Consider the following 57,671-nt stretch of genomic DNA (forward strand, 5'->3'; position numbering starts at 1 on the left):
TAAAATAATAAAATAATAAAATAATAAAATAATAAAATAATAAAATAATAAAATAATAATATAATAATCTAATCTATAACCAATGAATTTTAAAAAAACACTTTTGGTGCTGATGACCGCTATAGCAGTTGTTAGTTGTAAAAGTACCGCAGTAAAACAAGGAGTAACTATAAAGCAATCTAAAAAAGAAGTAATTGCTATTATTGATAAAGTAAACAGTCATTGGCAGGATTCCCACCCGGAATTAGGTAACGCTTTCTGGAATGTTGCTGCTTATCATACCGGAAATATGGAAGCTTATAAAGTAACTAAAAACAAAAAATACCTGGATTATTCTATGGCTTGGGCTGAGAAAAACCAATGGATGGGAGCTAAATCTACAAATAAATCCGAATGGAAATACAATTATGGTGAAACCGATAAGCATGTTTTGTTTGGCGATTGGCAAATTTGTTTTCAAACTTATATTGATTTGTATAATTATACAGGAAAAAAAGATTCAAATAAAATTGCCCGAGCCCGTGAGGTGATGGAATATCAAATGAGTACCGCAGCTAATGATTACTGGTGGTGGGTTGATGGATTGTATATGGTAATGCCGGTTATGACCAAGTTGTATAAGTTAACGGGGAATGAATTGTATCTTGAAAAGTTGCATGAGTATTTAACTTATGCTAATAGTATTATGTATGACGATGAGGCAAAATTATATTTCCGCGATGCAAAATATGTTTACCCAAAACATAAAAGTGCCAATGGAAAGAAAGACTTTTGGGCCAGAGGAGACGGATGGATTTTTGCAGGCTACGCCAAAATTATTCAGGATTTACCAAAGAATGCCAAACACAGACAAGAATACATCAATCGCTTTAAAGATATGGCTAAGTCATTGGCAGCAGCCCAACAAAAAGAAGGCTATTGGACCAGAAGTATCTTAGATACAGAACATGCACCGGGACCGGAAACTAGCGGAACGGCATTTTTTACTTACGGCTATTTATGGGGAATTAATAACGGAATTTTAGATAAAGCAACCTATTTGCCTGTAGTGGAGAAATCATGGAATTATTTAACTCATTTTGCTCTTCAAGCAGACGGTACAGTTGGCTATGTTCAGCCGATAGGCGAAAAAGCCATCCCGGGTCAAGTTGTCGATAAAAACTCCACTGCTGATTTTGGTGTAGGTGCTTTTTTATTAGCAGCTTCAGAGATGTTCCGTTTTGTGAAATGATTTGATTGAATTTTAAATAATCTAAAAAAAGCGGTCTCTTTTCAAATGAAATGAGACCGCTTTTCTTTAACTTTTATTTAAGGAATTAAGAGGGGTTTGTTGATTATTACTAATATTTGAGTAGGTTTGAATAATTATATAAAGTGTAATTTTATTGTTGTTTTTTTACAACAGATGTAAAAATAAATTTATTTTGGTTAATATTTCTGATTTACCCCCCCTTTTAATGTCGAAATACCCCTCTTTTAACTAGAGGTCTTGTGTTAGATTTGTAATGTGAATTAAATGTTAATACAGTTAAAGTTTATCTGATGAGATATTGAGTAGCTTGAAATGATTTTAAGCGATGTGAGATGTCTTTTTAGATGGAGTAAATATGTTTTTAAAAAAAAAACATTTAGGGAATTGCTCGTCTTTTTTTACAAGTGTTAAATAAACATTTATATTTAATTTGCTATTATATTTTTTACATACTAACTAATTTTAAAATTTTAATTATATGAAATAACTTCAAAAAAACTAACGAGTTTATCTACGAATAATATAATAAGTGTAGATAATAAAAATTTAACTAACCATTAAAATTAAAACCACAAATGACAAACTTTATTAAAATAAAGAAAAAGACTCATAGCGTTTTAGGATTTGATTTAAAAAAGAAACTGACAACATTGTTGATTTTAGTTTCTTTATCACAAATTCAAGCACATGAATTTAACGTTACTAGTGTAACAAAACTAAAAGTAGCCCAGCAACAAAGAACTATTAGCGGGCAGGTTACAGATGAAAATCATTTACCTATTCCAGGGGCAACAGTTGCTGTTAAGGGAACTCAGAATGCAGTAATGACTGATTTAGATGGAAAATTTAGCTTGAAAATTAACGAAGGAGATAAAATACTAGCGGTATCTTTTGTAGGTTATGAATCTACTGAAGCTTTAATTCTAACAAAATCAGTTTTTGAAATCAATCTAAAACCTAGTATGGAAGGTTTGAAAGAGGTTGTGGTTGTGGGTTTTGGAACTCAGAAAAAAACCAGTATGGTGAGTTCGATTACAACAATTAATCCTAAAGAATTAAAAGGACCTACCAGTAACTTAACGAACATGTTGGCTGGAAGAATTGCAGGTATGGTTGCTTATCAAAGAAGTGGAGAGCCGGGTCGTGATAATTCAGACTTCTTTATTCGTGGTTTAGGCTCATTTGGATCAGGATCTTCTAATCCATTGATATTAATCGACGGTATTGAATCTACTTCAACGGATATGGCAAGATTACAGCCTGATGATATTGATACTTTTTCAGTATTGAAAGATGCTGCTGCTGCTGCAGTGTATGGTGCTCGTGGAGCTAATGGAGTGGTATTAATCACCACTAAAATGGGTAAAGATGGTATCACTAAATTTAGTTTTCGTTCAGAAACCAGAATGTCGTCTAATTCCAGAAACTTTAATTTTGCAGACAATATTACCTATATGAGATTAGCTAATGAAGCTGTACGAACTCGTAATCCATTACTTGGAGATATATATAGTCAAAGTAAAATTGACAGAACAATTGCCGGAGATGATCCGTATTTATATCCAAGCAACAATTGGATAGACGAATTAATTAAAGATTATACTGTTAACCAAGGATACAATATTAGTGTAAGTGGTGGTGGGCAAAAAGCGAGGTATTACGTAGCGGGTACTTACAATGTTGATAACGGTGTGTTGAAGGTAGATGGTTTGAATAATTTTAATTCAAATATTAAATTAAGAAATTATTCTTTGCGTTCTAATGTGGATATGACATTGACTCCTACGACTAAAGCTATTGTTCGTCTTTACGGACAGTTTGATGATTATAATGGACCTGTAGGGGGAGGAGCTCGTATTTTTAATCTTAGTATGTGGTCTAACCCTGTGGCATTTGCTAAGGTATATCCTTCCAGTTATTTACCATATATTGAGCATCCATTATTTGGAGGGGCTTTGTCTGGGGGAACTACAGGTTCAATTTTAGTCAATCCTTATGCTGAAATGGTTCGTGGATATCAGGTATCCAAAGCTTCTACTATACAGGCTCAAGTAGAGTTACATCAAGATTTAAAAGAGTTAACTCCGGGACTTACTGCTAGAGCAATGGGCTACGTAAAAAGGTATTCTTATTTTGATGTTTCCAGACAATACAATCCTTTTTATTACCAATCTTTTATAAGTCCTGTTACAGGAGAGCTAGAATTAGATGTGCTGAATGATGGAGGTCCTGGATCTGTAGGAACTGTAGGGACAGAGTTTTTAAATTATGCTCAGGGGAGAAAAGATCTAGACTCTCGTATCTATCTTGAAACAGCTGTTAATTATAATCGAACTTTTAATGAAAAACATGCAGTATCAGGTATGTTAGTTAACTTGTTGTCTAGTTATGAACAAGGAAATTCAGGAAGTGTAGAGAGCTCTTTGCCGGCTAGAAATCAAGGGATTTCAGGCAGGTTTACTTATGGATTTGATAGTAAATATCTTGCTGAGTTTAATTTTGGTTACAATGGATCGGAAAGATTTGCGCAAGGAAATCGTTATGGTTTTTTCCCATCATTTGGTTTGGCCTATCATATTTCTAATGAGAAATACTGGGAACCTATTAAGGATGTTGTTACCAATTTTAAAATCCGTACCACTTATGGTTTAGTGGGGAATGATAAAATAGGTAATACAATCGATCGTTTCTTTTATTTATCAAGTGTAACTATTGGAGATGGTAATTATGGATCAGCTTTTGGGGAACAATATGGATATTATCAACCAGGCGTATCTATTCAAAAATTTGCAAATAATAAAATAGGTTGGGAAGAATCCAAGCAAATCAATTTAGGTATGGATTTAGAGTTGTTTAAATCCTTAAATTTTGTAGTTGATATTTACAAGCAAAATCGTACTAATGTACTTCAGGATAGATCTAATATTGGTGCAACAATGGGATTGACTTATAATCCATTCACAAATTTTGGTGAAATTGAAAGTAAGGGAATGGATGTTGCGGTTACTTACAACAAACAATTCAATAATGATTGGTACACACAATTGAGAGGGAATTTTACGTATGCTACTAATAAAATTAAGGTATTTGATGAACTTAGTTTTCCTGAAGAAATGGCGTATCGTTCCCGAATAGGTCAAAATTTCAATCGAAATTATGGTTATATTGCTGAACGTTTGTTTGTAGATCAAAATGAGGTGGATAATTCACCTACTCAATTTGGAGATTACTCAGGTGGTGATATTAAATACCGTGATGTTAATCGAGATGGGGAGATTACAGAAGCAGATAAGGTGCCTATTGGAAACCCAACTAGTCCAGAAATAGTTTATGGATTTGGAGGTACAGTAGGATATAAGAAATTTGATTTTAGTGTTTTCTTTCAAGGTGTGGCACGTACCTCTTTCTTTATAAATCCTGAAAACATTGCTCCATTTGTACTAAATGGACCATATCAAAATAATTTATTAGATGTTGTGGCTCAGGATCACTGGTCGGAAGACAATAGAGATCTATATGCTTTCTGGCCTAGATTAAGTAACACCTTTGTTGAGAATAATAATCAGGTATCAACCTGGTGGATGCGAAATGGTGCTTTCTTGAGATTAAAAACGATAGAAGCTGGTTATAATGCTCCAGAAGCGTTTACTTCTAAAATAGGAATTAAAGGTTTAAGAATTTATTTTAGTGGTAACAATCTTGCTGTTTGGAGTAAATTTAAGTTGTGGGATCCAGAGATGGGCGGTAGTGGTTTAGGATACCCAATTCAATCAGTTTATAATTTGGGACTTAAAGTTGATTTTTAAAAAAAAGAAGTATGAAAACTAAAAATAGTATAGTAAATAAAAGTTTCCAAAAACTTCAAAAAGTTTTTGGAGTATCAATGGTAGTGCTTTGTTCTTTAGGATTAGAATCCTGTGATAATAGTTTTTTAGATGTTGTTCCTGATAATATTTCTACATTGGATAATGCGTTTAAGTTGCGAAATGAAGCCGAAAAGTATTTGTTTACCTGTTATGCATATATTCCTAAAAATGGGGATGGAATATATAATATAGGAATGTTAGCAGGAGATGAAACTTGGGTTTCAGCTAATCGTGCGTCTGTTACCAGTTACGCCTTTAATATTGCAACGGGTACGCAAAGAAAATCAAATTCTTATATGAATGCCTGGGAAGGTAATTATCAAGCAGCTGGGCCTGGAGATCGATATCCTCTTTTTGACGGAATCAGACATTGCAATGTTTTTCTTGAAAATGTAGAAGACAGAACTAAGGTGCCGGATTTGGCCGAAGGAGAGCGTTTAAGATGGTTAGCGGAGGCTAAATTTCTAAAAGCTTATTATCATTATTATTTGATGCGCATGTATGGACCAATTCCTGTTATTCGTGTTAATCTTCCAATAGACGCATCAAACGATCAGATTCAGGTAGCAAGAGAGCCTATTGATTCAACTGTTGATTATTTAGTGAGTTTGTTAGACGAGGCTGCAATTGGACTGCCTCCTATAATTGCAGATACTCAAAATGAGTTGGGTAGAATTACAAGACCAGCAGCTTTAGGTATAAAAGCCGAATTGTTATTGATGGCTGCTAGTCCTTTATTTAATGGGAACACAGATATGGCAGGATTAAATGCTAAGGATGGAACTCCTTTGTTTAATCAGGTGTATGATGCTACTAAATGGAAAAGAGCTTCTGATGCTGCAAAAGAGGCAATAGATGTTGCTGAGGCTAATGGACATCAAATATTCTATAAAAGTGATGTTGGGTTCACGATTTCTCAAACTGCAAAAACCAAGCTAGATATTACTCAGGCAGTAACTGAGCGTTGGAATGACGAATTGATATGGGCAAATCCAAACAGTCGTACTTATGAATTACAACGACTTTGTATGATGCCTTTGGCTACTACTGTTAATCATTCTCAGGCGAGAAAAATATTCTCACCGACTTTAGAATCGGCAATGAATTTTTATACTAAAAATGGAGTGCCAATTGAAGAAGATAAGACCTTGACTTTTGGGGATATTACTGAATTAAGAGAAGCTACTGCAGCCGATAAATTCAATATAAAAGAAGGCTATAGAACCTCAGTTATAAATTTTGATCGTGAGCCTCGTTTTTATGCCGATTTAGGTTTTGATGGTGCTATTTTTTATAAATCATCTAGTGGATCTGATGAAACAAAAGAAGTGATACGAGCTAAATTTGCAGATTATGCAGGTAGTTCAGACGCTTTTGATTTTAACGTAACAGGTTATTATATTAAAAAACTCATCAATTGGGAGCAAACTTTTGGAGGGGGAACGATGTATAAAGATTATGCCTGGCCTGAATTGCGTTTGGCTGATTTGTATTTAATGTATGCCGAAGCGCTTAATGAAGCCGAAGGAACTGCAGCGACATCTGAGGTGTTGGAATATGTAGATGCTATTCGTACCCGTGCCGGATTAAATGGTGTTGTTGATTCCTGGACAAATTTTTCTAATAATCCAACTAAATATACAACTAAAGAAGGAATGCGTGAGATTATCCACAGAGAACGCAGTATTGAAATGGCCTTTGAGGGCAAAAATTATTGGGACATTAGACGTTGGAAAAAAGCAACTCAGGAGTTTAACGAACCAGTAAAGGGTTGGAATGTTTTTGGTGTTTCAGAGGCTAGTTATTATCAGATAGTAACATTAAGTCAACAACGTTTTGTAGCACCTAGAGATTATTTTTGGCCTATTGACGAAAGAACACTTATTCAAAATCCTAACTTGGTTCAAAATCTAGGTTGGTAATAATTATATAAAAAAATAAAATTATGAAACGATTTATAAAATCCTCTGCAAGGGTACTTCTACTGTCTTTGATAGCAGTTTTTGTAGGCTGTAGTGAAGATCAGGGGCCTCAGCCTTTGGAACACAATTCAAATCCACCGGCTGAAGTTACAAATATTGCCATTCAGAATTTACCGGGAAAAGTAAAACTAACCTACACTTTGCCTTCTGACGAAGATTTATTGTATGTGGTAGCACGATATAAACTGGAAAATGGAACAGCTATGGAAGTGAAAGCTTCTTATTATTCAAATTCTATGCTTTTAGAAGGTTTTACTGGGCAATCTACTAATGAAGTCAAAGTTTATGCAGTTAATAGAAGCGAAACCGAGTCTAAACCTGTTTCAGTTACGGTAGCTCCATTAAAAGCTCCAATTTTTGATATTTATGACTCATTAATTGCTCAGCCTGATTTTGGAGGTATTCGAATTACTGCTGATAACCCTACAAAAGAAGAAATAGGAATCTTAGTGATGCAAAAAAATATTCAAGGAGACTGGGTACCACTTCGTACCAGTATTTATACTTCGGTAGATGAGGTAAAACAAAGTTTAAGAGGCTTTGAACCTGTTGAGCAGGAGTTTGCCATTGTGGTTAGAGACAAATGGTTGAATTACACCGATACTTTGGTAACTAATATTGAGCCATTATTTGAACAGTTGATGCCTAAATCTGGTTTTGTTGGAGTTAAACTGCCTAATGATGCAAAAACAATAAATAATGCTTATCCAATTTCAAATTTATGGGATGGTCAGTTTTTAGAGTATTGGGGGTCCTACTTTACAGATAGAACTATTGATGTGGGAAATCATTTAGTGACTTTTGATGTAGGAAAAACAACTAAATTGAGTCGTTTAAGACTTTGGCAATTTTCAGAACCTATAGGTGGTCAAAGATTGTATTACTATTTAGGAGCCATGAAAAAATTCAGGATATGGGGTAGTAATACTTTAAACGACGGTACGCTGGATAGCAATTGGACTTTAATGGGCGAATATGAAATTAAAAAACCTTCTGGGCTGCCTTATGCACAAGAAAATAATGATGATCTTTTAGCAGCCAGAGATGGTGCCGATTATGAAGTTGCTTTAGATAAGCCTGCTGTTCGTTATTTGAGAATAGAATGTTTAGAAAACTGGATTGGTGGTAAATTTATGGCTGTTTCAGAAGTTCATGTATATGGTAATCCTAATTTTTAATATTAAATAAAAAGCAATGAAAAATTTAAGGAATATTTTAGTAACAGCTTTTGCTACAATTTTAATGGTACTTGTGTACTCATGTTCTAATAATGCAGATGATTATTTGAAGTTTACAGAAGGTGGTGCTATCTCATATACAGGTAAAATAGATTCATTAAAAATATTACCAGGTAGAGATAGAATAAAAATTGAAGGACTTATTATTTCAGATCCTAAGGTTTCTGAGTTGAGAATCTATTGGAATACTAAAAAAGATTCGGTTGTAATACCAATTAATAGAACTTCAGGAGTTGATGAGATCTCTTCTGTTGTAGAAAATCTTCCTGAAAACATTTACAATTTTGAAGTGAAGACTTTTGATGCTAAAGGGAATGGCTCTATTTCTCAGTATATTACGGCTCAAACTTATGGAACACGTTATCAGGCAAGTTTGACTGATAGAAAGATTGTTACTAGTAAATTATCAAGCAATTTCTCTCTTACAATTGATTTTGCTAGTATGGATTTAACTACTGGAGCATTTGCTACTGAAATCGTATATACTGATGGTTTAGATGTACAGCATACTATAACGGTTCCTGTTACTCAAAATCAGCTAGTGATACCAAATTATAAGGCAGGAAGCAAGTTTAAACAGCGTTCATTGTTTTTACCTGTTGAAACTTCTATAGATACTTTTTATACTGATTTTGTTTCAAAAGAACCTCAGGTTATCGATCTTACTTATTTGATTAAGAATAATAAGCGTCCGTTTGTGGCGGCTTCATTTTCAGGAAGATGGGGTACTTTAGCTGATTGGACAACTAATGATGCCTGTAAAAACCATGGTGGTTATGGTGGTATCGATTTTGGATGTTGTGGTAATCCTCCTGCTACAATAAATCTGGAATCAGGTTGGGGCGCTCCGGTAATTACTAATGGTAAAATATACCAAACGATAACATTAGAAGCCGGAACCTATATTTTTAGTGCTCCTATGTTAGCATCTGGTAGTGGTATTAATAGTGGTTACACTCTGTCTGATTATGTTTACTTAGCGGTTGCAAAGGGAAATATATTGCCTGATTCAAGTGGTGGAACTCTAGAAACTAATCCAGCAACCTTAGGATTTAAAAGAATAGTAAATTCTATGAATTCGGAAAGTGCAGTGATTACATTTACCATTGCACAATCAGAGCAAATAACATTAGGGATTTCAACTACACAAGGAAATCAAAGATATGGCCATTTTTTATCTTTCAGTTTATTTAAAAAGAATAATTAATTTATTAGGGTAGTTTAAAAAAAAAAGCAGTGCAATAACAAAAGTTATAGTGCTGCTTTTTATAAACTGTTTGTGGATAAATAAGTTCATTTCAGTATTGGACTATAAGTCTTTTTGAAGTAATAGTTCTAAATTAGTTTTTTAAAAGAGGTTATTCTAGTAATTAAGATAGCCTCTTTTTGTTTTTAAAGTTGCTTTTAAAGACAAGCATAGGAGGGTTTTACTTAATTGATTCGGTCGTGGCCCCACTGTTTTTATAGCATATTAAAGTTATATTGATTTACCCCTTCTTTATTGTTGTAATTACCCCCTCTTGACTTATAGTGTTCTTTTAGTTTTGTAATTGAATTTTAGTGTTTAAAGTATTCAAATAGCAGCTTTATGAAATTTAAGTTTTTGGTTTTAGGAATTGTGTCCTCTGTGGTTTTTGGTTTTGTTGTAAAAGAAAAACAAGCTTACCAATACAAAGGCTACCATTTAGTTTGGAGTGATGAATTTAATATTGATGGTGTGCCAAGTGAGAAAAACTGGAACTATGAAAGCGGTTTTGTTCGCAATAATGAAGACCAATGGTACCAAAGAGAAAATGCCTACTGTAAAGATGGATTTTTAATTATTGAAGCCAAAAAGGAGAATAAAGCCAATCCTCATTTTGTTTCAAAGAATCACCGTGATTGGGCTCAAAAAAGAGATTCTATCAGGATTACTTCTTCCTGTTTAATTACCCGGGGGAAACATTCCTGGCAATATGGCCGATTTGAAATGCGGGCTAAAATTCCGGTAGCTAAAGGAATGTGGCCGGCATTTTGGACTTTGGGCATAAAAGGCAATTGGCCTGCAAATGGTGAGATTGATATCATGGAATATTACAGAGGGAAAATATTGGCCAATGTAGCCTGGAAGTCGGATAAGTCGGATACTGAGTGGGATAGTGCAACTCAAATGTTGAGCGATTTTAAGAAAGCCAATTGGGCCGACGAATTTCATGTGTGGAGAATGGACTGGGATGCAAATTTCATCAGGTTGTATGTTGATAATCAATTGCTAAATGAAACAAAGATTAGTGATGCTATGCAAGGAAAAAATCAAAAGATACATCCTTTTAGACAACCTCATTATTTATTAGTGAATCTGGCTGTGGGCGGAGATCAGGGTGGTGAATTTACCGCTGCCGGTTTTCCGTCAAAATATATAATTGATTACGTAAGGGTTTATCAAAAGAAATAGTAAGATGAAATTAATTTATTTAATAATATGCTTTAGTCTTACAACTGCTACCGTTTTTAGTCAGAACGATTCTTTCATTCCGGGAAAACAATGGAAAGACACTAATGGTGTGCATATCAATGCTCATGGTGGTGGTGTTACTTTTGTTGATGGAGTTTATTATTGGTATGGAGAGTATAAAACTGCTGGTCGTGGTGGAAATACATCTTTGCAAGGGGTAAGTTGTTATTCGTCAAAAGATTTATACAACTGGACTAATGAAGGAATTGTTTTGAGAGTTGAAACTAATCCTAATTCTGAGATAACAAAAGGCTGTATTATAGAACGTCCAAAAGTAGTTTTCAATAAAAAGACAGGTAAGTATGTGATGTGGTTTCATCTAGAGTTAAAAGGACAAGGTTATGATGCTGCTAAAGCGGCTGTAGCAGTGAGTGATAATCCAAGAGGACCTTTTGTATTTAAAAAATCATACCGACCAAACAAAGGAGTTTGGCCAATGAATTTTGAAGATAGATTCAAATCAGCATTAATTGGTGAGAATAAATTAAAATCTTGGACTCCCGAATGGTTGACGGCAGTAAAAAACGGAATGTTGGTTCGCAGGGATTTCGAAAAAGGACAAATGTCCAGAGATATGACTGTGTATGTTGATGACAACGATAAGGGGTATTTAATACACGCTTCAGAAGATAATTTGACACTTCACATATCAGAACTTACAGATGATTATTTAGATTTTACAGAAAAATGGACAAGAGTAGCACCCGCAGGTCATAATGAAGCGCCTGCCATTTTTAAAAAAGACGGTATTTATTATATGATTACTTCGGGTTGTACCGGTTGGGATCCTAATGAGGCGCGTTCATTCAGTTCCAAATCAATTTGGGGACCTTGGGAATCTCTCGGAAATCCGTGCGTTGGAAAAGGGGCGGAGCTCACATTTCATTCGCAGAGTACTTATATTCTGCCTGTTCAAGGAAAAAAAGATCAATTCATATTTATGGCCGATCGATGGAAACCGGATAACCCAATTGATGGAAGTTATGTTTGGTTACCTATAAAGTTTGATAAGGAAAAACCAGTTTTAAATTGGTTTGAAAGTTGGAGTTTAGATGTTTTTTAGAAAAAAATAAAATTAAAATAGATGAAAAAAAGTATTGATTTATTTCTGATGTTACTATTTGTTATTTGTTCTTGCTCTTCGGGAAGTTCTTCGGAAGTTGCTGAGGTAGAAGAACCAGATAATGTGGGGCAGTTGGCTACTTTGAAAACCAATGAAGCCGAAGAAATTGCAGCCAAGCAAGCTGTAATTTGGGGCATGCTTGAAGATAATGGAGGAAGCAGTGTAGTTGAACGAGGTGTGTGTTATGGAACAACTGCAAATCCTAATTATGAAGGGACAAAAAAATTAGCAAGTGTTACTAAAGGTTCTGGAGAGTTTAAAGTAGAGCTGACTAATCTGGAAGGAAGCACGGTTTATTATGCAAGAGCTTATGTGGTAAACAAAAAAGGAGTGGCTTATGGCAATCAGGTGAGTTTTAAAACTGCTGATTTAGCTTCGCCTTTATTGGTTTTGGGAACTATAAAAGTAGCTGGTGCACAAGATTTATTTTTGGATGTAATCTTAAAAGAACACGGCGATTTAGCAATCCAGGAAATAGGTTTGGTTTACAATACAGCTACAAAACCAACTATAACTGATAACAAAATAGCCAGAAGCAAGGTAGAAGACAAATTCAAAGAGCGTATTCGTAATTTAAAACCAGAAACTTTGTATTATGTAAGACCTTATGCGGTAACGCCGGGCGGAGTTTTATATGGTGAAGAATTTGTAATAAGTACTATTAAAAAAGGGAATTTTACCTATTCGTTTAATCAAAATGGAGCCGATGCTGCAACGGTTACCAGAATAAAAGCGGCATTTGATTTGGCAACAACTTATTACAATAATTTTACTTCAATTGTAAAACATGTGACGGTAAATTATTCGCCGGGAACACTTACTGCCGATGCCAATTTTTCGGGTTGGATTAATATGGGAGCCAATGCTTCTTATCAAAAGGCTGGAACTGCAATGCACGAAATGGCGCATGCAGTGGGAGTGGGGCAACATTCAAAATATACTGAATTAATGAAAGGCACTTGGCAAGGAAAACGAGCCAACGAAATCTTGCAAATGATGACAAATGACCCTGCTGCTTTGGTAAAAGGAGATGGGATGCACTTTTGGCCTTACGGTGTTAATGGAGCGCATGAGGATGACGGAAGTGATTTTCTTTACATCATGAATGCTTTAATATTGCAAGGCATGAAAGCTGATGGATTGCCTAGTAATTAAGATTAAATAAAGATGTTGTAAGCGAAGCATGAATGGAGTAATTCATTTATGCTTTGTTTTTATCTAGTAGATTCTTTTGAAAAAAGGGAGAACTGCTGTTGAAAATTTAATTAAAGGTATGGTTTTGAATTTCATGCTTTTTGAAAAACCAAATGAACAAATTATAATTTTTAGGAACCAAAAAAAACTTACTATGAAGCACATTTTTACATTATTGATTGTTGTTTTTTCTGCAACATTATCGGCGCAGACAGAACAAAACCATATTCCTGTTTCAAAATCAATTGTTGGAATTTGGCGGCTAATAGACGAAAGAACACTTGCTAATGGCGAATCTATAAGAATAGTAACAGGAGACTACAAAGTAATTAATGCTGATGGCACCTATTACACGTTTGTAACTTGGCCTAATGAAACAACAATTGCACAATATGGATCTTACGAAATAGAATCAGATAGCACATTAGTGGAGCACATCATAGAGTATGTACTACACCCTCGTTTAAGTGGAAAAGATTCACCCATCAAATACAGCCTTATTGATGAAAATACGATGATTATGGCTTGGAGTTATAATCTTGATGGTAATGTCTGGATGAATGAAAAATGGATACGTTTGCCTTTGGCTGTTCCAACAAGAGCCAGCGGTGTAAAGTTTCTGCATCCTGGGCCTCAAAAGCGGTAATTGTGATGTCTTTGAGGTCTAATAAAAAACACTAACCCAAACAATATGGTAAAAAAATATTTGTTGATTTTAACCATTTTACTAACGTCCATATTAAATGCTCAAGATTTAGTATTTGTAAAATTTCCTAATCAAAAATGTTATCATAATGAAAATTTACCTTATTATAATATTGATAATGATAGCCTAGCAGTAAGAGGATATGATTTGACGGAATATTTTATTAATAACAAGGCATCAAAAGGTTTAAGTGGATACCAGTATAAATATGATGGAATAAAATGTTTCTTTTTAAATGAAAAGAACAAATTAATTTTTATCGATAATCCAGAGAAATATTAGCCCCAATTTGGAGGTTATTGTGCAAGTAGAATGGCATCTGGAACCGATGGTGGACTTCCTGGTAGAGAATCTGTTAGTCTAGGTATATTATGATTACTGACAATAAACTATATTTATTTAGCTACAAAAGTGAGCTGTATTTTAACCTTTGGAAACAGAATAAAAAGGAGAATTTGGAAAAAGCAAATAGAACATGGGTAGCAATCAATCAAAAAAAAATAAGAGTCCATTAATGTAGTCAAGTTAAATATTTATAGATTTATAGATATAAGTTGTTAAACTTATCAAGCAGCAGAACATAAATGGAGTTGTTTTATTCGAAAGAAAAAATTGGCTACATTTATGCTTTGTTTTTTTATCTAGTGGCTAATTTTAAAAACTGGTGGGTACTGGTATACAATAATAGAGTTTATTTCTATTTTTGTTTTCACAACCAATGAACAAAAAATAAACCACTTTGTATGTCAACTTCTGAAAATAATTTATCTCATTTAGAATCTGCTGTTACTGATTTTTACGAATTAACGAATAAAAACGGGGCACAGCTTAAAGTAATTCCTTTTGGAGCTACCCTTACAGCATTGAAGATTCCGTTGAAAAATGGTGAACTTGTCGATGTGGTTTTAGGATTTGATACTGTTGAAGGTTACAAAAAATCATTCCAATTAGATGGTTCTCCTTATATGGGAGCTACTGTGGGGCGTTATGCAGGGAGAATTAACGAAGGGAAATTTGAATTAAATGGTAAAAATTACCAATTGAATATCAATAATAGCGCTAATTCTTTACACGGTGGAATAGAAAATTTCAGTAAAAAAACATGGAATGTTGACGCGGTAACAACTGGCGAAAATCCATCGATTGCGTTGAGTTATCTTAGTGCAGCTAACGAGGAGAACTACCCGGGAGAACTTTCCGTAAGTTTGACTTATACTTTGTCTGAGGAAAACGAATTAATTATCGAATACAAAGCAACTACTACCGAAGATACCATTATCAATTTAACGCATCACAGTTATTTTAATCTGGACGGACATCAATCGGATGTTTCTGGTCAGGATTTAATTGTTCATGCACAAAAAGTAGTGGAAACCAGAGAAGATAATATTCCTACAGGAAACTTTCTGGAAGTGGCTAATACGGTATTCGATTATAGAACGGCAAAAAAATGTCCTGCAACCATCGACAACACTTTTGTAGTGGAAAATAACAACCAAGTGAAAGCTACTCTTTTTAGTCCTGCGACTAATTTAAAAATGGATGTGTACACGGATCAACCTGGAGTTCATATCTATGTGGGTGGAAATTGTGGTTCGGATTTAAAAGGAAAAGAAAATACAACTTATCACGCTTTAAGCGGAATTTGTTTTGAAACCCAAAATTTCCCAGATGCTCCTAATCACACTCATTTTCCAAGTGCTGTTTTGAAGAAAGATGACGTTTACAAGCATAAAACAACTTATAAATTCGAATCACTATAAAGAGTGAATTTACAATAAAAATAAATTTAATACTACTTCAATTTCTAACCAATGAATGACATTTTAATTAATAAAACAACTAGCTATTTTAAGGAAACTTTTGGTTCTGAGCCAACAAGAATAGTGCTTTCTCCAGGGAGAATCAACATCATCGGAGAACATATCGATTACAATGATGGTTATGTTTTGCCTGCTGCTATCGACAAGATTATTTGTTTTGCTTTCGAAAAAAACAATACAAATACGTCCAGAGTAATTGCTTTAGACCTGAATGATGAGTTTGAAATTGATGTTACGGCTGAGGTAAAATTAGACGATAATGATTGGACTAATTACATCAGAGGAGTGATTAATCAATTAAAAATTAACGGATTTCAATTGGAAGGCGTAAATTGCGTTTTCAGTAGTAACATTCCTGTGGGTTCTGGACTGTCTTCTTCTGCGGCTTTAGAATGTGGATTCTTATTTGGAATGAACGATTTATTCAATTTGAATATCAAACCAATTGACATTGCGTTGCTAGGTCAAAAAGCCGAGCATTGGGTGGGAATCAAATGCGGAATTATGGATCAGTTTTCTAGCGTAATGGGACTAGAAGATAAAGTAATCAAAATAGATTGTCGTACTTTAGAATATACCTATCACGATGCTGATTTTAGCGATTATTCATTGATTTTGTTTGATTCGAATGTAAAGCATTCGTTGATGACTTCGGCGTATAACGAAAGAAGACAGCAATGTGAAGAAGGAATTGCAATTGTAAAAGCAAATTTCCCTGAGATAAAAAGTTTTAGAGATTGTACTGAACAAACGATAATTGATTTGAAAGACAAAATGAGTCACGACGTTTTTAGACGTTCCCTTTTTGTGGTAAAAGAAATCAACCGCGTGATTCAGGCTTGTGAGGCATTAGACAACGGAAAAATCGAATTGTTAGGCGAACTAATGTTTGCCACTCACGAAGGATTGTCAAAAGATTACGAAGTAAGCTGCGAAGAGCTGGATTTATTAGTAGATTTGGCAAAAGAAGAAACTGCAGTTATTGGTTCCCGATTAATGGGAGGCGGTTTTGGTGGTTGCACGATCAATCTGGTTAAAAAAGGACAAGAACAAAAAATTAAAGATAAATTTTCTAAATTATACAACGAAGCTTTCGGAATCGAATTGAAAATATATGACGTTAAAATAAGTAACGGAACATCACTATACACTAAATAATGACTATGAGAAAGTTTGACATCAACGAAGATCCACATAGAAGATACAATCCTTTAATTAACGAATGGGTTTTAGTTTCACCGCACCGTTCCAAAAGACCTTGGCAAGGACAAAAAGAAGCAGTAAATACTGTTGCTTTACCAGAATATGATCCGGAATGTTATTTATGTGCTGGAAATGTTCGTATGAATGGTGAAAAAAATCCAGATTACAAAGGTAGTTTTGTTTTCGAAAATGACTTTGCTGCGCTTAAACAAGAACCAATTGATTTTGGTGGAAACGAAGAAGGAAGTTTCTTCAAGGCACAACCAGAAAGAGGAATTTCGAGAGTGGTTTGTTTTTCACCAAGACATGATTTGACTTTGCCAGAAATGGATGTGGATGGTATTGTAAATATTATTCAAACTTGGCAAAGAGAGTATACTGATTTGGGAGCTATTGATTACATCAATCACGTGCAAATTTTTGAAAATAAAGGAAGTGTAATGGGATGTAGTAATCCGCATCCACACGGACAAATATGGGCGCAATCTTCTTTACCAACACAGGTTCAAAAAACGCAAGATAACTTGAAAGCGTATTTCGATAAAAACGGAACAAACTTGTTGCAGGATTATTTAAAAGAAGAATTAAAAGTAAAAGAACGCGTAGTTGTTGAAAACGATCATTTTGCTGCAATCGTTCCTTTTTGGGCAATCTGGCCTTTTGAAACCATGATAGTAAGCAAACGTCATATTACTAAAATCACTGATTTTACCGAAGATGAGGTAGCTGCATTTGCTGTTATTTTGAAACAACTAACCACAAAATACGACAACCTTTTCGAAACATCATTTCCTTATTCTTCAGGAATTCACCAGGCTCCAACAGATGGTGAAGAGCACCCAGAATGGCAATTTCACATGCATTTTTATCCACCATTGTTGCGTTCGGCTTCAGTGAAAAAATTCATGGTAGGTTATGAAATGATGGGAGAATCGCAAAGAGATATTACACCAGAGAAAAGTGCAGAAATGTTGAGAAACTTATCTGAGGTACATTACAAACAAAAATAACTAAACTGATATTTAAAAAAACAAATCATGAAAATACTTGTTACGGGAGGTTTAGGTTTCATAGGTTCGCATACAGTAGTCGAATTGCAAAATGAAGGTTTTGAGGTAGTTGTTATTGATAATTTATCCAATTCATCGGAAGATGTTTTAAAAGGAATTGAAGCTATAACAGGGAAAAAACCACTTTTTGAAAAACTGGATTTAAGAGAGAAATCGGTAGTTCAGGATTTTTTCAAACGCCATTCAGATGTAAATGGAGTAATTCATTTTGCGGCTTCAAAGGCAGTAGGAGAGAGTGTTGGAAACCCTTTGTTGTATTACGAAAACAACATTAATTCCTTAGTATATTTACTTCAGGAATTAGAGAAAAAAGAAAGCGCTAACTTTATTTTTAGTTCTTCTTGTACGGTTTATGGTCAAGCCGAAACCATGCCTATCAATGAAAATTCAGCGGTTCAAACTGCCATGTCTCCTTATGGAAATACCAAACAAATAGGTGAAGAAATCATCACAGATGTGGCTAAAATAAGTGGTATTAATGCTATTTTATTGCGTTATTTTAATCCAATTGGAGCACATCCATCAGTTGAAATTGGCGAATTGCCAATAGGCGTTCCACAAAATTTAGTGCCATTTATCACTCAAACCGGAATTGGATTGCGTAAAGAATTACTGGTTTATGGTAATGATTATCCAACGTCTGACGGGACTTGTGTTCGCGATTACATTCATGTTGTGGATTTGGCCAAAGCGCACGTGATTGCTTTACAACGATTGGTGAATAAAAAGAACGAAGAAAAAGTAGAAACTTTCAATTTGGGAACAGGAGTAGGAAGTACAGTACTAGAAGTGATTCATGCTTTCGAAAAAGCAAGTGGTCAAAAATTAGCGTACCGAATTGTGGACAGAAGAGAAGGTGATATTACTTCGGCTTATGCCAATACGGACAAAGCTAATAAAGTACTGGGCTGGAAAACCCAATTAACCCTGGAACAAGCAATGGAAAGCGCTTGGAAATGGGAACAAAAAATAAGAAGCTAAGCGCTGTTAAACCAAATAATAATTTTAAATAAGAATCTATGAGCTCAAGTCTCGAATTTGCAGATTATGCAGTATTCATCATCTACTTTTTAGTAGTCTCCATCTACGGATATATTATCTATCGCAAACGCGAAAAAAACGAACACGATGCTAAGGCGTATTTCTTAGCAGAAGGAACTTTAACCTGGTGGGCTATTGGAGCTTCACTTATCGCTTCTAATATTTCTGCGGAGCAGTTTATTGGAATGAGTGGAGAAGGTTTCTTCTTAGGGATTGCTGTTGCCGCTTACGAGTGGGTTGCTGCAATTGCATTAATTATAGTAGCAGTTTGGTTTATTCCTGTTTATTTGAAAAACAAGATTTACACCATGCCTCAGTTCTTAAAAACACGTTACAACGATTCAACGGCTTTGATTATGGCTGTTTTCTGGTTGTTTTTGTATGTTTTTGTGAATTTAACTTCCATTTTATATTTAGGAGCAGTTGCTATTAACGGATTAGCAGGAGGAGAATACCTTCATGTTATTATGTTAGGATTAGCTGTTTTTGCTTTGATTATCTCTCTTGGAGGTATGAAAGTAGTGGCTTATACCGATGTTATTCAGGTGGCGGTATTGATTATTGGAGGTTTAGTAACTTCTTATATCGCTTTGACTACAGTGGGAGAATATTTTGGTGTTGGAAAAGATGCTATTGCAGGATTTAATGTCTTGATGGAAAAAGCACCAGAACATTTCAAAATGATTATTCCAAGACCAACAGCTACTTCTACACAATTAGAAATTGATAAATACCTTACTTTTCCGGGGATGATGTCATATTTAGCAGGTATCTGGATTATCAATTTGAACTATTGGGGATGTAACCAATACATCACGCAAAGAGCTTTAGGAGCTGATTTACAAACGGCTCGTACAGGGATTTTGTTTGCAGGTATATTGAAATTATTAATGCCTGTAATTGTAATGTTGCCTGGTATTGCAGCTTATGTTTTATACGAAGGAGGACACTTACCTCAATTAGTAGGAGGAAAAGACGGCGCTTATTCAGCAATGTTGACTTTCTTGCCAACAGGATTAAAAGGATTATCAGTTGCGGCTTTGACTGCTGCTATTGTGGCTTCGTTAGCTGGTAAAGTAAATAGTATTTCTACCATTTATACTTTAGACGTTCATAAAAAATACATTCAAAAAAATGCTTCCGACAGCGCTCAGGTAAATATTGGTCGTTATGCCGTTTTTGCTTCCATGGTTCTTGCCGTATTGTTTACTTGGAATGATGTTTTAGGAATTGGTGGCGTTGGAGGATTTACTTATATCCAAAAATACACAGGATTTATTAGCCCCGGAGTTTTTGCTATGTTCTTTTTAGGGATGTTCTGGAAAAGAACTACAGGAACAGCTGCTATTGTGGGTGTAATTGCAGGTTTCTTATTATCGGTTTTATTCAATGAGTTTGCACCAGCGATGTTTGGAAACGAAACGTTATTGTACACAGCTTGGCCAAATGGTAAAGGTGGTTTCGAAATTCCATTCCACATTTGTATGGGATTGTCATTTGTATTTACAATGTTATTGATGATTGGAATCAGTTTTGCTGGACCAAAAGTAAATCCAAAAGCATTCGAATTGGATACTGAAATGTTTAAGGTAAAACCTCAAACTACAGTATTAATTATCATTACATTATTAATTATCGCTGCTTTGTACGTGAAGTTCTGGTAAGATTAAAAATAATAGTTTTAAAGGTAAAAATGTGGAATCGAATTCGTTTGATTTCACATTTTTTTATGATTGAAATAGAGTTTTTTTAAAATGTATTGTTTTGACATTCTTTGTGGGTACAGGTAAGTGCCTGCGCTAACGATTGTGGTGGGGTCAAACTGAGCGATCGGGCTTTTTCAATTGCGTTTGGCTTTAGCCAGATGACTGGATTATGCAAAACAAAAAAGCTTTAGCCAAATCTTTATTTAGATTTCGGCTAAAGCCTATTGAATATTTTAATTTTAAAACGGGTTAAAACCCGTTTCTATTGATTCTTGTAAAGGCTTACAAGCCATTTCTACTGATTCTTATAAAGTCACAGCTAGCGTAACACTTGTATACACAATCCTTTAATAGTTGTTTTTTTACGGGTACAAGCGGCATGCTTGTGCTATCGGAATTAGGAAATGGTATTATTGGACTTTTATTTTAATCGACTCATAACTATTTGAATTTGAACCTATCAATCCATAAACTGTCTCTCCTTTTTTGATTGTTCTTCCATTAAGATCAAATTGCATTAATTCATTTTTAAAATTTTTATTTGCTGAACTTGCTGCAATCATATTTCCTCCAGCTAAACCAGGACCAACTACAAGTCCTATTGGAGTGGAACTCGTTTGCTCTCCATTTGAGCCAGTTGTATATAAATTCATCGGAGTTAATAGTAAGTACCATAGATAGGAAGCTGGACTCTGTTTAATTGTTTTGAATAATTTTTCTGTCTCAATTAAACTAACCTCATTACCATTTTCATAAGAAAATCTAATATCTTTTCCAAAAACTATTTCTTTTTCAGAATTATTGGTGAGTTTAACAGCTATGAGCTTAATATTATTTTTAGTTTCTTTCTTCTTATATTTTTTTTCTAATAAATCATATTTGTATTCTAGTACAATATTATTTTCAATGCTTTTTGACACATAGTTTATTGTTTCAGGATTTATTTTTTTGTATCCCGAAGCACAAGAATTTAAAAACATTGTGAAAATTAAAAGTGAACTAATTTTAATCATTTTTCTCATTATACTATTTGTTTTAAGTTTTATTTTTATACTTGTTTGAGTTTGCACTAAGCTGCACATTCTTAAGACCAACCTTCTCCCATAGATCCAAAAATCACTGGGATCATCCAAGGAGATTTAACTTTTCAAATATATTCTTTTTTTCTTACAAACAAAATTATTTGTAAAATAATGCACAGTGTCTTTTTTCAAAACAAAAAGGGCTTACTATCCGCCCGTAGTTTGTGCTTTTTGTAATTAATCTTTTTTATTTATTCTAAAAAAACTGGTATTAAGTACCTCTATTATTAGTACGAAGTAGTAGGCCTATTGGTTCGAAGTACAAATACTATTGGTATTAAGTACCTCTGTTATTAGTACGAAGTAGTAATTCTATTGGTTCGAAGTACGAATACTATTGGTATTAAGTACCTCTGTTATTAGTACGAAGTAGTAGGTCTATTGGTTCGAAGTACAAATACTATTAGTATTAAGTACCTCTGTTATTAGTACGAAGTAGTAGGTCTATTAGTTCGACCTACTAATACTATTGGTTCGACCTACTAATACTATTCGTACTTCGAACCAATAAAGCATGTACTAAACACCACTATTGATAGCAAACAATAAAAAAATCGCCTCTTTTATTGCTAAAAGAGGCGATTGTAGGTTTCCAGAACCCTTTTAGGGTTTAAGACCCCGAAAGCGTTGGTTACAATAATCTATTATTTTTTGGCCGCATCAATCAGTTGCTGGATGCTGTCCCAGTTGTAGTAATGAAAGGTCATGCCGTTGCTCATGGCTACAAAAAGTCCGTTTTTATAAGCTCCACCTAAGTTAACATTAGTTACATCGGCGCCATCACATTCTACGGTTGAAGTTGGAATTTCGGCTAATAATGAATATTCATTTGGATTTCCATTGGCTCCTTCTCTTGGATAGACCATAAAGGTATTGGCTTGCTGGTTGGACACCAAAATATAGCCTTCGGTAGCCGATTTTTTGTAAATAGCGATTCCTTCGTTATCGGATTTAAAGTCTTTTTGACCAAAAAGAGCTAATTCAGTATCGTTTTTAGCGGCTGGATCAGCAAGATATTTTCGGATTCCAAATTGCTCATCGCAGTATAAAATAGTTCCTAACTCATTATCCACAGCAATGGCTTCAATTTCTTTTCTGCCGCTGTAGTTTCCAAATTTACGCACCACTGTTGCTCCTACTTTTCCGTTGCCCGCATCGGTCAATTCGTACTGCCATAAATAACCGTTAGTAGGCCCTTCTTTTCGACCCACAACAGCAAATATTTTTTGGTCGCTTGGGCGAGTGTACAAGGCAATTCCCATAGGGCCGCGCATTGCTTCACCTTCAAAAACAGGAATTCCACCATTATCAATAGGTACTAAATCCGGCAGACTAAACACACGAATACTATTAGTTTCACGCTCGGTGGTAACAGCTACGTCCATTTTTTTACCATTAATTACTAATCCGTAAGCAATATCTACATTATTAGGTCTTTGCAAAGAGATTGATTTTTTGATGATTTTTCCTTGCAAATCAAAGGCATACAATCCGCCATTGGTATCTTTGTCTGTACCAATAATAATGCTTTTTGTAGCATCTGCAGGGTTAATCCAGATTGCAGGATCATCAGTATCATGAGGCAAGGCTTGTGTAACCACAGCTGGTTGTAAAGCATCTTTTCTAACGGCTGCCAACTTGCTTCCGCATGAGGCAACGGTTACTCCTAAAAGTACTATGGCGATAAATTTGATTTTCATTTTTATTTTGTTTTTTTAATTGTGGTGGTGTGAATTATTTTTCCGTTTACATCTACTACTTGTGCCAATAAATTCAAATCGTTTAAGGAGAAAGTCATAAAACCAGCTGTTTGTGCAGCAAATAGAGTTCCTTCTCTGCTTCCAGTAGGACGGACTTCGCAAGCTGTACCCGACAAAAACTGGGTAGTATAACGTCCTTTTGGTTTTATAATTTGCAAGTCGTGTTCGTGTCCGCAGAAATAAGCATCCACTTTATATTTATCAAACATTGCAGCAAATTTATTTTCAAAACCCTTCGTATCAGGACTGTCTTTTCGTTTTCCTCCAGTGTATAATGGATGGTGTCCTACTACAATTTTCCACTTGATGGATTTATCAGTGGTAGCTAATTCTTTTTCAATCCATTTTTTTTGAGCAGTGGTATCCTGAGCAATAATGTTCTCATACATATCCGAACCCTTTTCATGGTAACTATCAATAAATGGCGAAGTATCCATCACGACCATCAATACTTTATTTCCATCTTTCAATTCGAAAGTTTTAGAAAAATATGCAGATGGCATGTGCCAGCGGCGGCTGAGTTTAGAATAATCAATCTGAGCCTGAATGTTGCCCCGATAATCATGATTTCCTAAGGCTACATACCATGGATCTTGCAAATTATAATGGGTATAGATACTTTCAAAGGAAGCAATCCAGGAATAATCCTGAGTACTTTGTACGCCATTAGGATAGAAATTATCGCCTACTGCAACCACAAAATCAGATTCGATGGTAGCAGCTGCTTTCCCCATTTGTTGCGCTACTTCTTTTTGGAAAAACTGTCCGTAACGACCAAAATCGCCTATCAATAAGAAATTTAAACTCTTACTTAAAGTTTGCAATTCCGGAATGTATCCGCCCTGATATCCTGAAAGTTCTCTTTCTTCTTGTGATTGTGCTGTTGCAATGACACAAAGCAGTACAAAGAAGACACTATAAATTTTATTTTTCATCCTTTTCTTAAACGAAAAAGTGACAGGATTAAATAATCCTGTCAGCTTTATTCTAAATTATTATGTTAGTTCTAAAAGTCAAATTTCAAACCAAAGTTAAAACGTGCCTGATAGTATTCTACTTGTTTTGTATTTGCTTCAACACCTTGGTAATAACGTAACGGTTGATTGGTTAAGTTATTGGCTTCTGCAAAAAGACGAATGTTTGGGGTAATTTTGTAAGCAGCATTCGCGTCTAAGAAAAATTGTTTGTCATAATAGCTATCTTGATAATCATCAGCTCCTAATTCATCTAAATAATCAGCAGCAAAATTAGTAGAAACTCTAGCAGAGAAACGTTTGTTTTCCCAAGACAATGAACCATTAAACATGTGTGGTGCTGTTCCTGGAAGACTAATGTTTTCTCTTTCGTTTCCATCCTCGTCAGCAATTCCTTTGGCTTCAGATTTGGTATAAGTATAGTTCAAATATACTCCAAATCCTTTTAAAAATTTACTTTCAAAGAAATCCAATTGGCGTTGTAACGCTACTTCAAATCCGTAAACATCTACGCTTTTTCCGTTTCTAGATTGTACAAATGACCAGTTTTCACCCGTTGGGATTGGATTGCTTTGATCTGGAAAATCAGTAGCAAACTTAGCCGTTGTGTATTGGTTATCGCTATAATTGTAGATAAAGTCATTTAATCTTTTGTAGAAAACACCTCCAGAAATCAAACCTACTGACTTGAAATAATTCTCAGCCATGAAATCATAATTATAAGAATAAGTCACATCAAGATCTGGATTTCCAGCAGTAATTTCCATATCGGCAGCAATGTTATTTACAAACGGAGCTAAAGCATAATAATTAGGTCTTGCTAAAGCTGTAGTTGCCGCTGCTCTTAAAATCAAATCTTTAGTAGCATTGTATTGTAATGTAACACTTGGTAAAACATTCGTATAGGTATTAGTTGTAGTAATTTCGCCTTCTAGTTCTTCTTCGTCTAGAACACGGTTTCCTGTATAATCGATATGAGTCGTCTCGGAACGGAAACCTAATACCATTGATAATTTATCATTAAAATCCTGATCCCATCTTACATAAGCAGCATAAATATTTTCTTTAGCATTATAATTTACTGCTAAGAATTCTGACGGATCAGATTCTTTGTCAAATAATGAGGCATTGTTCAAATCTAGATTTCCTAAATAATTAGCTGAAGCAAAAGTTCCTGCCACATATTTATCACCCGGATTGTATCCTTTTCCATCAAAAAAACTTGTTGGAACACCAGATAACAAATCCATATTAGCATTTGTTGGTTCGTAAGAGAAGAAATTGTTGTTTCTCATTTTTTCTTTCATTCTTAACCTTAAACCTGTTCTAAATCTTCCTTTTTCACTCGGAATAATAGTAAAAGGCACACGAATATTTATTTTTGCTCCAAATTCACTTTCTGAGGTATCATCAGTGTTTTCAGATGCTGAATCAAATTCTAAATCATTTAAGGTTTCGCCAGTTGCAGTTACCAATGGAAATTTATTTTCTGAAAAATCCTGAAAAATATCTAAACCTTTTTGACGGTATTCGATATAACGCTCGCCTGGACGGTGTTCTCTGGCTTTAGAATAATTAGTAGACCAATCTAAATCTAATTTAGAATTGATTAAATGCTCTCCACGAAGGGAATAATTTTGCACTCGTTGATCTTCCAATCTTCTGCTTTTATTTCGATTATTATCAATTCCACCTTTAGTTTGACGTCTTGCACGGCCTTCAAATCCTACAATGTTTTCTCCGTCATAAATGGCTTCAATATCATCATAAGTAGTTCTATAACGATTTTCTCTATCGTCTCTCCAATTGTAAATTGCATTGGCAAAAATGGTATTGTTTTCATTAAATTTATAATCTAAAGCAACCGATCCACTTCTACGAATACGTTGTACATCATATCTTCTTATTTCTGCGGCTTGTATAAATTCGTTTCCAAATTCATCTTTTGCCCATTCATTTTCTACGTTATCCGATCCGTAATCTACATTATTATAAGAACCACTTACCACAGCTCCTAATTTATCATTAAAATAACGATTTCCGTAAACAAAACCAGCAGTATAAGATGCTTTTTCACGAATAGGTAAATAACCTCCTGCTACAGTAGCCGAAATACGCTCCCCATTAGGAGTGGCTCTAGTCACTAAATTTACAGAACCACCAATAGCATCCGCATCCATATCTGAAGTTAGGGTTTTATTTACTTCGATAGTCGAAATCATATCTGATGGAATTAAATCCATTTGCACATTTCTGTTGTCTCCCTCAGCAGATGGAATTCGGTCTCCATTTAAAGTTACTGAGTTTAATGATGGTGCTAAACCTCTAATGATAATGTTTCTAGCTTCTCCTTGGTCATTTTGCATCGTAACACCTGGAACACGCTTCAAAGCGTCACCAATATTAGCATCTGGAAAACGTCCAACTTGATCAGAAGAAATTACGTTTCCAATATTTTTATTGTGTTTTTGTTGACTTAAGGCTTTTGCTTGACCTTTTAAGATATCACCCACAACTACTTCATTCAATTCTGTTCCTGAAGCTTTTAAAGAAAAATTTTGAACCGCATTTACTCCTTGATTTACAGTAACTGTAGCAGAACCTGCAGCATATCCTATGTAAGATACTTTAACAGTATATGATCCTTCTTGTACATTTAAGAACTCATAGCGTCCGTTGTAGTCAGAAATCGTATATTTATTCATTCCTTCTAATAGAAGCATTGCACCTGGCAAAGGCATTTTGTCATCGCCATCTAACACTTTTCCGGATATAACCCCTCTTTGGGCATAACCAGCTAGTGCCAGTAAAAAAAACATCACGACTAAATAATTTTTTTTCATTGTTCTTGTTTTAATTAATTTTGAGGCAAAACTAGGCGTCAACCATTAATTTAAACACCGAAAAAAATTAAGCTATTGTTATTAATCTTACTAAATAAAAGATTTTGATTACAATAAAATAACATTAGAAACAGAAACATGTTAAACCAAACTAAGTTTGACCAAAGGAAAGTCTAGATAAAAGACATTGAGTAAGTTCCTAAATACATAAGACATATTTTTGCTCCAAGATTAATTTTTCTAAAACTGGCAGGAGTAAACCCATAAAAAAACTTGAAAGCTGCCGAAAAATGGGATACATCTTTATAGCCACATTTGTATGCTACTTCACCTACATTTGAGACTTCATTTTTAAATAAATCCTTAGCATGTTCCATCCTGAGTTGGGTAACATAGCTTTTTATAGTCACGTTAAAACAAGCTTTAAAACCTTTTTTTAATTTAAATTCATTGAGCGATATTAATCTCGAAAGTTCCGCAAGAGAAGGCGCACTAGTAAAGTTTTTTTCTAAAATTAATTTGGCTTCCAATAGTTTGTTTCTTTCTTCTTCGCTTATTTGTTCCTTGAATTGAGATTTTTCCATTAGAGCATCAAATTGATAAATGAGAAGTTCCTTTATTTTAGCTTCTAGATACATTTTTTTCATGGCACCCTGATAGCTACAATTTTTAATTTCATGAATGATCCACTGAATTCCAGAAGAGAATGGAGCGTATTTAGGGGAAAAATATCCCGTTTTTTTCTGATTGATTTTTTCAGAGAATTTTTTATGAATAGCCCAATCTTCATTAATCAATTTAGAATAAAATTCAGGAGATACAATAATCGACAGATAGTTTATTTCTTCGAAAGCAGGAATTTTGAAAGTAGCATTTAACTTAGAAGCATACAAAATATTGTGTGTGTTTTGAGTCAAAAATTGCTCTCCTTCTATTGCTTCAATATGAGCTTCTATATTATTAGAACAAATAAAATTCATCACTATCGCCTCATCCATCATTTTGTTTTGAATAGTTTGCGGATTGGAAAGAAACAGCTTAATGTCCAATATCAAAATTCCTTCTGTTATTTGATTATGAATAGTAATCTCTCCAATCTTATCCTTGTTTATAGTCATTTTTTGTTCTATAAAATGACTTTTCTCATTGTAAAAATCACCCGTTTCAATCAATATGATGGGTTCTTGCTGTCCTAGAATTTCCGATTTGAATTTCAAAATAATAATCCGTTTTTACAAAGTAATAATCCGTTTTTCCCTATTCATCTTCTGGATGCTGATAGTATTTTTGCGGCAAAGTTATTTATAATAAATCTAATTAAGAATAGTTTTTTAATAAAAAACGCATTTTAATCTAACAATGAACACAAAACCACTTTTTTATATAGTAATTTTCTTGTTTTCGGTAGCTGTTTTTTCACAAGAAAAAAAAGTGGATGAAAAAGTGACAAAATCCGAAAAGAAAATCAAAAAAGACTTAGAAGCAGAAGAGTTAAAAGACGTAAAAATCATAGGAAAATCACACAAACAAAAAGTAGAAACGAGCGGTTTTGCAGTAAATATTATTGAAACCAAAGAAGCATCTCTAAGAAACTTGACTACGAATGAATTACTAGACCGATCAGTAGGTGTGCGTGTAAGGCAAAATGGAGGAATAGGCTCTAATGTAGAATATAATCTTAATGGTATGTCAGGAAGCACTATAGGAATCTTCCTTGATGGCATCGAAGTTTCTACTTTTGGTTCTTCTTTCAATCTAAACAATATACCCCCCTCAATGATTGAGCGTATAGAAGTTTACAAAGGAATTTTACCTTCTCATTTAACTGGAGATTATGTAGGGGGCGCTATCAATGTAGTTTTGAAAAAAGATGTATCACAAAACAATGCAACTGCTGCTGTATCTTATGGGTCGTTCAATACTTTCCAGTCCGATTTAAGCGCAACCTATCGTGATAAAAAAACAGGGATTTCTTTTAGAGGTTCAGGCTTTTACACATACACTGACAATAGTTATGAAACATGGGGAAGATCTACAACATACGTGAATCAAGGTCAAGAGATTATTAGACCGTATCGCGCAAAAAGGTTTAACAACGACTATAAATCTGTTGGGGGTCGTTTTGAAGTTGGTTTTACAGATACTAAATGGGCCGATCAATTTTTTATTGGATACAATGGATCCAGTAACTATACAGAAATTCCTCATGGAACCACAATGGCAGTACCTTATGTGGGTCGATTTAATGAAACTGATGCACATGCTTTAATCCTAAATTACACTAAAAAAGATTTTCTATTAAAAGACTTGGCTTTAAATATTAATGCTGTACGAAGTAACAGAAGTACCTACATTCAAGATACGGTTGGGCTAGCTTATAACTGGGATGGAAAAGTAAGAACCAGACCTGTCTTAATACCTGTTCTTGATGAAAATGGTAATGAACAATCAACAACAGATGAAAATGGTAATCAAATACCAGTAACCGAAACAATACATGTTCCATTAAATACACTTCAAGGAGGTCAACAAGGGCCAAAAACCATTACCAATACCGATAGAAAAATTACCAATACCCGTTCTAATTTAGGGTATATGATTACTCACGGACATCGTATTTCATTGAATCACAAATATGAATCAACAGATAGAAAAGATGAAGATTTATTGAATCCAGGTGCTAGAGACCTAGCGACTAAAAGTATTGTTTCTAAGCATATTATCTCCATGAATTATGAAGCAGAAACCTTTAACAGAAAGGTAAGAACTAATATTCTAGGAAAATACACTAACAATCGTACCGATCAAACAAGATATGAGATCGTTTCTAACGGAGGTGCAAATACAATAGTTAAAAAAGATACGACTAGAACGGATTATAATTTTGGTTACGGAGCTACAATTTCTTATAATATAATTCCCAATCTTTTTATCATTGGCACAACAGAGAACTCTTATATCATGCCTGCCGAAAATCAATTGTTTGGAGCTCCCGAGATCAATATTCTACCAAACCTTGGATTAGATCCAGAAAAAAATGTTAACTACAACCTAGGTTTCCGTTATGGAGCATTAGATTTTGGCAAACATAAAATCTCTTTTTATGCTAATGCTTTCTGGCGTAATGGTTTTAATAAAATTACGCAACAAGTTGTTGATGCCTCAGACCCTGAGTTTGAAGAAGAAGATGCCGACATACAAACCACCCGATATGTAAATCTTGGCAAAACACAAGCAAGAGGATTTGAAGCGGAAATTATTTATATCTACAATAACAGATTAAATGCTTCTTTGAATTTTTCCAAATTCAATAATGTATTCAAACAGGAAACAGACAATAATGGTGAGGCACATAGCTTTTTTGGTCAACAAGTACCTAACGAACCTTATTTTACAGTTAACGCCAACTGTCAATACCGATTTAATGATGTTTTCCAAAAGAAATCCATACTTAACGCATATTATACGATGGGCTATGTGGGTGAATATTACATAGTGTGGGGACAACCTGACTGGTCTTTAACACCAAACCAATTTATACATGATTTAGGTGCAAGTTATCGTTTTCCTTCTAAAAAATTAGTAGCTAGTATTGATGTAAAAAACATATTTAACGCCGAACTCTACGATAATTTTCAAATACAAAAACCCGGTAGAGGAATCTATTTCAAATTGAATTACACTTTTAGTAAATTTTTATAATCAAATTAATAAATATCATGAAAAAAAATCTATTTAGAATAGTATTATTTAGTACTGTTATTTCAGCCCTGACATTAGGAAGCTGTAGTAATGATGACAACAGCAATGATCCAGGAACTGATCCTGTAGAAGAAGGTACACGTTGGATTTCATTAACAGGGTCGTTTCCTGATGAAGATGGAAGTGCTGGAAATGGAGGTACACGTGCCTATGCTATTACACCAGAGAATGCTACTGATCCAAATTATGAAGTAGACCTTTTTAAAATGAATGGTGAGGCTTATGTAAATGGATTTGCCTTAAAATCGAGCCGTACTGCCCGTGTTCAAGCGTCAGAAGATGGTAAATTTTTATACAATATCCAATACACAGGAACTGAAGGTGGTGTATTCAACAAATACCAAGTTTTAGGGGCAGGACAATATAAAGAAGTAGGTTCTGAGGTAAATACTGCTTCTATTTTAGGAACATCTCCTCGCTGGGTAAAAGCTGCCGAAGGGATTGGAGTAGGAGTGTTTGCAGGTTCTGCAACATTAACTTATGGAGGAACTGCTCCAAACTTTGTTTATAAAAACAGAGATAGCGAAGTAAAAATCGCAACAATAGATTTAAATAATACTTACATTATTAATACTGCTATATTTAATTTTCCTTGGACAGATGAAGAAAGAGCAGCTGGTTATGGTGTAAGTCGTATTGATGTTCCTATATTAAATGCGGCTAAAAACAAACTATATATTGGTTGTAATGTAAGTAAAGTAGACCCTACAAAAGCTCCAACTATTGATGCTAATGGTCTACCTGTATGGCCATCTGATGCTGCTAACATCAATGGTACAAAAACGTTAGTAGTAGATTATCCTTTATTAAGAAATGCTAAGGTTATTACTTCTACTTTAACAAAGACGAACAACCACGGTTACCGTACTATGACACAATATGTTGGGACTGATGGTCATGTTTATCAAGCTACCGCAACTGGCGGTGCAGATATCCTACGTATTAGCAAAACGACTAATGATTATGATGCATCTTATCAGTTCAATCTAAATACTGCATTAGGTATAACTGGAGCTCAAATAAAAGCCTGGAGATATGTTAAGGATGGAATTGCTGTTGTTTTATATACAATTACTGGTACTAGTGGTGGATATGTTGCCTTAGTAAATTTAACTGATAAAACTGCTACTAAATTAACAACCGAAATTGAAACAGATGCAGGATTAACTACAACATTAGGTCAATACCAAAACATTGGTGTTATTGGAGACAACGTATATCTTCCATTAACTCCTGCTGGAAAAGATGGCAATATTTATATTGTAAATACAAAAACTAAAGCTATAACAAAAGGAGCTAAACTGAAAGCAGCTTCTGGTAGTTTCTACCTAGGTGCTTACTAAGAATAATAATTGAAATTTATTTATAATATAATTAACCCGTTGGGTGAAATTATCAAAAACGTCAATGGTAGTGTTTTTTGCGTAATGAAATGAAGCGAAAAATGTATCGAGAACCGTTTTCTATTCAATATTTTCTTGTTCTCGATACAAATTTTCCGAAAAAGCTATCGCGTTTTCTGAAAATTCACTCGAACTGACGAAAATTTAATATCCAAAAACAATTTCACCCAACGAGTAATATAATTATAAAAAAGAAATCCCGACAAGTTTTAATTTGTCGGGATTTTGCTTTAAAAAAACGTACGCCCCGATGGCGCACATTTGTATTCTAGTAGTCACAATTGTTAGCGCAGGTATTTACCTGTGCATACAAATGTCAAAACAAGTTTAATACTATTATACCATATATAAATATAAAATAATCCATTTTTTAACACCCTTTCCTTTGGAGGTGTTTGGGGTGAGGATTGATTTTACATTTTTTTTATCACATAGGTTACAATTCCCCAAATGATGAGTTCGTTTTCTTCGGTTACTTTTATGGGAGTGTAGTTGCTGTTTTCGGGCATCAGGTAGAGACAGTCTTTTTCTAATTTAATGCGCTTTACGGTGAATTCTCCATCGATAAAACAAATAGCAATTTTGTTGTCTTGGGGTTCAATACTTCGGTCTACAATCAGTACATCTTTGTCGTTGATACCAGCGTCAATCATCGAGTTTCCTTTTACTTTAATATAAAAGGTAGCTAATGGATTTTCGCTCAACTCTTTATTTAAATCGATATTATTCTCCATAAAATCAGCTGCGGGAGAAGGAAATCCTGCCGAAACACCATCAGGAATGAAAGGGATTCTTAATTCGCTTTCATAATCTGGTTTGTAGAAACTTAGTTTTGGATCTTTTTTCATTCGCATCGTATTTCAAGAATATCTTTAAATTTAGTGGTGTATTTTGGTGATAAAAGTTTCTGATTCATATCCCAAGTGAGTTTTAAATTCTGGCTTGCCAATTTTACTTTGGTATCACCAATTTTCGTGTTGAGACGATCCATTACTTTCATTAGTGCTAAATGTTTTGGGTTTTCTTCTTCGAATAATTGAAATTGTTTTTGGTTTTCGCCAATGAGTTCGCTAACAATGACTCCTGCTTTTTTAAATTTCAAATGTTCGTTCCCTTGATGCAATTGTTTGAATAATTCAATAGCAGCATTCGAAATTGTTAATGTCGAATTTGTACTATATGGCAAGGTGATTGCTTTGTTGAAATAGTATTTGGATGTTTTCACGGTGTGTTTGTCAATAACGAGTAGTACTATTATAGTATAGCAACAGGATTGTTGTTTGCGTAATTTCTCCGCACAAACGGCTGCAAAAGTAGCGATACGTTCCCTAAGTAAATCAAAATCGGAGATTTGTCTAGGGAAACTTCGGGTAATGGCAATGCTTTTCTTTTGCACTGCAATAGGTTCTAGGTCTAAAACCGATTTTCCTTCTAATTCTGCTTTTAAACGAAGCCCTATTACACCCATTTCTCTTTTTATCCAGGCTTCGTGTTGCGGTTGTATAAAATCTAAGGCAGTATTGATGTTTCTTAATTTTGCTTTTTTAGTCATTTGATAACCAATCCCCCAAACATCTTCAATTTTAGTCCATTTCAACGCTTTGATGCGTTTTTCCTCAGAATCAATAACATATATACCTTGGGTTCTGTCTTGGAATTTCTTAGCAATTTTATTGGCTACTTTCGATAAGGCTTTGGTTTCTGCAAATCCTATGCAGGTAGGAATGCCAACCCATTTTTGAACACGATTTTTTATTTGAAGCCCATAATCATGGTAATCTGGAATGGTTAAGCCGTCGAAGTTCAAGAAGGCTTCGTCAATGCTATAAATTTCTATATTCGGCGTAAACTGATTTAGAATTTGCATTACACGCTGACTCAAATCACCATAAAGTGCATAATTAGACGAAAATAGTTTTACGTTTTTTTCTTTTACTAAATCTTTAATCTGGAATGCTGGAGCACCCATTGGAATTCCTGCTGCTTTGGCTTCATAACTTCTAGAGATCACACAGCCATCATTGTTGGATAAGATAGCAACTGCCTTTCCGTTGAATTCTGGTTGGAAAACACGTTCGCAAGAAGCATAGAAATTATTACAATCGACTAAAGCATACATGATACAAAATTACGCAATAGACTTGCAGCCAAATCCTGTTTTAAAGTTAATTTTTAGAAATTGTTGACAAATTTTCGATTTTATAAAAGGACAAAAAAATTGTGTTTGTAGTTACAAACTATATTATTTTACCTATTTACTGTTCTGTATTATCGTTTTTTAACTAAAACGTTTTCGTAAAAGGTAATATAGCATAGTAATGTGAAAAACTGCTGTAGTTTATTTCTGTGTTAGCATACTATCTTTGCCTCAGTTAACAGAATTATAAATTAAAAAAATTCTAATTATGAAAAAGATTGTAAAACTTAGTTTGGTAGTAATGGTAGTTCTAATTGCTATGAATACTCGTGCAACTGGTGTTAAAATTTCTAAAAATGAAAAAGCTAGTTCAAAAAAGATGGTGACTTTTGCTTTAAATGATATAAACAAAGCCAATGTTTCTATTTATGATGCAAACGATAAATTGTTACACACAGAGAAAGTGTATACATTGAATTTGAATCCACTTAAATCCGATACAAAAATTGTTAAAACCTATGATTTAAATCCTTTAGCAGATGGGGTTTATTACCTAGTTGCTGAATCTAAAGCTAAAACGGTTATATATGAAATTCTTGTAGTGAATGAAACGGCAACTATCATGTCAGATCCTTATTCAGAAGTGTATAAAACGGTTGCGGTTAAATAATTAACTTTGGTTAGTAGTTAAAGAGACTCCTTTTTAGGGGTCTTTTTTTATGCAATTACTCCAAAAACGATTTCAATTCATATCTATATTCAGAAGCATTTTTTCCAGTGAATTCCTTAAATAATTTATTAAAATGACTAAAATTATTGAAACCGCTTTCAAAAGCTATTGCTGATATGCTGATGGGTTTTTCGGCTAATAATTTGCAAGCATGAACTAGCCTGTAATCGTTCACAAATTTGGTGAATGTTTTATGGGTTACTTTTTTAAAATATCTGCAGAAAGAAGGTACGGTCATACTTACTTTATTGGCAATGTCTTCTAAACGAATAGGTTCTTTGAAATGGTCTTTTACATAATTAAATATAGAATTGATTCTTTCATTGTCCTGAACGTGCATTTCCATTCGGAAACCTTCAGCGTTTAAAACCGTAGCGTCTTCGGTGGCTAATTCTAATTCATTCAAGATTTCGATAATACTTAATAATCTTTCAAATGGATTTTTATCTTCCATTTTTCCAATCTTCTTCCCAATCTTTCTTTTGGTTTTTCCACCAAAAGTAATTCCTGATTTGGCTTGTTGTAATAAATCCTTAATATTTCGCATTTCAGGAATCTCAAAAAAATGTTCTCCTAAGAAATCAGGTTTCATTTGGATCACAATTTCGTTTTTATTTCCCGTTAATTCATCGGTAAAGCCACAATGTGGTAAATTGCTTCCTATTAAAGTCAAATCGCCACTGGTGTAATAGGAAATATGACTTCCTACCTGGCGTTTTCCTGCTCCACCATTTACATAAATCAGCTCGATTTCTGGATGATAATGCCAAAAATGAGAGTTGTAATTAATATCATACTTGGTTAATGTGAACGAACTTCCAAAAGAAGGTTCTATGATTTTAAGAGTTGGTAGGCTTGATTTCATTTTGTTGGTTTTAGTTGGTTGTACTAAATTAACAAAAAATGGGTACTATTGACTATGCTAAATCGCAACGTTTTAGTATGATTTAAAATAGCATACAAAATACAGAATTAATATTTTTAGTTATTGTATTTATAAATGAGTCTTAGTTATAAAGATTAGATCAATGAAGTATTCATCATTAAAAAGAAATAAATTTTTAACGAGAATTTTTAAAAAAAGTATTTCGTTTGCTAAAAGACAGTATTACAAAAGATTAAGCCTTGAGCCCGAGTTTTTTATAAGCTATTTTGGACAATACACTCTTGTGATTAGAGAAAATAATTTTAATTTTTTTAAATTAAAACGATATAATTATTTCTTTGGCACGGATTATGTTGTATAAATTATTGGTTAGAATTTGCTATTAGTTAGTAATTAGTTTGTGTAGTTAAAAAAAAGCTTCAGGTGGTTCTGAGGCTTTTTTTGTTTTATAGAATTCCCATAATACGATCCATAACCCAGCTGGTGTGTGTTGCTGTTTTTCCATTTGAAGGATGAATTCCTATTCCAAAAAGTTGTTCTTTCATTTCTCCCACATGATTGAACTGTACGTTTTCAGGATGTTCTATTGTAAGTGGAATTACGCCGTTTTCATTTGTAAGTACTATTGGATTTTCATCGAAAATAGAAAACTCGATAGTTCCCTGACTTCCATAAATAATTACTTTGTCTTCTCTGGTCGCGCAGCCAAAGTTCCAACTTCCTGTTCCTGTAATTCCGCTTTCATGTAGCCAACAAGCAACAAGAGCATCCTTAGCCGAATATAAATTTTGTTGATTCAGACTGATTCCCGAAACCTCTTTGATATCTCCTAACAAATAATTGAATAGATCTAATCCATGACTGGCTAAGTCATCAAAATAACCGCCTTTAGCAACTTCAGCATCTGTGCGCCAATTGTACAACCCAGATACATCTTGTGGAGAAGCGGGTTTGCTTAAATGCCAACTAATGTGTCTTATTTGTCCAATGCTATTGGCATCAAGCCATTTTTTTATTTGTTTGAATCTGGGTAAAGTCCGTCTGTAGTAAGCTGTAAAAAGCGGAATTTTTTTAGCTTCAAAAGCTTCATAAATGGCTTTGCTATCTTCGTAGCTTGGAGCCAATGGTTTTTCGATGCAGCAAATTTTACCAGCTTGCGCTACTTTTAATCCGTATAATTTATGAGAATCGGGTGGAGTTGCAATATATACCGCATCCACTTCAGGATCATTGATAAGGGCATCAGCGTCTGAATAGTGTTTTTTTACACCGTGTCTTTTGGCATAATCTGCTGCTTTTTCGGCATCTCTTCGCATGACAGCGACAATTTCAAAACCTTCCGTTTTTTGATAAGCGGGACCACTTTTTTTTTCGGTTACATCTCCACATCCAATGATTCCCCATCGAATTATTTTCTTTTGATTGATAGCACTCATTTTAGTCATTTTAATTACAACCATCAATGCCACAGCTATTGGCATCTGGAGCCTCCAATATAGTAATTTTTGATTCAAATTTGCCTTCTTCCCAAACTTTTTCTAGTGTTTTCACAAAGGTTTCTTCGTGTTGTGCTCCCGATATTGCATATTTATTATCGAATACAAAAAATGGTACGCCTTGAATTCCTAACTTGTGTGCCATTTCTATATCTTGTTGTACTTTATCAGCAAAAGCATTTGTGTTTAATACTTCGGTAATTGATTTTGCATCAAGTCCTACTTGTATTCCTAATTTAGATAAGGTTTCTTTGTTATTGATGTCTTCTCCGTCTGTTAAATAGGCTTTAAAGAGTAGTTCTTTCAATTCGTTTCCTAGTTGATGCCCTTTAGCTAAATGCAATAAACGATGGGCATGAAATGAATTAGCCATAATGGCTTTTTCAAAATGAAAATCCAATCCTGAATTGGCTGCATTTTGGGTCATGCTTTCTAAGGATTCAATCGCCCAATCTTTATCTTTTCTATATTTTTCAGCCAAATGATCTGCTAAGTTATCGTCTTCTGATGCTACAAAGTTTGGATCAAGTTGAAAACTTTTCCATTCAATTTCAATAGCGTCTTGATGTCCAAATTGATGTATGGCATTTTCTAATCTCCTTTTTCCAATATAACAAAATGGACACATAATGTCCGACCAGATTTGTATTTTAAGTTTGTTTTCCATCTTTATTCTTTTTAAAGAGTGATTATGTTTGTATATACAAATGTAGTAAAAAGCTATTGTAACTATTTCTATTTTATACTTTTATTAGCAAAGATGTATCAACATGAAAACCTATGGAGAGAAAAAAAATACCGCAGAGAACGCTAAGTTTTTTATCCTTAGCTTTTATAAAAGCAAAGTCCGCAAAGCGTTGTATTGACTTAGCTTCGCGAATTTTGTGATTTTAAAAGTTTTTTTAGATGAAAAAACTTAGCGTTCTCTGCGGTAAAAATAAACAGAGAGTATTTTTTTGTTTCTCCACAACATTTAGCGTTGATCCGCAAAGATGATTTGGATGTGAGTGGTTTAAAATCAAAAAAACCATCAAAATTTACTTTGATGGTTTTTTGTATGTGGTATAAATATTATTACAATAAGTCTAATACAAAAGAAGGGAATAAACCTAAAGCAATATTTAATACTATAGCAATTACAGCAACAGCATAATATACAGTTGGAGTAGGGTTTTTAGCTTCATTAGGTTCTTTGGTATACATTGCTAAAATCAATTTGAAGTAGTAACCCACACTAATAATAGAATTGATTACTGCTATTATAACTAAAGCAATAAATCCAGCTTGAATCGTTTGAGTGAATAAAAATAATTTAGCAAAGAAACCTCCAAAGATTGGAATTCCAGCCATAGACAATAAGGAGGCAGTTAATATGGCTGCCATTAAAGGATTGTTTTTTCCTAAACCATGAAAATTAGTAATGTCTTCGTTTTCTTTGGTTTTACAAACATATAAAATCACACTAAAAGCAGCGATTCCAGCCAATGCATAAGCCGAAGTATAATACAATAAAGTTCCGGATGATTTTTCGGTACTTAATAAAGTCATTAACATAAATCCGGCATGTGAAATACCTGAAAAAGCCAAGATACGTTTTACGTTGATTTGGCGTAAAGCCATAATATTTCCAACAGTCATTGAAGCAATAGATACAATTACAATGATCAATTGAAATGCTGGTGAAATATCAGCATTCATAGTTTTTACTAATTTGTATAATGTAGCAATGGCAACAACTTTCGCTAAAGTACTCATCAATGCGGTAGTCAAAGCTGGAGAACCTTCGTATACATCGGGTGCCCAGAAATGGAATGGAACAGCAGCAATTTTGAAAAGCATTCCAATAAAGATCAAAACGATTCCTATTGGGAACCAAATTGGTAATTCGGCAGAACGAGATAATTCGCTAATTTCAACAATGTCAAAACTTCCCATTGCACCGTAAATCAAACAAATTCCAAAAAGAAGAATTCCTGATGCAAAGGAACCCATTAAGAAATATTTCAAACCAGCTTCGTTACTTTTAATGCTCAATCGGTTGCTTGACGCCAAAACGTATAAAGCAATAGATAAAACTTCGATTCCTAAAAAGAACATCGCTAAGTTTCCAAAAGAAACCATAGCAACAGCTCCCGCTAATAAGAATATTTTTATGGCAATAAAATCGGAAATTTTAGATTGATTTCCTTCATAAAATTTATGTCCTAAACTCACTAAGAAAATAGTAAGGATGATAAATAATCCTGAAAATGCCGAAGAAAATTTACTTACAACAATCATGTTGTTGTAATACGCATTAGGAGCAGCATTATATTCAGATATATCTAATCCAAGCACAGCCAATAATCCAATAACGACTACTGGAATGATGGCTTTTCTAGCATCAAAAATTTCAAATAAAAGGCATAAAATACCTAATCCTATTATTGCTATTAATGTATTCATATTTTATTTTGTGATTCAGGATTTGAGCTTATAAACACGCAAATCTTTAGTTTGAATTTAATTTATACTATTATTGAATTCTGTTTAATGTTCTTAAAATCTGATCCAAACTAGGATTGATTAACTCATTAATTGGTCTTGGATACAATCCGAAAAAGAAAATAACCGCAATGATAATGACCAAAACTATGGTTTCATGTAAAGTTACATCGGCAAATACCTTTGTATTGGTTTCTCCAAGCATTACTTGTTGGTACATTTTCAACATATAATAAGCTCCTAATATAATTGTAGTTCCACCCAATACAGCAAACCATACATTAATTTGATACAAGCTATATAAAACCGTAAATTCTCCAACAAAGTTAAAAGTAGTAGGCAATGCGACAGAAGCCAAAACCAATATCATAAATAATGAAGCAAATTTTGGTGCTTGTGTACGAATGCCACCCATTTCGGCAATAACTCTGGTGTCAAATCTTCTGTAAATGATTTCTGCTGCAAAGAACAATCCCACTACAACAAAACCATGCGAAATCATTTGTAAAACTGCTCCACGTAATCCGTCAATGTTTAAAGTATAACAACCAGCTGCAATTAGTCCAACGTGTGCTAATGAAGAATAAGCCAATAATTTTTTCAAATCTTTTTGTCTTAACGCTACAATCGAACCGTAGATTACACCTGCAATTCCTAAACCGATTAATATTGGTAAATAGGTTTTTGATGCAATTGGAGTAATTGGCAATTGCCAACGCAATACACTATACAAACCCATTTTTAGCATAATACCAGATAAAAGCATAGTTCCCACTGTTGGTGCTTTTTGGTACACTTTTGCCTGCCAGGTATGGAAAGGGATAATTGGAATTTTGATAGCATAAGCTAAAAAGAATGCCCAGAAAATCCAGAATTGTTCCATTCGGCTTAATTCCACTTTGTATAAATCCTGTAGCAAGAAACTACCTGATTTTTGGTATAAATAAACAAAAGCAATTAACATGAATAAAGATCCTGCAAGCGTATAGATAAAGAATTTAACTACTGCTTTTTTACGTTCTTCTACATCTCCATTACCCCAAATTAAAGCAATAAAGTAAATTGGAATTAATGCTAATTCCCAGAAGATATAATACAAAAGTCCATCAGATGCTAAGAAAGTACCCGTCATAGCAAATGACATAAACAAAATTAAAGCATAAAATGATTTTGCATTTTTATATTCATTTCCAAAAGAAGAATAGATAATCAATGGTGTCAATGCCGAAGTCAATAATAGCATGATTAACGACAATCCATCGGCAGTGAAGGCTACAGCAACTTCAGGTTTGTTAATCCAATATTTAAAATAACTAATGTTGACTCCAGAGTTATAAGCATTCAACAAAGCAATTGTTATTCCTAAAGCAACTAAGCTGAATAATAATGCCACTTTTGAAGCCAGTTTATCACCTGCGAAATAAGTAGCAAATGCGCCAACAAGAAGTATAATTAATAGTAGTGATACGTTCATGATATAAAATTATTGAGCTAAAAATAAATAAGTTAGTATGGCACTAAGTCCTAAAACAAATACAAATAAGTAAAAACCAATACTTCCTGTTTGTAATTTCTTTCCTTGGTAACTTAATTCGTTGGTTACTTTTCCTAATCCAAATACTAAAGATGATAAAGATGTTTCGATATAATCTCTAAAGAATCTAGACAAGCCATTGATTGAATTTACGAAGATGACATTGTAAATCTCATCCACATAATATTTGTTATACAATACTTTTGAAAGTCCCGTAATTTCAGCATCTTCTGCTGGAACTTGATTTTGTTTGATGTATTTTACAAAAGCAATTGTAATTCCGATAATTCCACCAAGTACCGCAATAGCCATTAAAGTGTATTCTGTTGTACCAAAATGATGTGCTTCATGCGCTTCTTTCGAAAATAAAGGCGCTAAATAACCATTCAGCCAGCTATTTGTTGGTAAACTAATCAAACCACCAATAGTTGCTAAAATGGCCAATACAATAAGCGGGAAAGTAATTAATCCTGGGCTTTCGTGTAAATGAGATTTTTGGTGTTCAGTTCCTCTGAATTCCTTAAAGAAAGTCAAATACAACAAGCGGAACATATAAAATGCAGTCATTAACGAAGCTAGAGAAGCAATAACCCAAAGCGGTATGTTGTTATGATAAGCAGTCATTAAGATTTCATCTTTCGAGAAAAATCCTGAAAAAGGAGGAATTCCTGAAATAGCCAATGACGAAAGTAAGAAAGTAATAAAAGTGATTCCCATTACTTTTTTCAATCCACCCATTCTACGCATATCTTGTTCGCCGTGCAAAGCATGAATTACTGATCCTGAACCCAAGAACAAACAAGCTTTAAAGAAAGCATGAGTGATTACGTGAAAAACCGCAATTTCATAAGCGCCAAAACCTAAAGCTAAGAACATTAATCCCAATTGAGAAACGGTAGAATAAGCCAATACTTTTTTGATATCGGTCTGAACCAAAGCAATTGTTGCAGCAACTAAAGAGGTTACAGCACCTACAATAGCAATGATATTTTGTACTTCGGGAGCTAAATCAAACACATAATTCAATCTTGTTATCATAAAGATACCAGCAGTTACCATCGTAGCGGCGTGAATCAAAGCCGAAACTGGCGTTGGTCCAGCCATCGCATCAGGCAACCAAGTGTATAATGGAATTTGAGCCGATTTTCCACATGCTCCAATAAATAAAGCAAATGCAGCAATCGAAATCATGGTGAGGTCTAAATTACCAGAAGTAGCAATAGCCGTTTTTAAAGTAGTATAATCTAAAGTTGAGAACATAGAACCGATGATAAAAATACCAATCAATAATCCTAAATCACCTATTCTATTCATGATGAAAGCTTTTTTAGCCGCATCATTGTATTCTTGATTTTTATGCCAAAATCCGATAAGCAAGTACGAACAAAGTCCAACGCCTTCCCATCCAATGAATAATACTAATAAGTTGCTTCCAATAACTAAGGTAATCATGAAGAAGATAAACAAATTCAAGTAAGCAAAGAATTTGTGCATATTCTCATCATCATGCATATAGCTGATAGAGTAGAGGTGAATCAATGAACCAATTCCAGTTACAAAAAGCAACCACAAAATCGACAATTGGTCTAATAAGAAACCAAAATTCACTTGGAAATTACTAATTTGGATCCAATTGAATAATTCTATTTGCACCGCTTCTTTGGTTTCGTTGATTTGAAGAAAAAAGACAAGAGTAGCAACAAATGAAACCGCAACAGTCAATGTTCCAATAATTCCTGAAGTTGATTTCCCAATCTTTTTCCCAAAGAAAATATTAAATAAAAATCCTAAAAAAGGAGCTAATAATAAGAGTAAAGCTAAATTCGTATTCATTATCGTTTATCCTTTTAAGTTTTTTAAATTATTAATATCAATCGAACCTAAATTTCTAAAAATCGATACCAAAATTGCTAAACCTACAGCAACTTCAGCCGCAGCTACAGCCATAGAGAAAAACACAAATATTTGTCCTTGTGCATCCTGATGATAGGTCGAAAATGCCACGAATAAAAGATTTACTGCGTTTAACATAATTTCGATCGACATAAATACGATGATGGCATTTCGTCGATATAAAACTCCAAATACTCCAATACAAAAAAGTATTACAGAAAGGAAGATATAGTTCTCGATGCCTATTTCATTTAAAATATTAGTCATTTTATTTCTCCGTTTTTTCTTTTTTAGACAATAGTACAACTCCAATCATAGCTACTAGAAGCAAGATAGAAGCAAATTCAAAAGGAACCATGTATTCGTTCAATAAAACACGTCCTAAAACCTTTATAGATTGATAATCTTCGCCAGTAGCAATATATTCTCCCTCAATAGGTTTTGAATTGATAAAAATCAAAATCAAAACAATACAAATCAAACAAAAAGAAACAATAGCTCCTAATCGTGTAATACGAGGTTTATGTACTTCATTTTCCTTATTCAAATTCATCAACATGATGGTAAATAAGAACAAAATCATAATGGCTCCCGAATAAACAATAACATGAACAATAGCTAAAAATTGAGAATTCAATAGTAAATAATGTCCCGCTATAGAAAAAAAGGAAATTACTAAGTAAAGCGCACTATGAATAGGGTTTCTACTAAATATAGCCAAAAAAGCGGTAATTAACGTAATAAACGATAAGAAACAAAATATAATTTGTACAGGAGTTGCGTTAGCAAAATCAGGAATATGTATCATTTAATTAGCGTTATTAAGTTGAGCATTTTTGATAGCCATATCTAGCGGCATCACTAATCTATCTTTTCCAAAAATAAAATCTTCTCTTTCATAACTAGAAGGAACTAATACTTTTGAAGTTGTCAAATAAATAGCGTCTTTAGGACAAGCTTCTTCGCATAATCCACAAAAAATACAACGCAACATATTAATCTCATATATTGAAGCATATTTTTCTTCTCTGTACAAATGTTTTTCATCCGCTTTGCGCTCAGCAGCTTTCATAGTTATGGCTTCTGCTGGACAAGATAAGGCACACAATCCGCAAGCAGTACAGTTTTCTCTTCCTTGTTCATCGCGTTTCAACATGTGCTGACCACGATATACTGGGCTCATCGTACGTACTTGTTCTGGATACTGAATGGTAACCTTTCTTGTAAACAAGTGTTTCAACGTAATGATTAATCCTTTTACAATTGCAACAAGATACAAACGCTCTAAAAAAGTCATCTCTTTATTAGAGACTTGTACTTTTCTTCCCGATAAGGATATGGTTTCTATTGACATCTTTATTTTATTTTTTATTTGAAGCTAATCCTGCTTTCCGTTTCAATCTTTTTATTCGCCGCGGCGAATAAAAAGGATTTTCACTTCAATCAGGGCTAGTGCTACTCTTTGCTTATTTAAAATCCTAAAAATACTGCTAATTCGTGTCTTAAAATTACAATTCCTGTAATCACAATATTAAGAATTGATAGCGGAATTAATATTTTCCATCCTAAATTCATCAATTGATCGTATCTGAATCTTGGAATAGTCCATCTTACCCACATATAGAAAAAGATGAAGAAACATATTTTTGCAAATAATACTCCAATTCCTATTACGTTTGCCAAATTTACTCCCCAGTTTTCTACAGCCCAACTCATTCCAGGATAGTTATAACCTCCAAAGAATAAAACAGCCAGAATAGTAGAAGAGATAAACATACTTGCATATTCAGCAAATAAGTAGAATCCCATTTTCATCGAAGAATATTCAGTATGATAACCACCAATTAATTCACTTTCGCATTCCGCTAAGTCAAATGGTGTTCTGTTAGTTTCTGCAAAAGAACAAATCAAAAAGATTAAGAATGACAGCGGTTGGTAAAATACATTCCAGCTCATTCCGGATTGTTGCAAACTAATTTCTCTTAAGCTTAAAGTTCCTGTCATCATTAATAATGCAATTAATGATAATCCCATAGCAATTTCATAAGAAACCATTTGAGAACCCGCACGAACCGCTCCCATCAAAGAAAACTTATTGTTCGAAGCCCATCCTCCAATCATGATGCCGTAAATACCAATAGAAAGAATAGCCAAAATGTATAACAAGGCATTGTCAATATCAGCCGCTTGAAGGATAATATCTCTTCCAAAAAGATGAAATTTATCTCCCCACGGAATTACTGCGCTGGTCATTAATGCCATGCTCATCGAAATTGCCGGACCTACAAAAAACAAAAATCTGTTTGGTGTATCAGGTTCAAACTCTTCTTTCGAAAATAATTTCATTCCATCAGCAAGCGGTTGTAATAATCCGCCCCAACCTGCACGGTTTGGTCCTACACGATCTTGTAAAAATGCTGCAACTTTACGTTCAGCCCAAGTAGAGTACATTGCCATAATCATCGTAACGGCAAAGACAACCAGAATGATAACACTTTTTTCTATAATAATTGTACTATCCATTTTTTATAGATTACCATTTTTAAATTCTTCTTGCTCTTCTTTATTCAAAGGGATTGCAGTCATACTGATTTTTTTGCGGTCTTGCTCTCTTCCTTTTAGGATTCCTTCTTCGGTAGCAATATGAACTGTATCTAATTTTTGAGTATAATTATTTTGATTGATAACCGAATCTTTATCAAATTTTCTTGGGCCTTCAATTACCCAATCCGCAGGATCTTTGTGGTCAAAACGACATTCGTTACAAATAAAATCTTCTACTTCGTGGTATTGGTCTTTTCGACCAGTAACTCTTTGGATTTCATTTCCAAACATCCAAACCGTAGTTTTTCCGCAACATCCTGGAGTAGTACATTCTCTGTGAGCGTTGAAAGGTTTGTTGAACCAAACTCTCGATTTAAAACGGAACGTTTTATCAGTCAAAGCACCTACAGGACATACATCAATCATATTTCCTGAAAATTCATTGTCAATAGCTTTCGAAATACAAGTCGAAATATTAGCGTGATCGCCACGGTCTAAAACTCCGTGAACTCTGTTGTCTGTCAATTGATCCGCCACTTGCACACAACGTTGGCATAAAATACAACGATTCATGTGTAATTGAATATTTGGACCAATATCTTCTGGTTCAAATGTTCTCTTTTCTTCTATAAAACGTGTTTTAGATTTTCCGTGTTCAAAGCTTAAATCCTGTAAATCACATTCTCCAGCCTGATCGCAAATAGGGCAATCCAGCGGGTGATTAATCAATAAAAACTCAGTAACCGATTGACGTGCTTCACGCACTCTATCTGAATTTTTACTGTTGATTTCCATACCATCCATACATCCTGTTACACAAGATGCCATTAATTTTGGCATTGGTCTAGGATCGGCATCGCTCCCTTTTGCAACTTCAACTAAACAACAACGGCATTTTCCACCGCTTCCTTTTAGTTTCGAGTAATAGCACATCGCAGGCGGAACTGATTCTCCTCCTATCATACGAGCCGCTTGCAAGATGGTTGTTCCTGCTTCAACTTCAATTTCTTGACCGTCTATTGTTACTTTCATTTCAATTATATGTTTTGAAATTCGTCAATGTTAAATTGATATTTCTTTTCTAATATGTATTCTAATTGTATTTTTAACTTCAAAATATGATTTTCTGATTCTTCAAAATTCTCAATTACAAAACTAATCAAGTCTTTAAATCTCTCATCACTTTCAGGATTTAATGATTTTGAACGTTTCATGAACTCAACAAAATCAATAAAACCAAATTCTTTAATCTCTTTATTTTTCTTTTTCAAAAATTCATTAATCCAATGTTCAAATTGTCTAGGGCCAATCAAAATTAAAAACTGACAATTTTCACTGTGTTTATAAATTTGTGAATTTTCATTTTCATAAATTTTCACAAAACTAGCAGGAATCTTTTTGTTTTTATCGATATCCACGATGCCAACACTAAAATTCCCTTTGCTCCTTTTATAAACTCCATCTATTACAGCGTCATCTCCACTTTCTTTTCTTATTAAGCTTTTGTCGTTTAATAGCTTCCCGAAAAAATATTTATCTGCCCAACATTCTACACCAATTAATTTCATATTCTCAAATTAATTCGTTTCCCATAAACTTTCAAAATTAAAGAACGGATTCATGCCAAATTCATACACGTCCTCATTTTTATCTTTTTCTAAAAGCTTCACTTGTGTTTCTCCATTTACATTGTGAACCAAATAAATGTTAGTGTTTTCTTTGCTTTCCTCGTCTCTTAAAAATTCTTTTATTATAAAATCACTGTGTGTTACGATGAAAAATTGATTATCATTTTCATCATATTTAACATCATTGGTAAATTCTAAAATATAAGGCTCAAAACAATGTGCTTCTGGTTCTTCAAATAATAAAACGCTTTCTTTATTGCTCATTATTGCCGCTTTATAGAAAATTAATCTTTGTAAAGTGTCAGCAATCATATCATAAGGTAATGTAAAAACAGTGCCATCTTGATATTCTTTGAATATTTTTAACTCGTTAGTCCCTTTTTCAATTAATAATTTTAAATTATTCTGTTTGAAAAACTCATTAATTTTATTTCTTAATATTGGATTTAATGCAATAATTTCAGCTAAATTTTCTCCAAAAGGATGATTTAGCGATGTTGAGTCAGATTGGTTATTATTTTTATGATTTTTGTTAAAGCTATACTTCTTGGTAGTTAAATTAAAAGCAGGAAAAACCTTTTTTTCATATAATTGATTTTTATCAAATCCAATTCCTTTTTTATCAATACTTAAAAAAAGATGTTTTTTATCTTTGTCTTCACGCTTAAAAAAGCCTAAACCATCACCATAAGAAAATCCTAATGTCAAATTATTACATTTTATTGATGCCAATTTCCCATTGAAATTCCCTTCATAAAATAAATCTGAAAAGTTATTATATCTTACAAAATTTTTTAAATTAAAAAAATCATTTTTTAAACCAAACAGACCCAAAGCTTCTAAAATATTACTTTTTCCAGCATTTGGCATTCCAACAAAGACATTAATCTTCTTGCATCCATCAATTTTTAAATGTTTGATAGATTTGAAGTTAGAAATTTCTATGTTATTTATTTTTTCCAATGCTAAATGTTTTTAAACTGTTTGTTTGCTAACCAAATGTCTTACTTTATCAAAAGGCTCGGCAACAAAGTGATTTCTGTTTTTTATTCTTTCTGGAAAACGAACATGATATTCAAATTCTTCTCTAAAATGGCGAATAGCTGCTGCTACTGGCCATGAAGCTGCGTCACCTAATGGACAAATCGTGTTTCCTTCAATTTTACTTTGAATACTCCATAGCAAATCGATATCTTCTTCACGTCCTTGACCGTTTTCAATACGCCATAAAACTTTCTCTAGCCAACCTGTACCTTCACGACAAGGTGTGCATTGTCCGCAAGATTCATGGTGGTAAAAACGGGCAAAATTCCAAGTGTTACGTACAACACAAGCTGTATCATCATAAACGATAAATCCTCCTGAACCTAACATTGAACCTGTTGCAAATCCACCATCACTTAAGGATTCGTATGTCATCAAACGATCTTCACCATTTGCTGTTTTAAAAATCAAATTAGCTGGTAAAATCGGCACAGATGAACCTCCTGGAACTAAGGCTTTCAAAGGTCTATTCGAACTCATTCCGCCTAAATATTCGTCAGAATTCATGAATTCATCAACGCTTAATCCTAATTCTATCTCGTAAACTCCAGGGTTTTTTACATGCCCAGAAGCCGAAATTAATTTGGTTCCCGTAGATCTTCCAATTCCAATTTTAGCGTAATCATCACCTGAATTGTTAATAATCCATGGCACTGATGCTATTGTTTCTACATTGTTTACCACTGTTGGGTTAGCCCAAAGTCCAGATACTGCTGGAAATGGTGGCTTGATACGAGGATTTCCTCTTTTCCCTTCTAAGGATTCAATCAAGGCCGTTTCTTCACCACAAATATAAGCTCCAGCACCACAATGAACGTGTAGTTCTAAATCGTAACCTGATCCTAATATATTTTTTCCTAACCAACCTGCAGCTTTTGCTTCGGCAATGGCTCTTTCTAATATTTTAAAAACCCACATGTATTCTCCACGAATATAGATGTACGAAAGGTTTGCACCCAAAGCAAAACTAGAAGTAATCATTCCTTCAATCAATAAATGAGGAATAAATTCCATCAAATAACGATCTTTGAATGTTCCTGGCTCAGACTCATCGGCATTGCAAACTAAATGTCTAGGTTTTCCTGATTTTTTGTCAATAAAACTCCATTTCATTCCAGCTGGGAAACCCGCTCCACCACGACCACGAAGTCCTGATTTTTTCACTTCCTCAACCACTTCATCCGGAGTCATGGCTTTTATTGCTTTCTCAACAGAAGCGTAACCACCTTCTTTACGATATACTTCGTAGGTTTTGATTCCAGGTACGTTGATTTTGTCTAATAATATTTTTTTTGACATCTTATTTATCGTGTAATATTATTTTATTATCTCGGCAATCAGCAATAATCTGATCGATTTTTTCTTTAGTCAAATGTTCTTTGTAGAAATCCCCTAATTGCATCATTGGAGCGTATCCACAAGCACCTAAACATTCTACACCTCTTACTTCAAAAAGTCCGTCAGCAGTAGTTTCGCCAATGCCTACACCTAATTTTTCGCAGGTATAATCCATTAAATCTTCTGTTCCTCTTAGACAACAACATGAAGTTTGGCAAAATTCAAACATGTATTTTCCAATAGGTTTTAGGTTGTACATGGTATAGAAAGTTGCTACTTCGTAAACTTCAATAGGTAATATTCCAAGAATCTCGGCAACCTTATCCATTAATGCAACGCTCAACCAGTTGTCGTGAGCATCTTGAACTTCGTGCAAAACAGGCAATAAAGCCGATTTTTTCTTGTCTTCTGGATAATGACTAAGCAATTCATTGATGCGATTCATCAATGATTCCGTCATATTTATTTCTTGTTCGTAATGTTTTCTTTCCATAAGCCCCACCCCAGCCCTCCCCGAAGGGGAGGGAGCCGAGTTATAAATTAATTATTTGAAAATATGAATTCCATTTTTTTCTTCTTTTTCTGATTCCCTCGCCGCGGCGAGGTTAGGGGGCTTTTATGCATCAAGCTCGCCCGCTATTACATTTAAACTGGATAAAATAACAATGGCATCTGATAACAATGCACCTTTTATCATTTCAGGATATGCTTGGTAGTAGATAAAACAAGGTCTTCTAAAGTGAAGTCTGTATGGTGTTCTACTTCCGTCAGTAACCAGATAGAATCCTAATTCTCCATTTCCTCCTTCTACCGGATGGTAGATTTCGGCAACCGGAACAGGAACTTCTCCCATTACAATTTTGAAATGATAGATTAAAGATTCCATATTATTGTAAACATCTTCTTTTGGAGGCAAATAATAATCTGGAACTTCAGCATGGTATTCGTTTCCTTCTGGCATTTTGTCCAAAGCTTGACGAATAATGCTCAAACTTTCCCAAACTTCGGCATTACGAACACAAAAACGATCGTATGTATCTCCAGATTTTCCTACTGGAACTTTAAAATCAAAGTCTTCGTAAGAACTGTAAGGTTGCGCCACTCGAACATCATAATCAACTCCTGCTGCACGTAAATTTGGTCCAGTAAATCCATAAGCCATGGCGCTTTCAGCAGAAATAGCACCTACATTTACGGTTCTGTCTATAAAAATTCTATTTCTTTCAAATAGGTTTTCAAATTCTTTCCAGGCAACTGGGAATTCTTCTAAAAAAACATTTAGTTTTCTAAAAGCTTCTGGTGACCAGTCTCTTTCAAAACCACCAATTCTTCCCATATTTGTCGTTAAACGAGCACCGCAAATCTCTTCGTAGATTTCGTATACTTTTTCTCTAAATTGGAAAACATAAAGAAAACCAGTATAAGCACCCGTATCAACTCCTAAAATGGAATTACAAATCAGGTGATCCGTAATTCTTGCCAATTCCATTACAATAACTCTTAAATATTGTGCTCTTTTAGGAACTTCAACACCTAGTAATTTTTCTAATGTCATCCACCATCCCATGTTATTGATAGGCGAGGAGCAATAGTTCATACGATCGGTAAGAGGAGTAATTTGGTAAAATGGACGGTTTTCGGCAATTTTTTCAAAAGCTCTGTGAATGTAACCAATAGTTGGTTCAGCATCTAAAATTCGTTCTCCATCCATCAACAGAATGTTTTGGAAAATTCCGTGAGTAGCTGGGTGAGTCGGACCTAAATTCAGAATAGAAAGCTCGTTTCCGTCTTCATTTAGTTGCTCTTTTATTATTTTAGCATAGCGATGCTCTGGTGGTAATAATAGTTCTGACATTTATAGAATGTGAAAAATTATATTATTGTTTTTTTTAGCAATTGTCTACTGTTCTTCCAAAGAAGCGGTCGTCTTTGTCAGTTCTTCCGCCATCTTCCATTGGGAATTCTTTACGCATTGGAAAAGAAATCATTTCATCCATATTCAAAATACGTTTCAGTTGTGGATGACCAATAAAATTCACTCCAAAAAAATCATAAGTTTCTCTTTCCATCCAATTCGATGATAAGAAAATATTCGAAATTGTTTTGATTTCTGGAGTTGAACCGTTAATAAAAGCTTTTATTCGAATGCGTTTGTTTTCGTACCAATTGTGCATGTGATATACAATTGCAAATTGTTTTTCAACTGGATTATCTGGATAATGGATGCCACATAAATCAGTTAAAAAATGAAAACGTAAATCAAGATCGTTTTTTAAGTATAAAATGATAGCGGTATTGTTGTTAGCATTGATTTCGAAAGAAAAAATATCTCTTTCCTGTTGGAAATTAAATACATCTCCACCGAAAGTAGATACTAATTTTTCTTGTATAGCTGTGTTTTCTAATGCCATTTTATTTGATATTATAAGAAGCTAATAATTCTTGATACTCTGGAGAACTTCTTCTTCTTACCGATTCTGTTTTTACTAGTTCTTGTAATTTCATCACACCATCAACAATTTGTTCTGGTCTTGGCGGACATCCTGGAACGTAAACATCAACTGGAATTACTTTGTCAATTCCTTGTAAAACGGAGTAGGTATCGAATATTCCACCTGATGAAGCACAAGCTCCAACGGCAATTACCCATCTAGGTTCAGACATTTGTTCGTAAACTTGACGTAAAATAGGAGCCATTTTTTTAGAAATAGTCCCCATTACTAATAACATATCGGCTTGACGGGGAGAAAAACTTACACGTTCTGAACCAAAACGCGCCAAGTCATAATGAGATGCCATAGTGGCCATGAATTCAATACCGCAACAAGAAGTTGCAAACGGCAAAGGCCAAAGCGAATTAGCACGAGCCAATCCTACTACATCATTTAGTTTTGTGGCAAAAAAACCTTCACCTACAACACCTTCAGGAGGGGCAACCATATTTATTTTTGTATCGCTCATTTTATAAAAGTTATAAGTTATGAGTTGTAAGTTCATAACTTAAATTTAAAATCAATTTTTAATTTCAAAACCTTCTTATTCCCCTTTAGGGGTTAGGGGTTTATTCCCATTCTATAGCTTTCTTTTTGAGGATATAGAAAAAACCAACCAAAAGTAAAGACATGAAAATAATCATTTTTACCATTCCTTCTAATCCAAGTTCTTTGAAATTTATAGCCCAAGGATAAAGGAAGATTACTTCAATATCAAATAATACGAATAAGATTGCTACAAGGAAATATTTTACTGAGAATGGAATTCGAGCATTTCCTACAGATTCAATTCCGCACTCAAAATTTTTGTCTTTGATAGCAGATTTTCTTTTTGGACCTAATTTTCCAGAAATAATGATAGTACCTACTACAAATCCGATAACAAGCAGAGCTTGCATGAGAATAGGTAAATAATTGAATTGATCAGATTGCATAAATAATGGATTTTGCGCTAAATTTAATCACAAAGATATGCTTCAATGTCATAAAACACAAGTAGACTATCAAAATTAGTACTTGGTTTTAATGGGTTTTTTAGTAGTTTTTAATGATTATAAATAAGAACCTTGGTGGTTTCTTAAAAAAAACCAAAAATTTAACTTTTAATTATAAAAAAAACGTTTCGAAATAAATCGAAACGTTTCTAAGCATTCGTAACAAAAAAAATATTTTGTTTAGATTACTGCAACTTTAGCAGCAACTTTTCCTTTTCTTCCTTCTTCTTCTTCGTAGCTAACTCTGTCACCTTCGCGCAATTCTTCCGCGTTGATTCCTGAAGCGTGAACAAAAATGTCTTTTCCTGTTTCTTCGTCTGTAATGAATCCGTAACCTTTTGATTCATTGAAAAATTTAACTGTACCTGTACGCATTGTAATAGTAATAATAATTTATAATAAGGCAAATGTAAGGTTTAATTACATACGAAAATGATTATTATCAATTTTTTTCATAAAATAATTGATATTCAGTGTTTTCACTTAATACCGAAAGAGATTTACTATAAATCCAATTGAATGTGTAATTCTTTTAATTGAGCGTTATCAATGGCTGATGGAGCATCAATCATCACGTCTCTACCTGAGTTGTTTTTAGGGAATGCGATAAAATCTCTTATGGTTTCTTGACCTCCTAATATAGCCACTAATCGATCCAATCCAAAAGCCAATCCACCATGTGGCGGAGCTCCAAACTGGAAAGCATCCATCAGGAATCCAAATTGTGCTTTTGCTTCTTCTTCGCTAAAACCTAAATATTTAAACATTAATTGTTGCGTTGCTTTATCGTGAATACGAATAGAGCCGCCTCCAATTTCGTTTCCGTTCAAAACCATGTCGTAAGCATTCGCACGAACTTTTCCTGGTTCAGTTTCTAATAGTTTCATGTCTTCTGGTTTTGGGGAAGTAAACGGATGGTGCATAGCATGGTAACGACCGCTTTCTTCGTCTAATTCTAACAAAGGGAAATCAACTACCCAAAGTGGAGCAAATATTTCTGGGTTACGCAATCCTAAACGAGTGGCTAATTCCATTCGTAAAGCACTCAATTGTGCTCTGGTTTTATTTGCTGGTCCCGAAAGTACAAAAATCATGTCGCCGGCTTTTGCGCCTGTTACTTTTGCCCAATGGTTTAAATCTTCTTGGTCGTAAAATTTATCTACTGATGACTTAAAAGTACCGTCTTCATTACATTTTACATACACCATTCCTGATGCGCCTACTTGTGGGCGTTTTACCCAGTCAATTAATGCATCGATTTCTTTGCGAGTGTAATTTCCAGCTCCTGGAACGGCAATTCCAACTACCAATTCAGCAGCATTGAAAACTGGGAATTCTTTATGCTGAGCAAATCCATTTAGTTCTCCAAATTCCATTCCAAAACGGATGTCTGGTTTGTCATTTCCATACGTTTTCATCGCGTGCTCATACGTCATGCGAGGAAATTTATCAACTTCAATTCCTTTGATTTCTTTTAGCAAATGACGTGTCAAACCTTCAAAAATATTTAAAATATCTTCTTGTTCCACAAAAGCCATTTCACAATCGATTTGTGTAAACTCAGGCTGACGATCTGCACGCAAATCTTCGTCACGGAAACATTTCACAATTTGGAAATATTTGTCCATTCCACCTACCATCAATAATTGTTTGAAAGTTTGTGGCGATTGTGGTAACGCATAAAACTGTCCTTCATTCATTCGAGAAGGGACAACAAAATCTCTTGCTCCTTCAGGAGTCGATTTGATTAAATAAGGAGTTTCAACTTCGCAGAAATCCAAATCAGATAAATATTTACGTACTTCCATTGCCACTTTGTGACGGAAAAGCAAACTGTTTTTTACCGGATTTCTTCTAATATCTAAATATCGATATTTCATTCGAATGTCTTCACCACCATCCGTTTCATCTTCAATGGTGAAAGGTGGAGTTAAAGCAGCGTTTAGAATGTTTAGTTCTGTAACTAAAATTTCGATTTCACCCGTTGGAATGTTTTTGTTTTTAGCTTCTCTTTCAATAACAGTTCCCCTAACTTGAATTACAAATTCTCTTCCAAGGGTTTTTGCTAATTCGAATACGGATTTTTCAGTACGACTTTCGTCGAAAATTAATTGTGTTATTCCATAACGGTCTCTTAAATCAACCCAATTCATGAATCCTTTATCACGCGATTTTTGAACCCAACCCGCAAGTGTAACTTCGGTGTTGATATGTGAGGCGTTCAACTCGCCACAGTTATGACTTCTATACATTTCGAAAATTTTAATTATTTGATTTATAAGTCAGAAAAAAAAGACTCGGGTGCAAATTTAGAACTAATTATGTACATTGAATTGAGAAAATTGATTTTTTAATGCTTTGAATTATCTGAGTTTTTAATTTCCAATGTTAAGTTTTTGTCTAATGTTATTAAATTGTTACCAAATTGTTTTTTAAATGTAAATTAATATGTAATTTTGATAAAAGAAACCACATAAAATTTTGTATTATGAAAAAATATATAGTTATCGGAGCAGTATTAATCACAGGAATGATTTTTGCACAAACACCTAAACCGCAGTTAGAAGCCATTGGAAATAAAGTAAAAGCAACTTATTTTCATGAAAATGGTAAAGTACAACAAGTAGGTTTTTATAAAGAAGGTAAATTGGATGGAAAATGGACATCTTATGATAATGAAGGAAACAAATTAGCAATTGCTGAGTACAATAAAGGAGAGAAAGTAGGGAAATGGTTTTTCTGGAACAATTCTACTTTGAGTGAAGTAGATTATGCTAATAACCAAGTTGCTTCTGTTAAAAATTGGAAAAAAGAAGCTATTGCTAATGTTGATTAAATTTACAATTGTTAATTAAAAAAAGGCTTTTCCATAATTTTTGGAAAAGCCTTTTTTGATGCCATTATTTTTTGAGCCTATTTAAAATTCATCAAAATTAATTTCCCTATTACGCCGTGGCGGATGTAATTTTGAAGAATTTTTAAGAAATTTTCCACCCTTTAGGGACGGGGAAAAAGAAAATTTATTAAAAAAAAAATAAATTTAAACAGGCTCTTTATGTTTAGCAGTCGTTTTCAATTTAAAGCTAGCATATAAAGTTATAGCTGATAGAATAATCCAAAAAACATCTACAAAAAACGGTTGAAATTGATTGTTGCTGCATGAAACCCAAAACCAATTTCCCGTTTTGATTCCATTTGTAATTGGAATTAAAAAACCAAGAATACTTCCCGAAAGCAAACAAAACTGATTGGTAAAACGATTGTTTTTCTTTAGAATAAAAAAGATACTCATTAGTAACCAACTAATAAAGTATATCGCATACGTATTGTCTTGTCCCAATGGATAATACATTTTAGCCACAATAAAAGTCAAGGCTGTAACAGGAAACATACTCAAACAAATGGCTAAGTAAAAGCGAACCACACCTTCATTGAAACGTCTTTTTTTCCCTGGCATATTTTTCTTGTCTCTGGCAACCAGCCAAATCATCACTCCCGAAATGATTACAAAGCACGATAATATCCCTAATACAAAACTGATAATTTTTAACCCGTAACCGCCATAATCTCCAAAATGGATGCGGTATAAAATGTTTTTTACGCTATCTAAATAAGTAGTTTGAGTTATAGGATCTTTTTTCGAAACGACTTCGCCAGTTGCAACTTTATAAACCATTTTGCCAATTCCAGTAAATTTCTTGCCATAGTCAATCTCGCCTTCTATTAGTACGTGCATGTTAACATCGCCGTAGTTTTGAATTTCTACACGGGAAATATTAAAATTCTTCCAGTTTTTTTTAGTAGCTGCAACCATTTCATTAATACTGAACGATTTGGTTAAAGTTTTATTTTCGAATGTATATTCGGTGCCCGAATATTCTAATTCCTTGTAAAATTTCTCTTGGTCTCCTTGGTAAAGCAATTGAACACTAGGTGCTATAATGAGTA

Annotated in this window: 48 protein-coding genes (1 of these 48 running past the window's edge); 19 read left to right on the forward strand and 29 right to left on the reverse strand. The window is 34.0% G+C overall.

What is annotated here, in order from left to right:
- The first annotated feature begins 82 nt into the window (after positions 1–82).
- The 15 genes from AAGV28_RS11615 (at position 83) to AAGV28_RS11685 (ending at position 20,656) form a co-directional block, all read left to right on the forward strand.
- On the forward strand, positions 83–1,231 hold the full coding sequence (locus tag AAGV28_RS11615) for a glycoside hydrolase family 88/105 protein (RefSeq protein ID WP_373406978.1): 1,149 nt from the start codon (positions 83–85) through the stop codon (positions 1,229–1,231).
- 596 nt (positions 1,232–1,827) lie between these two features.
- Entirely contained in the window at positions 1,828–5,058 is a 3,231-nt protein-coding gene (locus AAGV28_RS11620) for a SusC/RagA family TonB-linked outer membrane protein (protein WP_373406979.1), read from the forward strand.
- Positions 5,059–5,069: 11 nt separating this feature from the next.
- The gene (locus tag AAGV28_RS11625; RefSeq protein ID WP_373406980.1) at positions 5,070–7,040 is read left to right on the forward strand and encodes a RagB/SusD family nutrient uptake outer membrane protein; all 1,971 of its coding nucleotides are present in this window, start codon (positions 5,070–5,072) and stop codon (positions 7,038–7,040) included.
- Between the two features lie 23 nt (positions 7,041–7,063).
- Positions 7,064–8,278, forward strand: coding sequence for a DUF4959 domain-containing protein (locus AAGV28_RS11630; RefSeq protein WP_373406981.1), 1,215 nt, complete (start codon positions 7,064–7,066; stop codon positions 8,276–8,278).
- Between the two features lie 16 nt (positions 8,279–8,294).
- Positions 8,295–9,545, forward strand: a complete 1,251-nt coding sequence (locus AAGV28_RS11635; protein ID WP_373406982.1) for a DUF4998 domain-containing protein — start codon at positions 8,295–8,297, stop codon at positions 9,543–9,545.
- A 381-nt stretch (positions 9,546–9,926) separates the two neighbouring features.
- Positions 9,927–10,772 (forward strand): glycoside hydrolase family 16 protein, encoded by an 846-nt coding sequence (locus AAGV28_RS11640; RefSeq protein WP_373406983.1) that lies wholly within the window; start codon positions 9,927–9,929, stop codon positions 10,770–10,772.
- A gap of 4 nt (positions 10,773–10,776) precedes the next feature.
- A complete protein-coding gene (locus tag AAGV28_RS11645) occupies positions 10,777–11,895 on the forward strand; it encodes a glycoside hydrolase family 43 protein (RefSeq protein WP_373406984.1) in 1,119 nt (372 codons plus the stop codon).
- Positions 11,896–11,916: 21 nt separating this feature from the next.
- On the forward strand, positions 11,917–13,110 hold the full coding sequence (locus tag AAGV28_RS11650) for a hypothetical protein (RefSeq protein ID WP_373406985.1): 1,194 nt from the start codon (positions 11,917–11,919) through the stop codon (positions 13,108–13,110).
- 193 nt (positions 13,111–13,303) lie between these two features.
- Complete coding sequence (locus tag AAGV28_RS11655; protein ID WP_373406986.1) at positions 13,304–13,795, forward strand: DUF4488 domain-containing protein; 492 nt, start codon at positions 13,304–13,306, stop codon at positions 13,793–13,795.
- Positions 13,796–13,840: 45 nt separating this feature from the next.
- Positions 13,841–14,137, forward strand: a complete 297-nt coding sequence (locus tag AAGV28_RS11660) for a hypothetical protein (RefSeq protein WP_373406987.1) — start codon at positions 13,841–13,843, stop codon at positions 14,135–14,137.
- A gap of 461 nt (positions 14,138–14,598) precedes the next feature.
- Positions 14,599–15,618 (forward strand): aldose epimerase family protein, encoded by a 1,020-nt coding sequence (locus AAGV28_RS11665; RefSeq protein ID WP_373406988.1) that lies wholly within the window; start codon positions 14,599–14,601, stop codon positions 15,616–15,618.
- 51 nt (positions 15,619–15,669) lie between these two features.
- A complete protein-coding gene (gene galK / locus AAGV28_RS11670; protein ID WP_373406989.1) occupies positions 15,670–16,836 on the forward strand; it encodes a galactokinase in 1,167 nt (388 codons plus the stop codon).
- 5 nt (positions 16,837–16,841) lie between these two features.
- The gene (locus tag AAGV28_RS11675) at positions 16,842–17,891 is read left to right on the forward strand and encodes a UDP-glucose--hexose-1-phosphate uridylyltransferase (RefSeq protein WP_373406990.1); all 1,050 of its coding nucleotides are present in this window, start codon (positions 16,842–16,844) and stop codon (positions 17,889–17,891) included.
- Between the two features lie 27 nt (positions 17,892–17,918).
- Complete coding sequence (galE, locus tag AAGV28_RS11680; protein WP_373406991.1) at positions 17,919–18,932, forward strand: UDP-glucose 4-epimerase GalE; 1,014 nt, start codon at positions 17,919–17,921, stop codon at positions 18,930–18,932.
- A 38-nt stretch (positions 18,933–18,970) separates the two neighbouring features.
- On the forward strand, positions 18,971–20,656 hold the full coding sequence (locus tag AAGV28_RS11685) for a sodium/sugar symporter (protein WP_373390333.1): 1,686 nt from the start codon (positions 18,971–18,973) through the stop codon (positions 20,654–20,656).
- A 452-nt stretch (positions 20,657–21,108) separates the two neighbouring features.
- Here the strand turns inward: AAGV28_RS11685 and AAGV28_RS11690 are convergent, their stop codons facing one another.
- The 5 genes from AAGV28_RS11690 to AAGV28_RS11710 form a co-directional block, all read right to left on the reverse strand.
- A complete protein-coding gene (locus AAGV28_RS11690; protein ID WP_373406992.1) occupies positions 21,109–21,720 on the reverse strand; it encodes a hypothetical protein in 612 nt (203 codons plus the stop codon).
- Between the two features lie 704 nt (positions 21,721–22,424).
- Complete coding sequence (locus AAGV28_RS11695) at positions 22,425–23,480, reverse strand: phytase (protein ID WP_373406993.1); 1,056 nt, start codon at positions 23,478–23,480, stop codon at positions 22,425–22,427.
- Positions 23,481–23,482: 2 nt separating this feature from the next.
- Positions 23,483–24,475, reverse strand: coding sequence for a metallophosphoesterase (locus AAGV28_RS11700; RefSeq protein WP_373406994.1), 993 nt, complete (start codon positions 24,473–24,475; stop codon positions 23,483–23,485).
- 71 nt (positions 24,476–24,546) lie between these two features.
- Positions 24,547–27,357 carry a TonB-dependent receptor gene (locus tag AAGV28_RS11705; RefSeq protein WP_373406995.1) on the reverse strand — a complete coding sequence of 937 codons (2,811 nt, stop codon included), beginning with the start codon at positions 27,355–27,357 and terminating at the stop codon, positions 24,547–24,549.
- Between the two features lie 173 nt (positions 27,358–27,530).
- The gene (locus tag AAGV28_RS11710) at positions 27,531–28,574 is read right to left on the reverse strand and encodes a helix-turn-helix domain-containing protein (protein ID WP_373406996.1); all 1,044 of its coding nucleotides are present in this window, start codon (positions 28,572–28,574) and stop codon (positions 27,531–27,533) included.
- 142 nt (positions 28,575–28,716) lie between these two features.
- On the opposite strand from AAGV28_RS11710, the gene AAGV28_RS11715 reads away from it, so the two are divergent.
- On the forward strand, positions 28,717–31,059 hold the full coding sequence (locus AAGV28_RS11715) for a TonB-dependent receptor (protein WP_373406997.1): 2,343 nt from the start codon (positions 28,717–28,719) through the stop codon (positions 31,057–31,059).
- 17 nt (positions 31,060–31,076) lie between these two features.
- Positions 31,077–32,462, forward strand: a complete 1,386-nt coding sequence (locus AAGV28_RS11720; protein WP_373406998.1) for a hypothetical protein — start codon at positions 31,077–31,079, stop codon at positions 32,460–32,462.
- 473 nt (positions 32,463–32,935) lie between these two features.
- On the opposite strand, the gene AAGV28_RS11725 is transcribed toward AAGV28_RS11720, so the two are convergent.
- Positions 32,936–33,376 (reverse strand): LexA family protein, encoded by a 441-nt coding sequence (locus tag AAGV28_RS11725; RefSeq protein WP_373406999.1) that lies wholly within the window; start codon positions 33,374–33,376, stop codon positions 32,936–32,938.
- Positions 33,367–34,641: a Y-family DNA polymerase gene (locus AAGV28_RS11730; protein WP_373407000.1), complete on the reverse strand. Its 1,275-nt coding sequence runs from the start codon at positions 34,639–34,641 to the stop codon at positions 33,367–33,369. Before AAGV28_RS11730 ends, AAGV28_RS11725 begins: the two co-directional genes overlap by 10 nt.
- A gap of 286 nt (positions 34,642–34,927) precedes the next feature.
- Between AAGV28_RS11730 and AAGV28_RS11735 the strand changes: the two genes are divergently transcribed.
- Positions 34,928–35,329 carry a hypothetical protein gene (locus AAGV28_RS11735; protein WP_373407001.1) on the forward strand — a complete coding sequence of 134 codons (402 nt, stop codon included), beginning with the start codon at positions 34,928–34,930 and terminating at the stop codon, positions 35,327–35,329.
- 55 nt (positions 35,330–35,384) lie between these two features.
- On the opposite strand, the gene AAGV28_RS11740 is transcribed toward AAGV28_RS11735, so the two are convergent.
- The 21 genes from AAGV28_RS11740 to aspS form a co-directional block, all read right to left on the reverse strand.
- The gene (locus tag AAGV28_RS11740) at positions 35,385–36,254 is read right to left on the reverse strand and encodes an AraC family transcriptional regulator (RefSeq protein ID WP_373407002.1); all 870 of its coding nucleotides are present in this window, start codon (positions 36,252–36,254) and stop codon (positions 35,385–35,387) included.
- 467 nt (positions 36,255–36,721) lie between these two features.
- The gene (locus tag AAGV28_RS11745; RefSeq protein WP_373407003.1) at positions 36,722–37,711 is read right to left on the reverse strand and encodes a Gfo/Idh/MocA family protein; all 990 of its coding nucleotides are present in this window, start codon (positions 37,709–37,711) and stop codon (positions 36,722–36,724) included.
- Positions 37,712–37,721: 10 nt separating this feature from the next.
- Entirely contained in the window at positions 37,722–38,438 is a 717-nt protein-coding gene (locus AAGV28_RS11750; RefSeq protein ID WP_373407004.1) for a DsbA family oxidoreductase, read from the reverse strand.
- Positions 38,439–38,845: 407 nt separating this feature from the next.
- A complete protein-coding gene (locus AAGV28_RS11755; protein WP_373407005.1) occupies positions 38,846–40,216 on the reverse strand; it encodes an NADH-quinone oxidoreductase subunit N in 1,371 nt (456 codons plus the stop codon).
- 70 nt (positions 40,217–40,286) lie between these two features.
- Complete coding sequence (locus AAGV28_RS11760) at positions 40,287–41,729, reverse strand: complex I subunit 4 family protein (RefSeq protein WP_373407006.1); 1,443 nt, start codon at positions 41,727–41,729, stop codon at positions 40,287–40,289.
- Between the two features lie 9 nt (positions 41,730–41,738).
- Positions 41,739–43,622, reverse strand: a complete 1,884-nt coding sequence (nuoL, locus tag AAGV28_RS11765) for an NADH-quinone oxidoreductase subunit L (protein ID WP_373407007.1) — start codon at positions 43,620–43,622, stop codon at positions 41,739–41,741.
- Between the two features lie 6 nt (positions 43,623–43,628).
- Positions 43,629–43,949: an NADH-quinone oxidoreductase subunit NuoK gene (gene nuoK / locus AAGV28_RS11770; RefSeq protein ID WP_073243864.1), complete on the reverse strand. Its 321-nt coding sequence runs from the start codon at positions 43,947–43,949 to the stop codon at positions 43,629–43,631.
- A 1-nt stretch (position 43,950) separates the two neighbouring features.
- A complete protein-coding gene (locus AAGV28_RS11775) occupies positions 43,951–44,490 on the reverse strand; it encodes an NADH-quinone oxidoreductase subunit J family protein (protein WP_373407008.1) in 540 nt (179 codons plus the stop codon).
- Entirely contained in the window at positions 44,491–45,036 is a 546-nt protein-coding gene (locus AAGV28_RS11780) for a NuoI/complex I 23 kDa subunit family protein (RefSeq protein ID WP_373407009.1), read from the reverse strand.
- Between the two features lie 116 nt (positions 45,037–45,152).
- A complete protein-coding gene (gene nuoH / locus AAGV28_RS11785; RefSeq protein WP_373407010.1) occupies positions 45,153–46,205 on the reverse strand; it encodes an NADH-quinone oxidoreductase subunit NuoH in 1,053 nt (350 codons plus the stop codon).
- 3 nt (positions 46,206–46,208) lie between these two features.
- A complete protein-coding gene (locus AAGV28_RS11790; RefSeq protein ID WP_373407011.1) occupies positions 46,209–47,258 on the reverse strand; it encodes an NADH-quinone oxidoreductase subunit G in 1,050 nt (349 codons plus the stop codon).
- Positions 47,259–47,263: 5 nt separating this feature from the next.
- Positions 47,264–47,794: a hypothetical protein gene (locus AAGV28_RS11795; protein ID WP_373407012.1), complete on the reverse strand. Its 531-nt coding sequence runs from the start codon at positions 47,792–47,794 to the stop codon at positions 47,264–47,266.
- Between the two features lie 9 nt (positions 47,795–47,803).
- On the reverse strand, positions 47,804–48,817 hold the full coding sequence (locus tag AAGV28_RS11800) for an AAA family ATPase (protein ID WP_373407013.1): 1,014 nt from the start codon (positions 48,815–48,817) through the stop codon (positions 47,804–47,806).
- 12 nt (positions 48,818–48,829) lie between these two features.
- Complete coding sequence (gene nuoF, locus AAGV28_RS11805; protein ID WP_373407014.1) at positions 48,830–50,197, reverse strand: NADH-quinone oxidoreductase subunit NuoF; 1,368 nt, start codon at positions 50,195–50,197, stop codon at positions 48,830–48,832.
- Between the two features lies 1 nt (position 50,198).
- A complete protein-coding gene (locus AAGV28_RS11810) occupies positions 50,199–50,729 on the reverse strand; it encodes a complex I 24 kDa subunit family protein (RefSeq protein WP_373407015.1) in 531 nt (176 codons plus the stop codon).
- A gap of 123 nt (positions 50,730–50,852) precedes the next feature.
- On the reverse strand, positions 50,853–52,091 hold the full coding sequence (locus AAGV28_RS11815) for an NADH-quinone oxidoreductase subunit D (RefSeq protein ID WP_373407016.1): 1,239 nt from the start codon (positions 52,089–52,091) through the stop codon (positions 50,853–50,855).
- Positions 52,092–52,125: 34 nt separating this feature from the next.
- Positions 52,126–52,647, reverse strand: a complete 522-nt coding sequence (locus tag AAGV28_RS11820) for an NADH-quinone oxidoreductase subunit C (RefSeq protein WP_373407017.1) — start codon at positions 52,645–52,647, stop codon at positions 52,126–52,128.
- 1 nt (position 52,648) lies between these two features.
- Positions 52,649–53,197: an NADH-quinone oxidoreductase subunit B gene (locus AAGV28_RS11825; protein WP_373407018.1), complete on the reverse strand. Its 549-nt coding sequence runs from the start codon at positions 53,195–53,197 to the stop codon at positions 52,649–52,651.
- 100 nt (positions 53,198–53,297) lie between these two features.
- On the reverse strand, positions 53,298–53,663 hold the full coding sequence (locus tag AAGV28_RS11830; RefSeq protein WP_373407019.1) for an NADH-quinone oxidoreductase subunit A: 366 nt from the start codon (positions 53,661–53,663) through the stop codon (positions 53,298–53,300).
- 240 nt (positions 53,664–53,903) lie between these two features.
- Complete coding sequence (locus AAGV28_RS11835; RefSeq protein ID WP_007137066.1) at positions 53,904–54,098, reverse strand: cold-shock protein; 195 nt, start codon at positions 54,096–54,098, stop codon at positions 53,904–53,906.
- Between the two features lie 128 nt (positions 54,099–54,226).
- Positions 54,227–55,975: an aspartate--tRNA ligase gene (gene aspS / locus AAGV28_RS11840; RefSeq protein WP_373407020.1), complete on the reverse strand. Its 1,749-nt coding sequence runs from the start codon at positions 55,973–55,975 to the stop codon at positions 54,227–54,229.
- A gap of 236 nt (positions 55,976–56,211) precedes the next feature.
- On the opposite strand from aspS, the gene AAGV28_RS11845 reads away from it, so the two are divergent.
- Positions 56,212–56,559 carry a toxin-antitoxin system YwqK family antitoxin gene (locus AAGV28_RS11845; protein WP_373407021.1) on the forward strand — a complete coding sequence of 116 codons (348 nt, stop codon included), beginning with the start codon at positions 56,212–56,214 and terminating at the stop codon, positions 56,557–56,559.
- Positions 56,560–56,763: 204 nt separating this feature from the next.
- Here AAGV28_RS11845 and AAGV28_RS11850 read toward each other — a convergent pair whose 3' ends face one another.
- On the reverse strand, positions 56,764–57,671 hold the 3' portion of the coding sequence (locus AAGV28_RS11850; RefSeq protein WP_373407022.1) for a PepSY-associated TM helix domain-containing protein. Its footprint extends 652 nt past the window's final position; only the last 908 of its 1,560 coding nucleotides appear in the window; its start codon lies beyond the right edge, outside the window; it ends in the stop codon at positions 56,764–56,766.

The organism is Flavobacterium zubiriense (genome assembly GCF_041729725.1).
Classification (GTDB): Bacteria; Bacteroidota; Bacteroidia; order Flavobacteriales; family Flavobacteriaceae; genus Flavobacterium; species Flavobacterium zubiriense.

Bases quoted from the DNA above. Each gene is read 5' to 3' on its own strand.
- AAGV28_RS11645 (WP_373406984.1), top strand. From the start codon at position 10,777: ATGAAATTAATTTATTTAATAATATGCTTTAGTCTTACAACTGCTACC.
- AAGV28_RS11845 (WP_373407021.1), top strand. From the start codon at position 56,212: ATGAAAAAATATATAGTTATCGGAGCAGTATTAATCACAGGAATGATT.
- AAGV28_RS11790 (WP_373407011.1), bottom strand. From the start codon at position 47,258: ATGAAAGTAACAATAGACGGTCAAGAAATTGAAGTTGAAGCAGGAACA.
- AAGV28_RS11780 (WP_373407009.1), bottom strand. From the start codon at position 45,036: ATGTCAATAGAAACCATATCCTTATCGGGAAGAAAAGTACAAGTCTCT.
- AAGV28_RS11630 (WP_373406981.1), top strand. From the start codon at position 7,064: ATGAAACGATTTATAAAATCCTCTGCAAGGGTACTTCTACTGTCTTTG.
- AAGV28_RS11635 (WP_373406982.1), top strand. From the start codon at position 8,295: ATGAAAAATTTAAGGAATATTTTAGTAACAGCTTTTGCTACAATTTTA.
- AAGV28_RS11660 (WP_373406987.1), top strand. From the start codon at position 13,841: ATGGTAAAAAAATATTTGTTGATTTTAACCATTTTACTAACGTCCATA.
- AAGV28_RS11815 (WP_373407016.1), bottom strand. From the start codon at position 52,091: ATGTCAGAACTATTATTACCACCAGAGCATCGCTATGCTAAAATAATA.
- galE (WP_373406991.1), top strand. From the start codon at position 17,919: ATGAAAATACTTGTTACGGGAGGTTTAGGTTTCATAGGTTCGCATACA.
- AAGV28_RS11615 (WP_373406978.1), top strand. From the start codon at position 83: ATGAATTTTAAAAAAACACTTTTGGTGCTGATGACCGCTATAGCAGTT.
- AAGV28_RS11640 (WP_373406983.1), top strand. From the start codon at position 9,927: ATGAAATTTAAGTTTTTGGTTTTAGGAATTGTGTCCTCTGTGGTTTTT.
- AAGV28_RS11685 (WP_373390333.1), top strand. From the start codon at position 18,971: ATGAGCTCAAGTCTCGAATTTGCAGATTATGCAGTATTCATCATCTAC.
- AAGV28_RS11625 (WP_373406980.1), top strand. From the start codon at position 5,070: ATGAAAACTAAAAATAGTATAGTAAATAAAAGTTTCCAAAAACTTCAA.
- AAGV28_RS11650 (WP_373406985.1), top strand. From the start codon at position 11,917: ATGAAAAAAAGTATTGATTTATTTCTGATGTTACTATTTGTTATTTGT.
- AAGV28_RS11725 (WP_373406999.1), bottom strand. From the start codon at position 33,376: ATGCGAATGAAAAAAGATCCAAAACTAAGTTTCTACAAACCAGATTAT.
- galK (WP_373406989.1), top strand. From the start codon at position 15,670: ATGAATGACATTTTAATTAATAAAACAACTAGCTATTTTAAGGAAACT.
- AAGV28_RS11760 (WP_373407006.1), bottom strand. From the start codon at position 41,729: ATGAACGTATCACTACTATTAATTATACTTCTTGTTGGCGCATTTGCT.
- AAGV28_RS11715 (WP_373406997.1), top strand. From the start codon at position 28,717: ATGAACACAAAACCACTTTTTTATATAGTAATTTTCTTGTTTTCGGTA.
- AAGV28_RS11665 (WP_373406988.1), top strand. From the start codon at position 14,599: ATGTCAACTTCTGAAAATAATTTATCTCATTTAGAATCTGCTGTTACT.
- AAGV28_RS11755 (WP_373407005.1), bottom strand. From the start codon at position 40,216: ATGAATACATTAATAGCAATAATAGGATTAGGTATTTTATGCCTTTTA.
- AAGV28_RS11750 (WP_373407004.1), bottom strand. From the start codon at position 38,438: ATGGAAAACAAACTTAAAATACAAATCTGGTCGGACATTATGTGTCCA.
- AAGV28_RS11825 (WP_373407018.1), bottom strand. From the start codon at position 53,197: ATGAGCGATACAAAAATAAATATGGTTGCCCCTCCTGAAGGTGTTGTA.
- nuoL (WP_373407007.1), bottom strand. From the start codon at position 43,622: ATGAATACGAATTTAGCTTTACTCTTATTATTAGCTCCTTTTTTAGGA.
- AAGV28_RS11775 (WP_373407008.1), bottom strand. From the start codon at position 44,490: ATGATACATATTCCTGATTTTGCTAACGCAACTCCTGTACAAATTATA.
- AAGV28_RS11655 (WP_373406986.1), top strand. From the start codon at position 13,304: ATGAAGCACATTTTTACATTATTGATTGTTGTTTTTTCTGCAACATTA.
- AAGV28_RS11690 (WP_373406992.1), bottom strand. From the start codon at position 21,720: ATGAGAAAAATGATTAAAATTAGTTCACTTTTAATTTTCACAATGTTT.
- nuoH (WP_373407010.1), bottom strand. From the start codon at position 46,205: ATGGATAGTACAATTATTATAGAAAAAAGTGTTATCATTCTGGTTGTC.
- AAGV28_RS11620 (WP_373406979.1), top strand. From the start codon at position 1,828: ATGACAAACTTTATTAAAATAAAGAAAAAGACTCATAGCGTTTTAGGA.
- AAGV28_RS11740 (WP_373407002.1), bottom strand. From the start codon at position 36,254: ATGAAATCAAGCCTACCAACTCTTAAAATCATAGAACCTTCTTTTGGA.
- AAGV28_RS11835 (WP_007137066.1), bottom strand. From the start codon at position 54,098: ATGCGTACAGGTACAGTTAAATTTTTCAATGAATCAAAAGGTTACGGA.
- nuoK (WP_073243864.1), bottom strand. From the start codon at position 43,949: ATGACTAATATTTTAAATGAAATAGGCATCGAGAACTATATCTTCCTT.
- AAGV28_RS11695 (WP_373406993.1), bottom strand. From the start codon at position 23,480: ATGAAAATCAAATTTATCGCCATAGTACTTTTAGGAGTAACCGTTGCC.
- AAGV28_RS11730 (WP_373407000.1), bottom strand. From the start codon at position 34,641: ATGTATGCTTTAGTCGATTGTAATAATTTCTATGCTTCTTGCGAACGT.
- AAGV28_RS11745 (WP_373407003.1), bottom strand. From the start codon at position 37,711: ATGAGTGCTATCAATCAAAAGAAAATAATTCGATGGGGAATCATTGGA.
- AAGV28_RS11820 (WP_373407017.1), bottom strand. From the start codon at position 52,647: ATGGCATTAGAAAACACAGCTATACAAGAAAAATTAGTATCTACTTTC.
- AAGV28_RS11720 (WP_373406998.1), top strand. From the start codon at position 31,077: ATGAAAAAAAATCTATTTAGAATAGTATTATTTAGTACTGTTATTTCA.
- AAGV28_RS11675 (WP_373406990.1), top strand. From the start codon at position 16,842: ATGAGAAAGTTTGACATCAACGAAGATCCACATAGAAGATACAATCCT.
- AAGV28_RS11735 (WP_373407001.1), top strand. From the start codon at position 34,928: ATGAAAAAGATTGTAAAACTTAGTTTGGTAGTAATGGTAGTTCTAATT.
- AAGV28_RS11700 (WP_373406994.1), bottom strand. From the start codon at position 24,475: ATGAAAAATAAAATTTATAGTGTCTTCTTTGTACTGCTTTGTGTCATT.
- AAGV28_RS11830 (WP_373407019.1), bottom strand. From the start codon at position 53,663: ATGCAATCTGATCAATTCAATTATTTACCTATTCTCATGCAAGCTCTG.
- nuoF (WP_373407014.1), bottom strand. From the start codon at position 50,197: ATGTCAAAAAAAATATTATTAGACAAAATCAACGTACCTGGAATCAAA.
- aspS (WP_373407020.1), bottom strand. From the start codon at position 55,975: ATGTATAGAAGTCATAACTGTGGCGAGTTGAACGCCTCACATATCAAC.
- AAGV28_RS11705 (WP_373406995.1), bottom strand. From the start codon at position 27,357: ATGAAAAAAAATTATTTAGTCGTGATGTTTTTTTTACTGGCACTAGCT.
- AAGV28_RS11795 (WP_373407012.1), bottom strand. From the start codon at position 47,794: ATGAAATTAATTGGTGTAGAATGTTGGGCAGATAAATATTTTTTCGGG.
- AAGV28_RS11810 (WP_373407015.1), bottom strand. From the start codon at position 50,729: ATGGAAAGAAAACATTACGAACAAGAAATAAATATGACGGAATCATTG.